53 protein-coding genes (2 of these 53 running past the window's edge) are annotated in these 57,671 nt (G+C 66.7%); 36 read left to right on the top strand and 17 right to left on the bottom strand.

The annotated features are described in order from the left end of the window. Nucleotides 1-445 carry the final stretch of a methylenetetrahydrofolate reductase [NAD(P)H] gene (gene metF, locus L1080_RS12985; RefSeq protein ID WP_159921699.1) on the top strand. It extends 560 nt beyond the left edge of the window, so only the last 445 of its 1,005 coding nucleotides appear in the window; its start codon lies off the left edge, out of view; it ends in the stop codon at nucleotides 443-445. Here the strand turns inward: metF and L1080_RS12980 are convergent. From L1080_RS12980 to L1080_RS12960, 5 genes are read right to left on the bottom strand one after another with little or no spacing between them, the layout of a single operon-like run. Continuing rightward, complete coding sequence (locus tag L1080_RS12980; RefSeq protein ID WP_250774199.1) at nucleotides 438-1,598, bottom strand: glycosyltransferase family 2 protein; 1,161 nt, start codon at nucleotides 1,596-1,598, stop codon at nucleotides 438-440. The genes metF and L1080_RS12980 overlap by 8 nt on opposite strands. After that, nucleotides 1,595-2,317, bottom strand: coding sequence for an LppM family (lipo)protein (locus L1080_RS12975; RefSeq protein WP_159921703.1), 723 nt, complete (start codon nucleotides 2,315-2,317; stop codon nucleotides 1,595-1,597). The genes L1080_RS12980 and L1080_RS12975 overlap by 4 nt, the downstream gene beginning before the upstream one ends. Nucleotides 2,318-2,348: 31 nt before the next feature. Beyond that, nucleotides 2,349-3,179, bottom strand: a complete 831-nt coding sequence (locus L1080_RS12970) for a carotenoid biosynthesis protein (RefSeq protein WP_250774201.1) — start codon at nucleotides 3,177-3,179, stop codon at nucleotides 2,349-2,351. Then, on the bottom strand, nucleotides 3,176-4,765 hold the full coding sequence (locus tag L1080_RS12965; RefSeq protein ID WP_159921707.1) for a phytoene desaturase family protein: 1,590 nt from the start codon (nucleotides 4,763-4,765) through the stop codon (nucleotides 3,176-3,178). The genes L1080_RS12970 and L1080_RS12965 overlap by 4 nt, the downstream gene beginning before the upstream one ends. Before the next feature lie 4 nt (nucleotides 4,766-4,769). Then, a complete protein-coding gene (locus L1080_RS12960) occupies nucleotides 4,770-5,429 on the bottom strand; it encodes a GNAT family N-acetyltransferase (RefSeq protein WP_250774203.1) in 660 nt (219 codons plus the stop codon). A 227-nt stretch (nucleotides 5,430-5,656) separates the two neighbouring features. Between L1080_RS12960 and L1080_RS12955 the strand changes: the two genes are divergently transcribed. The 24 genes from L1080_RS12955 to L1080_RS12840 all read left to right on the top strand — a co-directional run bounded on the left by L1080_RS12955 (nucleotide 5,657) and on the right by L1080_RS12840 (nucleotide 33,381). Continuing rightward, the gene (locus tag L1080_RS12955; RefSeq protein WP_250774206.1) at nucleotides 5,657-6,067 is read left to right on the top strand and encodes an SAV_6107 family HEPN domain-containing protein; all 411 of its coding nucleotides are present in this window, start codon (nucleotides 5,657-5,659) and stop codon (nucleotides 6,065-6,067) included. Between the two features lie 235 nt (nucleotides 6,068-6,302). Further along, complete coding sequence (locus L1080_RS12950; protein WP_159921711.1) at nucleotides 6,303-6,731, top strand: DUF3040 domain-containing protein; 429 nt, start codon at nucleotides 6,303-6,305, stop codon at nucleotides 6,729-6,731. 474 nt (nucleotides 6,732-7,205) lie between these two features. Beyond that, a complete protein-coding gene (gene mraZ / locus L1080_RS12945; RefSeq protein ID WP_109329258.1) occupies nucleotides 7,206-7,637 on the top strand; it encodes a division/cell wall cluster transcriptional repressor MraZ in 432 nt (143 codons plus the stop codon). Nucleotides 7,638-7,835: 198 nt separating this feature from the next. After that, nucleotides 7,836-8,852, top strand: a complete 1,017-nt coding sequence (gene rsmH, locus L1080_RS12940; protein WP_250774382.1) for a 16S rRNA (cytosine(1402)-N(4))-methyltransferase RsmH — start codon at nucleotides 7,836-7,838, stop codon at nucleotides 8,850-8,852. Beyond that, nucleotides 8,849-9,529, top strand: coding sequence for a hypothetical protein (locus L1080_RS12935; RefSeq protein ID WP_250774209.1), 681 nt, complete (start codon nucleotides 8,849-8,851; stop codon nucleotides 9,527-9,529). The genes rsmH and L1080_RS12935 overlap by 4 nt, the downstream gene beginning before the upstream one ends. Beyond that, a complete protein-coding gene (locus tag L1080_RS12930) occupies nucleotides 9,526-11,376 on the top strand; it encodes a peptidoglycan D,D-transpeptidase FtsI family protein (RefSeq protein ID WP_250774211.1) in 1,851 nt (616 codons plus the stop codon). Before L1080_RS12935 ends, L1080_RS12930 begins: the two co-directional genes overlap by 4 nt. 267 nt (nucleotides 11,377-11,643) lie before the next feature. Then, a complete protein-coding gene (locus L1080_RS12925) occupies nucleotides 11,644-13,218 on the top strand; it encodes a UDP-N-acetylmuramoyl-L-alanyl-D-glutamate--2,6-diaminopimelate ligase (RefSeq protein WP_250774389.1) in 1,575 nt (524 codons plus the stop codon). Further along, entirely contained in the window at nucleotides 13,215-14,729 is a 1,515-nt protein-coding gene (locus tag L1080_RS12920; protein ID WP_213572416.1) for a UDP-N-acetylmuramoyl-tripeptide--D-alanyl-D-alanine ligase, read from the top strand. The genes L1080_RS12925 and L1080_RS12920 overlap by 4 nt, the downstream gene beginning before the upstream one ends. Then, nucleotides 14,726-15,805 (top strand): phospho-N-acetylmuramoyl-pentapeptide-transferase, encoded by a 1,080-nt coding sequence (gene mraY / locus L1080_RS12915; protein ID WP_159921716.1) that lies wholly within the window; start codon nucleotides 14,726-14,728, stop codon nucleotides 15,803-15,805. The genes L1080_RS12920 and mraY overlap by 4 nt, the downstream gene beginning before the upstream one ends. 4 nt (nucleotides 15,806-15,809) lie before the next feature. Then, entirely contained in the window at nucleotides 15,810-17,306 is a 1,497-nt protein-coding gene (gene murD, locus L1080_RS12910; protein WP_159921717.1) for a UDP-N-acetylmuramoyl-L-alanine--D-glutamate ligase, read from the top strand. Beyond that, the gene (ftsW, locus tag L1080_RS12905; protein WP_250774221.1) at nucleotides 17,303-18,970 is read left to right on the top strand and encodes a putative lipid II flippase FtsW; all 1,668 of its coding nucleotides are present in this window, start codon (nucleotides 17,303-17,305) and stop codon (nucleotides 18,968-18,970) included. The genes murD and ftsW overlap by 4 nt, the downstream gene beginning before the upstream one ends. Next, nucleotides 18,967-20,115: an undecaprenyldiphospho-muramoylpentapeptide beta-N-acetylglucosaminyltransferase gene (gene murG, locus L1080_RS12900; RefSeq protein WP_159921719.1), complete on the top strand. Its 1,149-nt coding sequence runs from the start codon at nucleotides 18,967-18,969 to the stop codon at nucleotides 20,113-20,115. The genes ftsW and murG overlap by 4 nt, the downstream gene beginning before the upstream one ends. Further along, nucleotides 20,112-21,620 (top strand): UDP-N-acetylmuramate--L-alanine ligase, encoded by a 1,509-nt coding sequence (gene murC / locus L1080_RS12895; RefSeq protein WP_250774224.1) that lies wholly within the window; start codon nucleotides 20,112-20,114, stop codon nucleotides 21,618-21,620. Before murG ends, murC begins: the two co-directional genes overlap by 4 nt. Before the next feature lie 233 nt (nucleotides 21,621-21,853). Further along, nucleotides 21,854-22,495 (top strand): cell division protein FtsQ/DivIB, encoded by a 642-nt coding sequence (locus L1080_RS12890; protein ID WP_250774226.1) that lies wholly within the window; start codon nucleotides 21,854-21,856, stop codon nucleotides 22,493-22,495. Nucleotides 22,496-22,706: 211 nt separating this feature from the next. Then, nucleotides 22,707-23,903 (top strand): cell division protein FtsZ, encoded by a 1,197-nt coding sequence (gene ftsZ, locus L1080_RS12885; RefSeq protein ID WP_109329280.1) that lies wholly within the window; start codon nucleotides 22,707-22,709, stop codon nucleotides 23,901-23,903. Further along, nucleotides 23,900-24,643, top strand: a complete 744-nt coding sequence (gene pgeF / locus L1080_RS12880; RefSeq protein WP_250774228.1) for a peptidoglycan editing factor PgeF — start codon at nucleotides 23,900-23,902, stop codon at nucleotides 24,641-24,643. Before ftsZ ends, pgeF begins: the two co-directional genes overlap by 4 nt. A gap of 30 nt (nucleotides 24,644-24,673) precedes the next feature. Continuing rightward, entirely contained in the window at nucleotides 24,674-25,429 is a 756-nt protein-coding gene (locus L1080_RS12875) for a YggS family pyridoxal phosphate-dependent enzyme (protein ID WP_250774230.1), read from the top strand. A gap of 110 nt (nucleotides 25,430-25,539) precedes the next feature. Next, on the top strand, nucleotides 25,540-26,217 hold the full coding sequence (locus tag L1080_RS12870) for a cell division protein SepF (RefSeq protein WP_159921727.1): 678 nt from the start codon (nucleotides 25,540-25,542) through the stop codon (nucleotides 26,215-26,217). A gap of 185 nt (nucleotides 26,218-26,402) precedes the next feature. Beyond that, complete coding sequence (locus L1080_RS12865; protein ID WP_005247609.1) at nucleotides 26,403-26,705, top strand: YggT family protein; 303 nt, start codon at nucleotides 26,403-26,405, stop codon at nucleotides 26,703-26,705. A 102-nt stretch (nucleotides 26,706-26,807) separates the two neighbouring features. After that, the gene (gene wag31, locus L1080_RS12860; RefSeq protein WP_159921729.1) at nucleotides 26,808-27,653 is read left to right on the top strand and encodes a DivIVA-like cell division protein Wag31; all 846 of its coding nucleotides are present in this window, start codon (nucleotides 26,808-26,810) and stop codon (nucleotides 27,651-27,653) included. Nucleotides 27,654-27,702: 49 nt separating this feature from the next. Next, a complete protein-coding gene (locus L1080_RS12855; protein WP_213572412.1) occupies nucleotides 27,703-27,918 on the top strand; it encodes a hypothetical protein in 216 nt (71 codons plus the stop codon). Nucleotides 27,919-28,188: 270 nt separating this feature from the next. Next, nucleotides 28,189-31,344 (top strand): isoleucine--tRNA ligase, encoded by a 3,156-nt coding sequence (gene ileS, locus L1080_RS12850; protein WP_250774231.1) that lies wholly within the window; start codon nucleotides 28,189-28,191, stop codon nucleotides 31,342-31,344. A 31-nt stretch (nucleotides 31,345-31,375) separates the two neighbouring features. Further along, on the top strand, nucleotides 31,376-32,725 hold the full coding sequence (locus L1080_RS12845; protein ID WP_459030924.1) for a DNA polymerase IV: 1,350 nt from the start codon (nucleotides 31,376-31,378) through the stop codon (nucleotides 32,723-32,725). Between the two features lie 155 nt (nucleotides 32,726-32,880). Continuing rightward, nucleotides 32,881-33,381 carry a hypothetical protein gene (locus L1080_RS12840; protein ID WP_159921735.1) on the top strand — a complete coding sequence of 167 codons (501 nt, stop codon included), beginning with the start codon at nucleotides 32,881-32,883 and terminating at the stop codon, nucleotides 33,379-33,381. A gap of 97 nt (nucleotides 33,382-33,478) precedes the next feature. On the opposite strand, the gene L1080_RS12835 is transcribed toward L1080_RS12840, so the two are convergent. Further along, nucleotides 33,479-34,222, bottom strand: a complete 744-nt coding sequence (locus L1080_RS12835; protein ID WP_250774239.1) for a sensor domain-containing protein — start codon at nucleotides 34,220-34,222, stop codon at nucleotides 33,479-33,481. Next, entirely contained in the window at nucleotides 34,222-35,175 is a 954-nt protein-coding gene (locus L1080_RS12830; protein ID WP_208961808.1) for a hypothetical protein, read from the bottom strand. Before L1080_RS12830 ends, L1080_RS12835 begins: the two co-directional genes overlap by 1 nt. A 51-nt stretch (nucleotides 35,176-35,226) precedes the next feature. Between L1080_RS12830 and lspA the strand changes: the two genes are divergently transcribed. From lspA to dnaE, 5 genes are all read left to right on the top strand, one after another. Next, complete coding sequence (gene lspA, locus L1080_RS12825; protein ID WP_201453562.1) at nucleotides 35,227-35,823, top strand: signal peptidase II; 597 nt, start codon at nucleotides 35,227-35,229, stop codon at nucleotides 35,821-35,823. A 14-nt stretch (nucleotides 35,824-35,837) separates the two neighbouring features. Then, nucleotides 35,838-36,746: an RluA family pseudouridine synthase gene (locus L1080_RS12820; RefSeq protein ID WP_201453613.1), complete on the top strand. Its 909-nt coding sequence runs from the start codon at nucleotides 35,838-35,840 to the stop codon at nucleotides 36,744-36,746. Further along, the gene (locus tag L1080_RS12815; protein WP_250774241.1) at nucleotides 36,718-37,425 is read left to right on the top strand and encodes a hypothetical protein; all 708 of its coding nucleotides are present in this window, start codon (nucleotides 36,718-36,720) and stop codon (nucleotides 37,423-37,425) included. Before L1080_RS12820 ends, L1080_RS12815 begins: the two co-directional genes overlap by 29 nt. Then, the gene (gene rarD / locus L1080_RS12810; RefSeq protein WP_159921745.1) at nucleotides 37,422-38,339 is read left to right on the top strand and encodes an EamA family transporter RarD; all 918 of its coding nucleotides are present in this window, start codon (nucleotides 37,422-37,424) and stop codon (nucleotides 38,337-38,339) included. The genes L1080_RS12815 and rarD overlap by 4 nt, the downstream gene beginning before the upstream one ends. Nucleotides 38,340-38,437: 98 nt before the next feature. Further along, a complete protein-coding gene (gene dnaE / locus L1080_RS12805; RefSeq protein WP_109329304.1) occupies nucleotides 38,438-41,974 on the top strand; it encodes a DNA polymerase III subunit alpha in 3,537 nt (1,178 codons plus the stop codon). A gap of 1 nt (nucleotide 41,975) precedes the next feature. Here the strand turns inward: dnaE and L1080_RS12800 are convergent, their stop codons facing one another. Further along, the gene (locus tag L1080_RS12800; protein WP_159921747.1) at nucleotides 41,976-42,215 is read right to left on the bottom strand and encodes a hypothetical protein; all 240 of its coding nucleotides are present in this window, start codon (nucleotides 42,213-42,215) and stop codon (nucleotides 41,976-41,978) included. A 146-nt stretch (nucleotides 42,216-42,361) separates the two neighbouring features. On the opposite strand from L1080_RS12800, the gene L1080_RS12795 reads away from it, so the two are divergent. Continuing rightward, nucleotides 42,362-42,796 carry a nitroreductase family deazaflavin-dependent oxidoreductase gene (locus L1080_RS12795; protein WP_250774244.1) on the top strand — a complete coding sequence of 145 codons (435 nt, stop codon included), beginning with the start codon at nucleotides 42,362-42,364 and terminating at the stop codon, nucleotides 42,794-42,796. A gap of 49 nt (nucleotides 42,797-42,845) precedes the next feature. Next, nucleotides 42,846-44,195 carry a threonine ammonia-lyase IlvA gene (gene ilvA / locus L1080_RS12790; protein WP_159921751.1) on the top strand — a complete coding sequence of 450 codons (1,350 nt, stop codon included), beginning with the start codon at nucleotides 42,846-42,848 and terminating at the stop codon, nucleotides 44,193-44,195. Nucleotide 44,196: 1 nt separating this feature from the next. Here the strand turns inward: ilvA and L1080_RS12785 are convergent, their stop codons facing one another. Then, a complete protein-coding gene (locus tag L1080_RS12785; protein ID WP_159921753.1) occupies nucleotides 44,197-44,721 on the bottom strand; it encodes a TetR/AcrR family transcriptional regulator in 525 nt (174 codons plus the stop codon). A gap of 122 nt (nucleotides 44,722-44,843) precedes the next feature. Between L1080_RS12785 and L1080_RS12780 the strand changes: the two genes are divergently transcribed. Further along, the gene (locus tag L1080_RS12780) at nucleotides 44,844-46,424 is read left to right on the top strand and encodes an MFS transporter (protein WP_250774246.1); all 1,581 of its coding nucleotides are present in this window, start codon (nucleotides 44,844-44,846) and stop codon (nucleotides 46,422-46,424) included. On the opposite strand, the gene treZ is transcribed toward L1080_RS12780, so the two are convergent. The 5 genes from treZ to L1080_RS12755 form a co-directional block, all read right to left on the bottom strand. Next, complete coding sequence (gene treZ, locus L1080_RS12775) at nucleotides 46,376-48,124, bottom strand: malto-oligosyltrehalose trehalohydrolase (protein WP_250774248.1); 1,749 nt, start codon at nucleotides 48,122-48,124, stop codon at nucleotides 46,376-46,378. The genes L1080_RS12780 and treZ overlap by 49 nt on opposite strands. Before the next feature lie 90 nt (nucleotides 48,125-48,214). Next, nucleotides 48,215-49,561: a permease prefix domain 1-containing protein gene (locus tag L1080_RS12770; RefSeq protein ID WP_250774251.1), complete on the bottom strand. Its 1,347-nt coding sequence runs from the start codon at nucleotides 49,559-49,561 to the stop codon at nucleotides 48,215-48,217. Beyond that, nucleotides 49,561-49,923 (bottom strand): PadR family transcriptional regulator, encoded by a 363-nt coding sequence (locus L1080_RS12765; RefSeq protein ID WP_159921761.1) that lies wholly within the window; start codon nucleotides 49,921-49,923, stop codon nucleotides 49,561-49,563. The genes L1080_RS12770 and L1080_RS12765 overlap by 1 nt, the downstream gene beginning before the upstream one ends. Nucleotides 49,924-50,009: 86 nt before the next feature. After that, entirely contained in the window at nucleotides 50,010-50,432 is a 423-nt protein-coding gene (locus tag L1080_RS12760) for a hypothetical protein (RefSeq protein ID WP_250774253.1), read from the bottom strand. 34 nt (nucleotides 50,433-50,466) lie between these two features. Beyond that, nucleotides 50,467-50,610 (bottom strand): hypothetical protein, encoded by a 144-nt coding sequence (locus L1080_RS12755; RefSeq protein ID WP_201453563.1) that lies wholly within the window; start codon nucleotides 50,608-50,610, stop codon nucleotides 50,467-50,469. A 110-nt stretch (nucleotides 50,611-50,720) separates the two neighbouring features. On the opposite strand from L1080_RS12755, the gene L1080_RS12750 reads away from it, so the two are divergent. From L1080_RS12750 to L1080_RS12740, 3 genes are all read left to right on the top strand, one after another. Continuing rightward, nucleotides 50,721-50,909, top strand: coding sequence for a DUF1918 domain-containing protein (locus L1080_RS12750; RefSeq protein ID WP_109329317.1), 189 nt, complete (start codon nucleotides 50,721-50,723; stop codon nucleotides 50,907-50,909). Between the two features lie 81 nt (nucleotides 50,910-50,990). After that, nucleotides 50,991-51,626 carry a TetR/AcrR family transcriptional regulator gene (locus tag L1080_RS12745; protein ID WP_250774255.1) on the top strand — a complete coding sequence of 212 codons (636 nt, stop codon included), beginning with the start codon at nucleotides 50,991-50,993 and terminating at the stop codon, nucleotides 51,624-51,626. A gap of 137 nt (nucleotides 51,627-51,763) precedes the next feature. Further along, nucleotides 51,764-52,111, top strand: coding sequence for a PLD nuclease N-terminal domain-containing protein (locus tag L1080_RS12740; RefSeq protein WP_250774257.1), 348 nt, complete (start codon nucleotides 51,764-51,766; stop codon nucleotides 52,109-52,111). A 36-nt stretch (nucleotides 52,112-52,147) separates the two neighbouring features. On the opposite strand, the gene L1080_RS12735 is transcribed toward L1080_RS12740, so the two are convergent. The 3 genes in view from L1080_RS12735 to glgX are tightly spaced (at most 12 nt apart) and all read right to left on the bottom strand, a layout consistent with a single transcriptional unit that may run on beyond the window. Next, on the bottom strand, nucleotides 52,148-53,089 hold the full coding sequence (locus L1080_RS12735; protein WP_250774259.1) for an NADP-dependent oxidoreductase: 942 nt from the start codon (nucleotides 53,087-53,089) through the stop codon (nucleotides 52,148-52,150). Next, nucleotides 53,086-55,473 (bottom strand): malto-oligosyltrehalose synthase, encoded by a 2,388-nt coding sequence (gene treY, locus L1080_RS12730; RefSeq protein ID WP_250774262.1) that lies wholly within the window; start codon nucleotides 55,471-55,473, stop codon nucleotides 53,086-53,088. Before treY ends, L1080_RS12735 begins: the two co-directional genes overlap by 4 nt. Nucleotides 55,474-55,485: 12 nt before the next feature. Further along, nucleotides 55,486-57,671, bottom strand: partial view of a glycogen debranching protein GlgX gene (gene glgX, locus L1080_RS12725; RefSeq protein WP_250774270.1) — the 3' portion only. The gene runs 76 nt beyond the window's last position; the window shows 2,186 of its 2,262 coding nt (coding positions 77-2,262); the start codon falls outside the window, past its right edge; its stop codon occupies nucleotides 55,486-55,488.

Raw genomic sequence — 57,671 nt, 5'->3', positions numbered from 1 at the left:
CGCGAAACTCCGGGCCGGCGCGGAGTACTCCATCACGCAGATGTTCTTCGACATCGACGACTACCTGCGCCTTCGGGACCGGGTCGCGGCCTTCGACGCCGAGCAGGGTGAGAAGCCGATCATTCCCGAGATCATGCCCATCACGTCCCTGCGGTCGGTGCAGCGCGTGATGGAGCTGTCGGGGTCCCGGCTTCCGGTCGCCCTGGAACGCCGGTTGAGCCGGGCGGCTGGTGACGGCCCCGAGGAGAATCGGGCCGCTGTCCGTGAGATCGGCATCGATGTGGCCACCGAGATGGCTGAGCGGCTCATCGCGGAGGGTGCGCCCGGCCTGCACTTCATCACGTTGAACTTCGCCCGGGCGACCAGTGAGGTGCTGGCGAGGCTGGGGGACAAGGTCGGATCGCGAACCGACCCTCGGCCGGTCACTCCGGCCCGCGTCAGCTGAGGGCACGCCCCTTCCAGCTGGTTCGTCCACGGTGGTGGGCGAGGTGTGACGAGATGATCAGTGCTGCGGTCGCCGCGACCGAGAGCGGGTGGGTCACCGCCCCGGCCACGTCCGTGGCGGTCGGCGACGCGCCACGCTCGAGCGTTCGTGCGCACAGTCTCGACGTCACGGCAGCGAAATACCCCACTGCACCCCATCGGCGCACCCGTCCACTGCCCAGCGCGAGCGCCACCGGCGGCACAAGATAGGCCAGACCGACCGCACCGACGGCTGCCACAGCCCCCGGCCTCGAGCCGAAGGCCGTCCACAGCCAGCGGTCGTATCCACTGCGGAGCGCAGTGGCGTTCTCGTACATCCGGCAGGTCGCGGCGCCGCCTGCGACGACAACGTGGGTGGAAACTCCGCGGCGTCGCAGCAGTCGGGCAATGTCGAGATCCTCGGTGAGACTGTTCACCACCGCGCCGTGCCCACCCGCCCGGCGGTACGCCGCGGAGTCGAAGACCATGAACTGTCCACAGGCGACGGCCATGGACGGGCGCAGCGAACGATTGCCGAGTCGCACGGGTAGTGAGGCCGCCCACGACCAGGCCAGAAGCGGCTGGACGGCGGTTTCGGCGATCGACCCGGACTCCTGGAACGGCCAGGGGCAGATCAACCCGGCCCCGCACTGGCGAAGCGCGGAACACGCCGCGGCCAGCGCGCCCGGCTGCAACCGCACGTCGGCATCGAGGAACACCAGCAGTCCGTCGCGGCGGGGATGGAGGGCTTGGGCGCGATCGTAGGCGCGGTGGCAGGCGGCGGGCTTCCCCACCCACCCGGGAAGCGGCTCCTCGGTGCTCCTGACGACGGTGAACCGCGAGTCGTCGGCGCACGCAGCCTCGGCTGCCTCGGCCGTGTCATCGGTCGAGGCGTCGTCGAACACGAGCACTCGGAGATCGTGGATGCCGCGCTGACCGGCCAGATCTTCGATGAGGGCGGGCAGTCGCCGGACCTCGTTGCGGGCAGGGATGCAGACCGTGACCGGTTCGGTGACGGTGCGGCGCGGCACCCGCAGACGCGGGGCCCTGCACAGATTGACGGCGGCGACGGCCATACCGGCCACCGACAGCACCGAACCGGTGCGGACCAGCTGCACGATCGGCGCAGGCGTCACACCGTCGACGAGTCCTTCCGGCGTCCACTGCCTACGGCCGGCTCCCTGTTGCGGGCCAGCCATGCCAAAGCCCCCACGATCACGGCCACGCCGAGCGTCACCCCGGCCATGATCCCCGCCCAGCCCGCGAAGCTCCGGGTGCTCGGGTCCGAGTAGCGCACCTCGGCGCGGATCGTCGACGTGTCACCCGCGGGCAGCTTCCACGACACGATGGAGTCGCCCTCCCGCGTGCCGTTGGTCGTGGCCACGCGGGCCGGGAAGGCGATAGTGAACTGCACATCGGTGCCCTGGGCGGGAACCGAGCTGAGGTCGGCCTTGCCTTCCAGGGTCACGAGGTCGCCGGTCCGGCGCAGCGAAATCTGGAAGCTGCCGGCGGCCTGTTCGGACATCGAGCCGAGTTGCTGTACGTCACCGAACGTGAGATCGCTGAAGAATGCCTGGGTGCCGACGTACCCGTCCTTCTTGTACTCCTGTACGCGAATCTTGCCCGACAGCGCATCGGGCGGGGTGAGCTGCGGACCCTTGTCCTGATCGTCTGCGGGTACGGCCGCAGCCACGATCTGACCGGAGACCCGGTCGTCGGCGGACACTCCCATCGACACCTGGACGCGCAGGCAGCCGGCGAGTAACGGGACGATCAGGAGTACCAGGGCCGTCAGGGAGAGGGCCCGGCTCCGCGCGCGGGTGATGTTCGGGGCAGGGAGTGAGGGCGGCTGCACAGTCGTATCGTGCCAGGGGAGTGAACCGGTGTCAGGCGCGAGGGGGCGTGTCGGGGATCTCGGGTCGCCGGACTCGCGACCGCACGAGGACGATCAGGAGGGGAATCCCGAGTACTCCCATCGTGATCCACCCGTAGATCGCGGAGAATCGGAGTCCGGGTCCGTCGAGAAACACCGCGTGGGCCAGCGCCGAACCCAGCCAGGTCCACAGGAACAACGCGATCGGGACACTGTCCCTGTGTGGCGGCGTTCCGTGCGGTGCGGCGGCATCAGAAATGCGGTGATCGAACCATTCCATCGCCGCAGCCATGGTGGCAGCCACCACACACCATCCGACGTAGTTGGTCACCGGAATGTGCTCGACACCGGGAAGACCCGCATCGGTGACGCACCAAGTCCACTGACCGTCCGCGACCATCTGGGGGTCGAGATACAGATCCCATCCCACGACGCCGACCGTGGTGAGGACCATCCGAATCAGGTGCCGATATCTGCCCCCCGCCAGGAGGGAGGCGACGCACCACACCGGATAGAAGCCCGCTGTCCAGGCGAACGGCACCACGAGGGGGACACCGGCGAGTGCGGGACCGAGTCGGTCGACGCTGTAGTCGTAGCAGCCGTAGGGCACGTCGGTTGACGTCCCGACGACCTCCGAGAGCAGGCCGACACCCGCTGTCACCAGAACCAGAGCCGCGGTCCAGCGCGGACCGCGCGTGAGGGCGGCATGCGTGATGCTCGCCGCGGCGAGCAGGAGCACGACGCAGACCGTCACCGCGTCACGGAGGTCACCGCGCACCAGAGGGTAGACAATCTGCGCCGCGATCGCTGCTGCGGCCGTCAGGGTGGGGATGCGCGCGGTCACGTCCCCGGCCACAGGCGGCGCAGTCGCGCGGTTCTGGAGGCGCGGCGTGCGTCGTGGAGCGCGACGTGTGCGGCGCTGCGCCCGCTGGCACCGGACACCCCACCGCCCGGATGCGTCGAGGCGCCGGTGAGGTACAGGCGTTCGGCTCCGGGGACCCGGTGCCCGGACAGTTCGGGAAGGGGCCGCCACATCATCATCTGGTCGAGCGACATCTCGACGTGCATCACGTTGCCCCCGATCAGCCCCATCTCCTCCTCGAGGTCCTGCGGTGACTGCACATGACGGTCCAGGATCGACGCCCGGACACCGGGGGCGAGTGCGTCGATCTCGTCGACGATGCGCTCGGCCTCGGCCTTTGCCAGGTCGCTCCACCGACGGCCCCCGCTGAGCCGGTAGGGCTGCCACTGCGACCACAGGGTGATCTGATGCCGACCCGCGGGCGCGATCGTGGGATCGAGGCCACTGAAGCTCATCCCCAGCACCGCCGGCCGCGGCGGGAGTTCCCCTGCGAGCGCGGCGCCGTGGGCGAGGCGCAGGTGCGCGCGATCGGACACGAGGAGCTGCAATCCGCTGGTCACCGAGGTGTCAGGGGCGCTCGGATAGGACGGCAGGGCGTCGGTCGCCAGCCGTACCACCATCCCGATGCCCGGTCCGACGCGGATCCGCCGGCGCCAGCTATCGAGGATCTGCTTGTCGTAGCCGCCTGCTTCGAGGAGATCGAGCGTAGTGAGCACGTGGCACCCGGCAATGACGGTCCGCGATCGTATTTCCCGCCCCGCCGATGTCCGGGTGATCCAGGAGGTCCCGTCCCGGCGCAGCGCGACGACCTTCTCACCCAAGGAAAGCACGCCGGAGTCGGCCTGCAACCGCGACGCCAGGGCCGCCGTCAAGGCGCCGCTGCCACCGACGGCACGGCCGGGCGGAAGGGTGTGCATCAGTGCCGCGAATCCCACCATCGGGGCGGTGCCCGGCTCGGACATCGGCGGCCCGGACTGGGCGCCGAACCATGCGAGTGCGGCCTTGAGCCGTTCGTCGTCGAAGAATTCGTCCAGCAGGGCGTCCCCCGACGCGAGGAACTGCCGCGACAGGTCGCTGCCGCCGCCCCCCGTATCGAGACCCCAGAACGACGACAACAGCGCGGGGGCGGTCGGCGGCCTGGTGAAGGCCCGCATCACGCGGGCGCTGCGCGGCCCCCACACGTCGACGAACCGCCGATACGCGTCGGCCTCGGCCGGTCCGCAGGATTCCTGGATGGACAGGCAGGTCGCGTCGAGGCTGCGCCGGAACACGATGCCGGGCCGGTCGGTACCCGCAGGTGCCGGGGCGAACGCCCACGGATCGCAATCCAGGTAGCGCAGACCGTGCGCCTGCAGGCCCAGTTCTTCGACGATGCCGGTGTGACGGATCATGATGTGCGCGGAGGATCCGCGGTCGACGCGGTGACCTGGAAACCGTTCCACTGTCGAGACCGCTCCGCCCGGTACGGTGTCGCGTTCGATCACCTCGACCGACCATCCCGTTCGAGCCAGGTAGCACGCCGACACCAGGGCGTTGTGTCCCGACCCGACTACCACCGCATCGATCATCGGGTCAGGTTAACGGTTCTTCTCCGGAGGAAGGCTTCTCGGTGGAAAGGCTTTCCAGTGGAAGGCTACGGCCGAGGACCGCGAAGGGACGGTTGTCGCCTGCGAACCGGAAGTGGCGCAGTACATCCCGGAATCCGAGCCGACGGTAGAGCCGCCACGCTCGATTGTTCTCGTCCGCGACCTCGGGGGTGGACAACAACACGCCGCGTTCGGGTCGGCGGTCGAGCAATCGGAGAAGGAGTGTTTCGCCGAGACCGTGTCCCTGGGCGTCGGGATGGACGTGGAGTTCGGTCAGTTCGAAATAGTCGTCGAGAATTGTGTCGATCCGGTCCCGGGTCCAGCCGGTGTGCCGCAAACCGGTGCGGACCTGCTGGTGCCACCACTGTTCGGGGGCTCCGCGGTAGCCGTAGGCCACGGCCACGAGGCGGTGAGTCGCATCGGATTCGGCGGACGGATCGGCCGGGACCACGGCGCCGACACCGCTCCACCCCGATCGCTGCACATGTTCGGTCCACATCGGCGCGCGGTGGTATTCCGCGCCGCGGGGATAGCCCATGGCGGCGACATAGATCGCGAGGGCCTCCTGGAGGCGGTCGCGGAACTCGGCAGCCGAGAGTTCGACCACGAGCGGTATCTGGTCAGCGTTCGTGTCGACCGGTCTCACCTTTCTCTTGACGACGTGTCGGTGGGTCCAGCTATATTGAATAGGTCGAACGGATGTTCGATAGCGGGGATCCGGCGATGCTCGAGGGAAGCGAGCATCGCCGGGACCCCGGCTCACGACAGGACTACGCCCGGCGGGGTGGACACACCGGGGTTGTGGAGGTGTTCGAAGTGAGGAACAACTCGGTTTCAGGACCGACCTCTGGGCCCTCGCGGCGACCGGGGGAGGTGCGTGCTCCGGCATCTCGGCGCGCCGCCTCCCTGCTCGACCGGGCTGACGCTCTTCTGTCGCAGTCGGTCGGCGCCGACTCGCCTGCGGACCGTTTTCACAGCGCGTATCTCGCCGCACTGCGCGGCGCCGGTGCCGTGCTCGCCGCTGTCGAGGGGTCCTCGCCGGGAGGTCGACGGACACGAACGCGTAACGCTTGGGTTCTCATGGCAGACGCCGCGAGCGACTTCGGCGCTTGGGCCGACTATTTCGCTGGGCACTCCGCCACTCGTGCCGCGATCGAGGCCGGGATGTCTCGTACGCTCACCGATCTCGAGGCGGATGAGTTCTTTGTCGAGGTGGGGCGGTTTTTGCAAGCGGTGGAAGACCACATCGGTCGCGGTGCAGACGTCGATCTTCGGGCGTCGTAGCTGCCCGTCTCGCCCGGAATCCGGGTCGGCCGCCCGCAGTGTCGGCGACGTAGTGAAAGCCCGGAGCAGGGTTCGGTGCGGGAGTCCGTAAGGTTGGTGTCGAACTCGTGCACCGAGTAGGTGGTACCGGGGTCGAACTGCTCGTATTATTAAATCTAGGTAGCCGCCAAAGTCGGTTACCCACCGCCTCGCACCGTGAGGCGGTGGCCAACACTCCAGTGCCGGGGGAGGTACCGTGCCACTCTCCGAGCACGAGCAGCGCATGCTCGACCAGATCGAGAGCGCTCTCTATGCCGAAGATCCCAAGTTCGCCTCCACTGTGCGAGGCGGTCGCATGCGTGCGGCATCGAGTCGTCGTCGTTTTCAGGCCATAGCCCTGTTCGTCCTGGGGCTGGTCCTGCTCATCGCCGGCGTCGCCCTGCCGATCAAGCCGGGTGGATTCCCGGTGATCAGCTTGATCGGCTTCATCGTTATGTTCGGTGCGGGAGTCCTCCTCCTGTGGGGTGGGGGAAAGAACAAGTCCCGACAGTCGTCGCGTGGCGGCTCGACCACGCCCGACGAGACCAAGAGGTCCGACCGGGGTAAGCCCCGGGGCGGACGAAAGAGTGGCGGGTTCTCGTCGCGAATGGAAGATCGCTTCAAGAAGAGATTCGAGCAGGAGTAGCAGAACTCACTTCGGGCGTTGGCGGCGTGGCATTTCGATGCCACGCCGCCAACGCTTTTTTGTGGCTGTGAACGCGCCCACGCCTCCCGCCGCGACTGGCTGGTGCTCTCAGTGAATGTCTCTGTGTGATCCCCGGCCCCCTACTCGCCCCACTTTCCCCCATTGCGTGCGGACTGATCGACGCGCGACTGCCCGGGACGTCGCCGTCGTCACCTCACCTGGCCTTTTGCGGCGTTCACCGCGTGCGCTGGCTGGTTCGTCCCATGAGTGGGCCGTGTTTGTGATCACTGTGGGAATTTTCCCCCACCTTCACGAATTGGCATTGACCAGCAAGTATCGAGCAAACAGGAGGGAAACACCCCTGCTTCCGCCTTGTCAGTGGGGGAAAGTGGGGTACTGTGGTGCGCAGCGGGGAGCCGAAGGTGAACCGCCCGGGCATGCGGCGTTCGATATGGACGTAGTGGGAGGTGTCGAGTGTTTCTCGGTACCTACACGCCGAAGCTCGACGACAAAGGGCGGCTGACGTTGCCCGCAAAGTTCCGGGATGCACTGGCGGGAGGGTTGATGGTCACCAAGGGTCAGGATCACAGCCTCGCGGTGTATCCCCGGGAAGAGTTCACCGCGCTCGCGCGCAAGGCCGCGGCAGCGTCGAGAAGCGATCCGGAAGCGCGAGCTTTCGTGCGCGGTCTCGCTGCCGGCACCGATGAGCAGCATGCAGATGCCCAGGGGCGCATCACCCTCTCGGCAGATCACCGTCGCTACGCAGGTCTCTCCAAGGATTGCGTAGTGATCGGTTCGGTCGATTTCCTCGAGATCTGGGATGCGCAGGCATGGCAGACCTACGTCGAGGAGAACGAGGAGAACTACTCGCAGGCAACGGGAGTCGCGCTCGGCGAGATCGTCTGAGCATGACCGCACGCACGCGAATGCAGCGAGGCCTCTGTCCGACGGAACCCTGACGCACTTCCCCAGCGCCAGGTTTTCATTTCGGGCAGGGACCTCGAAGCATTCGCACCGGCAACCGGCCGAGAAGAGAAGTTCGACATGTGGACTCCGGCTTCGGACATGTCCACCCGCACCACAGAAGCAGGAGCCGGAGGGATCATGGTGGATCACGAGGGGGAAGAATCCTCGCCCGCCGATGGCTTCGGCCATATCCCCGTCCTGCTGCACCGAGCAGTCGAACTCCTCGGCCCCGCGCTCACTCTGCACGACCCGGAGGGTGGGGGAGCCGTCATGATCGACGCCACCCTCGGCCTCGGTGGGCATTCCGAGCATTTTCTCCGGACGTACCCTCGGCTGAAGCTCGTGGCCCTCGACCGGGATCCGCATGCCCTCGAGATCGCCGGGGCTCGGTTGGCCCCGTTCGGGGACCGCGTGACCTTCGTCCACACTCGGTATGACGGCATCGAGAATGCACTCCTCGAAGCGGGACTTCCTCCTCGAGATTCAGTTCACGGCATCCTGTTCGACCTGGGGGTGTCGTCGATGCAACTCGACGAGTCCGATCGCGGTTTCGCCTACTCCATCGATGCGCCGCTCGACATGCGGATGGATCCGACTACGGGGATCACGGCGGCAGAGGTACTCAATACATACAGCCACGGTGATCTGGCCCGGATCCTCAGCACCTACGGTGAAGAACGGTTCGCGGGAAAGATTGCGTCGGAAATCGTCCGGCAGCGGGCGAAGCAGCCCTTTACGACGAGTGCGGAACTGGTCGAACTGTTGTATCGCGCCATTCCGGCGGCGACCCGCCGGACCGGGGGACACCCCGCCAAGCGGACCTTCCAAGCTCTTCGCGTCGAGGTCAACGGCGAACTCGATTCACTGCGAGCGGCGATACCGGCGGCACTCGACGCATTGACTGTCGGGGGACGCGTCGTGTTCATGTCGTATCAGTCGCTCGAAGACCGGGTCGTCAAGCAGGAGATCACTCCCCGGTCGAAGTCGAGGAGTCCGGAGGGGCTCCCTGTCGAGTTGCCGGGTATGGGGCCGGAGTTCCGCATCCTCACCCGAGGGGCGGAGAGAGCGTCCGAGCAGGAAATAGAAGAGAACCCACGATCAGCCCCGGTGCGCTTGCGTGCTGCAGAGAAAATTGCCAGGAGGTCGGCGGCATGACGGTTCAGGTGAATTCCCCCGAGGTACGGCCTGCACGTGGGGGTAACCGTTCGGGCGCTGCCCAGCGAGCGTACGAGCGGCGTACCCAGCGTGCGGCAGTGCACAGCGGATCGCCGACCGCCGTGGCCGGAATGAACCGCGCCGGTTCCCTTGCTGCCCGGATTCCTTTTGTGGCAACAATTCTCGGACTTCTCAGCTTGGGCCTCGCCGTCACTCTCCTGCTCACCACCCGCTCGGCGGAGGATTCCTATCAGCTCAGTGCTGCGCGGGAACACAATCAGTCGCTCGCGGAGGAGAAGGCGGCGCTGCAGCGGGATGTGGAGACGGCCAACTCTGCGCCGAAACTCGCGGAGGAAGCGGCCAAGTTGGGGATGGTTCCGGCGAACGATCCCGCTCGTCTCGTGGTGCACCTGGACGGAAGCGTCGAGGTGGTCGGGAAGCCGGCTCCGGCATCCGGGTCACCTGTGCCCCCGCTCGATGCCGCGGCCCCGTCCACCCAGGCGGGGAACACGGTCGCGACAGCTCCGAATCGGGGCACGACCACTACGCAGGCGCCGCGCGCCACGCCACGACCCGGCAATAGCCCGGAGATCCAGGCCCGAGGTGAACAATTGGTTCCCGTGATGCCTTCGACCACTGCACCGACGACAGCACCACCATCGGGTGGTCGCCGGTGAACCGAAACGCACCGAGAAGTCGTCCCCGGCGCCCCAAGGGCGCCGGCACGGGGTCCTTTCCGTTCAGGCAACGGATCGGACGCGGGATGATGTTCGGAGCGCTCGGCCTCGCCGCGGTGCAACTCTTGTGGATTCAGGTCATCGACGCGCCGCAACTGTCGGCCGAGGCGGCGAATCAACGCACGACCACCCAGGTGGATCCGGCGCTGCGCGGGTCGATCACCGACCGCAATGCCAACCCCATTGCTTTCACCATGGAAGCGAAGGCACTGACTTTTCAGCCTGCGCGGGTCCGTAAGGAGCTCGAGGAGGCGCGCGCCAAGAGCGAGACCGCCCCCGAGGTCGATTCGAGGCTCGATGCCATTGCCAAGGAAATTCACGACCGCCTCGGTGACGCGGCGCCGGAGAAAGAACTGAGGGAGAAACTGCGCAGCGACGAGACGTTCGTCTATCTCGCCCGCAGTGTCGACCCCGCGATTGCCGCCGAAATCAGTGAGAAGTATCCCGAGGTGGGTCTCGAGCGTCAGGACATCCGCGAATATCCCGGCGGATCCCTCGCCGCAAACCTCGTCGGCGCGACCGGCTGGGACGGGCACGGGCTCCTCGGCCTCGAGGACTCACTGGACTCCACTCTCGCCGGCACGGACGGCTCCGAAACCTACGACCGCGGGTCCGACGGCGCCGTCATTCCCGGCAGTTGGCGTGACAAGCAGCCTGCGGTGGACGGGTCGAGTGTCGAACTCACCATCGACTCGGACCTTCAGTACTACGTGCAGCAGCAAGTGCAGATGGCGAAGGACAAGTCCGGCGCCAAGGATGCGTCGGCGGTGGTGCTCGACTCTCACACCGGTGAAGTCCTGGCGATGTCGAACGACAGCACGTTCAACCCGGCGATCGGTGTAGGCAATAATCCGAGATCTGTGGAGATGGGCAATCTGTCCGTCAGTACCCCGTTCGAGCCGGGATCGGTGAACAAAATCGTGACCGCCGCGGCGGCTATCGAGTACGGATTGACCACCCCCGACGAGGTCCTCGAGGTTCCCGGCACCATTCAGATGGCAGGCGTGTCGGTGAAGGATGCCTGGGATCACGGCGTGGCTCCCTACACTTCCACCGGGGTGTTCGGTAAGTCGTCGAACGTCGGCACGCTGATGCTCGCCCAGCGCGTCGGCGAGGACCGTTACGCCGACATGCTGTCGAAGTTCGGACTCGGTCAGCGCACCGATGTGGGGTTACCCGGCGAGAGCGCGGGCAGTGTGCCGAGCCGCGACCAGTGGTCGGGCGGCACCTTTGCGAACCTGCCGATCGGCCAAGGTCTGTCGATGACGTTGTTGCAGATGACCGGTATGTATCAGGCCATCGCCAACGACGGTATTCGCATTCCGCCGCGAATCGTCCGGGCCACCATCGACGCGGACGGCGACAGAACCGAGACGGAGCGACCGGAAGAAATCACCGTGGTCAGCCCGCAGACAGCGGCCACCGTGCGTGACATGTTCCGGTCCGTCACGCAGAACGACACCGGCAACCAGCGCGGCACAGGGGTTCAGGCTGCTGTCGACGGTTACCAGATCAGCGGTAAGACGGGAACAGCGCAGCAGGTCGACCCCGCCTGCAAGTGCTACTCGAATTCGAACTACTGGATCACGTTCGCCGGGATCGCGCCCGCGGACAATCCGCGGTACGTGATCGGCATCATGCTGAACGCACCTACGCGGAGCGCGGACGGCACCGGTGGGCAGTCCGCCGCGCCGCTGTTCCACAACATCGCGTCGTGGTTGCTCCAACGTGACAGCGTCCCGATGTCCCCGGATCCCGGACGCAGGCTGGTGCTCCAAGCCGATTGAGCGATGGTCGGCCGAATCCGGCTTTCGGAACGGTCGCGGTAATCTGACACGTCGGCCGTTCAGTGGGCACAGTCGTTCAGTGAACACAGTCGCGTGAAAATGCCCAGGTCGCGCACTGTAGAGCCGTGCACGACGCCCGTAGTCAGTAGAGAGTCGACACCCGAGAGGAGCCCGGTGCCTGTTCCGTCCCGCCCGCAGTCGACGTCCGCGCCACTGAAGTCTGGAGAAGATCTGCAGTCCGGAAAAACTCTGCAGTCCGGAGAAGATCTGAAGTCTGGCGACGATCTGCGCCCCAGTCTGCCGGTTCGTACCCCGGTGAGCGTTCTCGCCGCAGCTGCCGGAGCCAGAATCGAAGCTTCCGCAGGTGGTGCTGCCGACGTCGTCGTCACGGGAGTGGATCTTCGGGCTCAGGCCATCGCCCAGGGCGATCTCTTTGCTGCCTTGCCCGGCGCTCGGGCGCACGGGGCGGAGTTCGCGGCAGACGCTGTGGCACGCGGGGCCGTGGCGATCCTCACCGACGAGGCCGGGTTCGACATCGTGTCGGGGCTGGAAGCGGACGTGCCGGTCCTGGTCCACCACGATCCCCGCGGAGTTCTCGGCGAGATGTCGGCCACCATCTACGGCCGTCCGTCGGAGCGCATGCAGGTGATCGGTATCACCGGCACTTCCGGTAAGACCACCACCTCGTACCTTGTGGAGGGCGCCCTCACCGCGGCGGGGCGCACCACCGGTCTGGTGGGAACCATCGAAACGCGGATGAAGGGGCGACGGGTGCCGAGCGCACTGACGACGCCCGAGGCCCCGCAACTGCACGCCCTGTTCGCCGTGATGCTCGAGCAGGGGGTCGACACGGTGGTGATGGAGGTCTCCAGTCACGCGCTCGCGCTCGGCCGGGTCGACGGTGTGCGGTTCGATGTGGGTGCCTTCACCAATCTCTCGCAGGACCACCTCGATTTCCACCGCGACTTCGAGGACTACTTCGCCGCCAAGGCCAGGCTTTTCCGCGCCGAATCTTCGGTCCACGCGCCGCGGGCCGTCATCTGCGTCGACGACGAGTGGGGGCAGCGGATGGCCGAGGTTGCCGCCGACGCCGGCTCCGTCGTATCCACGGTGGCCACGGGGCCCGGCCGTGTGGAGGCGGAGTGGAGTGCAGGTGCGCCGACGGTATCGCCTTCCGGTTCGCAGACCTTCTCTCTCACCACTCCGGACGGCACGTCGCTCGAGGTGTTGCTACAGCTTCCGGGCCGGTACAACGTTGCCAATGCCTCGGTTGCCGTTGCGTTGAGCGCCTCACTGGGGGTCGATCCGCTCGTCGCAGTGAAGGGCATCGCGGAGGTCGACGTGCCCGGGCGGGTGCAGCGGATCGATCGCGGCCAGGACTTTCTCGCCGTCGTCGACTACGCGCACAAACCCGCCGCCCTCGAGGCTGTGATCGCAACCCTTCGGAGCCAGGTGTCCGGCCGTGTCGCGGTGGTCGTGGGTGCGGGAGGTGACCGCGACGCCGGGAAGCGGCCCCTGATGGGGTCGGCGGCGGCGCGAGGGGCGGATCTGCTGATCATCACGGACGACAATCCGCGTACCGAGGACCCGGCGACGATCAGAGCCGCGGTCCGGGAAGGCGCCCTCGCGGTGCCCGAATCCGAGCGGGGAGAAGTTCGGGAAGTGGGGGACCGCGCGAGGGCGATCACCGAGGCCGTCAGCTGGGCGCAGGCAGGCGACGTAGTTCTGGTCGCAGGTAAGGGACACGAGTCCGGTCAGGAGATTTCCGGGGTGAAGCACCCATTTGACGATCGCGAGGTTCTGGGCGAAGCGATCGAGCAGGTAATCGGAGGAAGCAAATGATCCCGATGACACTCGCTCGCATCGCCGAAATCGTGGGAGGCGAGCTCCACGACGTCGTCGATCCCTCGACCGAGGTGACCGGCAGCGTGGAATTCGATTCGCGGAAGGTAGGTCCAGGCGGCCTCTTCCTCGCTCTGCCCGGTGCCCGCGTCGACGGTCACGACCATGCTGCGGCCGCCGTTGCGGCAGGTGCGGCCGCCGTCGTGGCTGCGCGGCCGGTCGGGGTTCCGGCCGTCGTGGTCCCGCCGATTCCGGTGGACGTCCCGAGCCGGGCGATGGCACTCGAACACGATTCGGACGGGTCCGGCGCCGCGGTGCTCGCCGCTCTGGCGAAGCTTGCCCGCGCTTCTGTCGACGAATTGACCGACAAGGGCTTGACGGTGGTCGGAGTGACCGGGTCAGCGGGCAAGACCTCGACCAAAGACCTCCTCGCGGCTGTTCTGCGCCCCCTGGGCCCGGTGGTGGCGCCGCCTGGATCGTTCAACAACGAGCTCGGGCACCCGTGGACTGCCCTGCGCGCTGATGCCGACACCCGGTTCCTGGTTCTGGAGATGTCGGCGCGCGGGCTGGGGCACATCGCGTCCCTCGCGACCATCGCGCCTCCCCGGATCGGGGTCATTCTCAACGTGGGCACGGCACATCTCGGTGAGTTCGGGTCCCGGGACGCGATCGCCCTGGCGAAGGGGGAGCTCGCCGAAGCGCTGCCGACTGCCGCGGATGGCGGCGTCGCCGTGCTCAATGCAGACGACCCTCTGGTCGCCGCCATGGCCTCACGGACCTCTGCGCGCGTGGTGCTCGTCGGTCAGTCGGAGGCGGCGGATATCCGGGCCACCGACATCGTGCTCGACGAGAAGGCGCGTGCGCGATTCACGCTCACCACGTCTTCGGGCAGTGTTCCGGTCGAGCTGGCGGTGCACGGCGAACATCAAGTCGGGAACGCACTCGCCGCTGCGGCAGTGGCTTTCGAGTGCGGCGCAGATCTCGGCCAGGTTGCCCAGGCACTGTCCGGGGCCGCTGCGGTGTCGGCTCGCCGTATGGATGTGCGAGACCGGCCGGACGGTGTGACGGTTGTCAACGATTCGTACAACGCCAATCCTGATTCGATGCGCGCAGCCATCAAGGCGCTGGTGTCGATGGCGAAGACCGGCCGCGGCGCGGCGCGCCGCAGTTGGGCGGTACTCGGAGAAATGGCGGAGCTGGGGCCAGAATCAGTGGTCGAACACGATGCGATCGGCAGGTTCGCGGTCCGGCTGGACGTGAGCAAGTTGATCATCGTCGGAACCGGTAGACCGGCACGGGCCATGCATCAGGGCGCGGTCATGGAGGGCTCGTGGGGCGACGAGGCGATACTCGTTCCCGACGCCGCCTCCGCGATCGCGTTGCTCGAGGAGGAATTGGCGGCGGGTGACCTGGTATTGGTCAAAGCGTCGCAATCCATCGGACTGTGGGAGGTCGCGGACGCGGTGCTGGCGGGACACACGGGACAGAAGGGTTCGGAGGCCATGCGGTGAGACAGATCCTCTTCGCGGCGGGCATCGCGCTTGCCGTCTCGATTCTGCTGACCCCGGTCCTCATCAAGGCCTTTTCCCGTCAGGGTTTCGGCCAGGAGATCCGTGTCGAAGGTCCGGCCAGTCACCAGTCGAAGCGCGGGACCCCGACGATGGGTGGAGTCGCCATCCTCGCCGGCCTGTGGGCGGGGTACTGGGGATCGCACCTGATCGGTATCGGCTACAACGCAGACGGCCCGTCGGCGTCGGGTCTGCTGGTGCTGGGCCTGACCACTGCGCTCGGTGGTGTCGGGTTCCTCGACGACTTCATCAAGATCCGCAAGCAGCGCAACCTGGGACTGAACAAGACCGCAAAGCTGGTCGGCCAGCTGATCGCGGCGGTGGCGTTCGGCATCCTCGCGCTGCAGTTCCGCGGAGCCAACGACCTGACCCCCGGCAGTGCCCACCTGTCGTACGTCCGAGACATCGCGACGGTGACCCTGGGATCCGTAGTGTTCGTCGCGTTCTGTTATCTCCTGGTCAGCGCGTGGTCGAACGCCGTCAACCTCACCGACGGACTCGACGGCCTGGCGGCCGGTTCCATGAGCCTCGTGCTGGGCGCCTACGTCATCATCACGTTCTGGCAGTACCGCAACGCATGTGAGACCAGCCCGGGAAAGGGTTGCTACGACGTCCGGGATCCGCTCGACCTGGCCCTGATCTGCGCCGCCGGGGCGGGCGCCTGCATCGGCTTCCTCTGGTGGAACGCCGCGCCCGCCAAAATCTTCATGGGCGACACCGGCTCCCTTGCGCTGGGCGGCATGCTCGCCGGGCTGTCCATCACGACGCGGACGGAACTGCTCATGGTGGTGATCGGCGCTCTCTTCGTCGCCGAAGCGGCGTCCGTGGTGATCCAGGTTGCGGTGTTCAGGTCGAGCCGGAGACGAGTGTTCCGCATGGCGCCTTTCCACCATCACTTCGAACTCGCCGGGTGGGCGGAAACCACGGTGATCATCCGCTTCTGGTTGCTGGCGGCCATCGCCTCGGCGATCGGCCTCGCGCTGTTCTACAGCGAGTACCTGGCAGCGATCGGCGGCTGACCCAGTGGCCGAGGATCTGGAACTCGATCGGTTGCGGGGTCGTGCCGTACTCGTCGCGGGGGCGGGAATCTCGGGCCGGGCGACGATCGAACCGCTCCGTGAACTCGGAGCCCTCGTCACCGTCACCGATTCGAATGCCGACGCCCTTGCCGAATGCGCGAGGCTCGGCGCAGCCACCGTGCCCATCGACGACCTCCTCGCCGACCGCGAACGTGTCCGTGACTTCGCACTGGTGGTGACCAGCCCCGGATTCCGTCCCGACGCACCGCTGCTCTCGGCTGCCGCCGGAGACGGCATCCCCATCTGGGGAGATATCGAACTCTCCTGGCACGTGGACCGATCGGGACTCTACGGCCCGCCCCGCCGATGGTTGGTGGTTACCGGGACCAACGGAAAGACGACCACGACCTCGATGCTGCAGTCGATCCTGTCGGCGGCAAAGGTGCCCAGCGCAGCCTGCGGGAACATCGGACTCCCGGTCCTCGAGGCCCTACGCCAGACGTCTCCTCGGCCCGAAGTGCTGGCGGTGGAACTCTCGTCGTTCCAACTGCACTGGGCACCGTCAGTTCGGCCGGCGGCCGGAGCCGTCCTGAACATCGCCGAGGACCACCTCGACTGGCACGGCGGTATGCAGTCGTACATCGAAGCGAAGGCGCGAGCGTTGACCGGCGATGTCGCAGTACTGGGTCTCGACGACGACGTGGCCGCGTCCCTCGCAACCTCCTCACCCGCCGAACGCACGGTGGGCTTCCGGGTGGGGATGCCGGGGCCGGGGGAGTTGGGGATCGAAAACGGCCACCTGGTGGATCGGGCGTTCGCCGACGGGCTGCGGCTGGCCCCGGCGGAGGGGATTACCCCGTCCGGTCCTGCGGGATTGATGGATGCGCTCGCTGCGGCAGCGCTCGCGCGCGCCGCCGGGGTGGGGCCCGAGGCCGTGGCCCGCGGTCTGGCGAGTTACGTCGTCGGCCCGCACCGCGGTGCACGCGTTGCCGAGATCGGCGGGGTCACCTTCGTCGACGACTCGAAGGCCACCAACCCACACGCGGCCGGGCCGTCGATTCTCGCGCACGAACGCGTGGTGTGGATCGCCGGCGGCCTCCTCAAAGGCGCCCAGGTCGACGACCTGATCGTCGAGGTGGCCGACCATCTGACCGGAGTCGTGCTACTCGGGCGTGACGCCACCCACATCGCCGAGTCGCTTGCGCGACACGCCCCCGAGGTTCCCGTGGTCAGTGTCGAAACGGGAGACGATGCTGGAGTGAGTGCTGTTGCTCGAGCCGCGACCCGACGGGTGGTTCTGCCGCCCGGTACCGACAGCGACGCGGTCATGGCAGCCGTCGTGCGTGAGGCGGCTGCCCTGGCGACGGCGGGTGACGCCGTCGTACTGGCTCCTGCCGCGGCTTCGCTCGACATGTTCGACAGCTACGGTCATCGAGGTAGGAGCTTCGCCGACGCGGTCGGCCGGCTGCATGCATCGGACATTACCGGGCAGCCGCAATGACGTCGGCCGATCCGCGCCCACGCCGGGTTCCCGACGCGCAGCGCAGCCGTGGGGCCGACGCGCAACGGAGCCGGGTGTCCGACGCGCAGCGGGGCCGCGGTGGCGAACGTGGTCGCGGTGACGCACCTCGGGGCCGTGCCGGTGATGCGGGACGGCCTCGCTCTCCCGCAGGCCCGCGTTCGCAGGACGGTTCTCCGCGCTCGGCTACGCCCCGCCGCCCGCCGCAGGGTCCGCGAACCCGCACTTCGCCGCCGCGCGCTCCCCGCACCCGGATCGGTGCGTGGCTGGCCAGACCACTGGCGTCGTTCCACCTCGTCGTGACCATCGCGTTTCTGCTCACGGTGCTGGGGCTGGTAATGGTGCTGTCGTCGTCGAGCGTCGAGGCGTATGCCAACGACGGCTCGGCCTACACGCTGTTCACCCGGCAAACAATCTTCGCCGGCGTCGGCATGATCCTGTTCTTCGTCGCGTTGCGCATCCCGGTACGGGTGATGCGCGCGCTGTCCTTTCCCGCCTTCGCGGCAACGATCGTTCTTCTGATACTGGTGCTCATACCCGGTATCGGAACGGTGTCCCAGGGCACCCGGGGATGGTTCGTCGTCGGCGGTGTGTCGCTGCAGCCGGCCGAGTTGACGAAGATCGCGCTCGCCATCTGGGGTGCGCACATCTTGGCGTCACGCCGGAGCGACCTGGTCGGGATCCGCGACATGCTGGTCCCACTCGTTCCCGCGGCGCTGTTGGCGTTCGTGCTCATCATCTTGCAGCCCGACCTCGGAACGACGGTTTCGTTGGCCATCATCCTGATGGCCTTGCTGTGGTTCGCAGGTCTGCCGCTCAAGTTGTTCCTGGGCATCGTGGGAACCGGCCTCGCCGGGGTGGTCGTTCTCGCTCTCACAGCCGGTTACCGTTCGGCGAGGGTCCGGGCCTTCTTCAATCCGGACGAGGATCCGCAGGGTATCGGGTATCAGTCACGCCAGGCGATGTACTCGCTGGCCGACGGCGGAATTCTCGGGCGTGGACTGGGGCAGAGCCGCGCGAAGTGGAGTTATCTCCCCAACGCGCACAACGACTTCATTTTCGCCATCATCGGTGAGGAACTGGGCTTCCTGGGTGGTGCCGCCGTGCTGGGACTCTTCGGGTTGTTCGTGTACACGGGGCTGCGCATCGCCGCACGATCGGCCGATCCCTTCCTGCGCTTGCTCACAGGTACGGCCACGGTGTGGATCACCGGTCAGGCGTTCATCAATGTGGGGTACGTCATCGGGCTGCTCCCCGTCACCGGACTGCAGTTGCCGCTCGTGTCCGCCGGGGGAACGTCGACGGCGACGACGCTGTTCATGTTCGGCGTGGTGGCGAATGCGGCCCGGCACGAGCCGGAGGCCGTAGCGGCGCTGCATTCGGGTCAGGACGGCCGTTTCGGGCGAATGCTGCGTCTTCCGAAGCCCGAGGCATATTCACCGGTGCGGGCGGACGCTGCCCGGGCGGAGGCGGTGCGACGGGCCGAGGCACGGCGGCAGGCCGGACGCGAGATGGCAGCCCGCACCCGGAGCATCACATACGACAAGGGCCGCGCGGAACGCGGCAATGCCCGCACACCCGACCGCGGTGTGCGCCAGCAGCGAAGCTCGGGTGGCCGAGCAGGAGAGCGAGGATTTCGTAGGTGAGCGGCGAGAAGCCCACTCTGTCGGTGATCGTGGCCGGTGGTGGAACCGCCGGACACATCGAACCGGCTCTGGCGGTGGCCGATGCGATCAAGGCGATCGACGGGGATGTGGTGGTGACGGCGCTGGGGACGGCCCGCGGTCTCGAAACCACCCTGGTTCCGGAGCGCGGTTATCCGCTGGAACTCATTCCGCCGGTGCCACTTCCCCGTAAACCCACCCTCGACCTGCTGCGGCTCCCGCGCCGGGTGCTGCATTCGGTTCGTCGTACCCGTGCGGTGATGGACGAGACCGGGGCCGACGTGATCGTCGGTTTCGGCGGTTACGTCGCTCTTCCGGCGTACCTGGCCGCGGGTCCCGGTCTGCTGCGGCGGCGACGCAGAATCCCGATCGTGGTGCACGAGGCGAACGCGAGCGCGGGCATCGCCAACAAGATCGGCGCTCGCCGTGCTGCACGGGTCCTCGCGGCGGTGGCGGGTTCCGGTGTGAAGGCGCGCGGCAGGGCGGAGGCCGAGATCGTCGGTATACCCGTGCGGGCATCCATCACCGGTCTCGACCGGGCGGGATTACGCAGTGAGGCCCGGGCCCACTTCGGGCTTCCCGCCGAGGGACCAGTGCTGCTCGTGTTCGGTGGGTCGCAGGGCGCGCGGTCGCTCAACGAGGCGGTGTCGGGGGCGGCGGAGTCGCTCGCGGCGGCGGGGATCGCCGTCCTGCACGCACACGGTCCGAAGAACACCCTGGACGTCCCCGACTCCGCAGGCGGTCCGCCCTACGTGGCCGTCCCGTACCTGTCGCGGATGGATCTGGCGTATTCGGCTGCCGACGCGGTGATCTGCCGATCGGGTGCGATGACGGTCGCGGAGGTGTCGGCTGTGGGTCTCCCCGCGCTGTACGTGCCGTTGCCGCACGGCAACGGTGAGCAAGAACTCAATGCGCGGCCAGTCGTCGAAGCGGGAGGTGGAATGATTGTCCGTGACGGCGACCTGACCGCCGCCTTCGTCGCGGACACCGTGATCCCGCTGCTGCGCGACCCCGCGCGGCTCGCGGACATGGGGCGGCGCGCGGCGGGAGCGGGTCACCGTAGCGCAGCCGCCGAGGTTGCGCAGATTGTTCTCGACGTGGCCGCGCTGACGAAGGAAACCCGATGACCGACCTGCCCGCGCACCTCGAACGTGTCCACATGGTGGGGATCGGTGGCGCCGGAATGTCCGGGATCGCCCGGATCCTGCTGGCCCGAGGGGGCCAGGTGTCCGGATCCGACGCCAAGGAGAGCCGCGGCGTGCTGGCCCTCCGCGCTCGCGGCGCGAACGTGCGCATCGGCCACGACGCCAGCGCACTCGATCTCTTGCCCGGCGGACCCACCGTGGTCGTCACCACGCACGCCGCCATCCCGAAGGACAACCCGGAACTGGTCGAGGCCGCGCGGCGCGGCATCCCCGTGATCCTGCGCCCGGCGGTACTCGCATCGTTGATGCACGGTCACCGGACCCTGCTCGTGTCGGGCACCCACGGTAAGACGTCGACGACGTCGATGCTGGTGGTGGCGCTCCAGCATTGCGGTTTCGACCCCTCCTTCGCGGTGGGCGGCGAGCTGAACGAAGCCGGGACCAACGCTCATCACGGCAGCGGTGACGTATTCGTCGCCGAGGCCGACGAGAGTGACGGTTCGCTTCTCCAGTACGACCCCGATGTCGTCGTCGTCACCAACGTCGAGGCCGACCATCTCGACTATTTCGGCAGCCCGGAGGCATATACCCAGGTTTTCGACGACTTCGCCGATCGGCTCTCGCCCGGCGGGCTCCTCGTCACCTGTCTCGACGATCCCGGTTCGGCAGCGCTCGCGTCACGGGTGAGCGCGCGGAACCTCCCCGGTGTGCGAGTGGTCGGCTACGGCAGCGCAGAGTCGTCCGCCGCTCCGTTCGACTCCGTCGACGGAATCGAGGTCGGTGCCCGGCTGCTGAGTTTCGAGGCCAGAGATGTGGGGGGAGTGCTGCAGTTCCAGCTGGCCGGTGAGCGGAGTCCGCGGACCATCCGGATGGGTGTCCCGGGACGGCACATGGCACTCAACGCGCTGGCCGCACTTCTCGCTGCCCGCGAGGCCGGTGCCGACGTCGACGAGATACTCGAAGGAATCGCCGGTTTCGGCGGTGTACACCGCCGGTTCCAGTTCACCGGTCGTGAGCGTGGTGTCCGGGTGTTCGACGACTATGCGCACCATCCCACCGAAGTGCGTGCGGTGCTCGGCGCCGCCGCGGATCTGGTGCGCCAGCCGCACGAGGCGGATCGGCGAGAATCCGAGGAATCGGTCCGCCGGGGCAAAGTGATCGTCGTGTTCCAGCCGCATCTCTATTCGCGGACAGCAACTTTCGCGGAAGAGTTCGGGCATGCTCTCGATCTCGCCGACGAGGTCGTGGTGCTCGACGTGTACGGGGCGAGGGAGGAACCCATGCCCGGTGTCAGTGGCGCCCTGGTCGCATTGTCGGTGACCAAGCCGGTGCATTATCAGCCCGATCTGTCGCAGGCGCCGCGTCAGGTGGCGGGGTTGGCCGAACCCGGCGACGTCGTGATCACGATGGGTGCCGGTGACGTCACGATGCTCGGAAACCAGATTCTCGACGTGCTGCGTGCGGCCCCACACAACGCCCCCCGATGACACGGGAGCGCCGAGGTCGCCCGGAACGGCCGGATCGCCCGGTTCGCCGCGACACCCAGCGCAGTCCGCGGCCCGGTGGCGCCTCCGCGCGGAGTTCCGGCACCAGAGCTGGGCCGCGCCGGACGCCGCCGGGCGGTGACCCGTCCACTCGCAGACCGCGCGGATCGGTCCCGGCCGCAGCATCTCCGGACGTGGAGCAGGGGCCGGGACGGCCGTGGTACCGGAGGCCGGCGGTGACCGGTCTGATCGGTGTCGTGGTGGTCGTGGCGCTCGGTCTGGTGGCCTGGTTCACGCCGCTGTTGTCGGTCCGGTCCACCGATGTCGCGGGTGCCACGACCATTCCCGAGGAACAGATTCGACAGGTACTCGCCGTGCCGCAGGGGCAGCCACTGCTGCGCGTCGACACTGTGGCGGCCGCGCAGCGGGTCGCCGCGATCCCCAAGGTGGCTACCGCCCGCGTGCAGAGAATGTATCCGTCCACCATCCGGGTGACGGTGACCGAACGCGTGCCGGTCGTGTTCGTCGATACTCCCGACGGCACGCATCTTCTGGACGCCGACGCTGTCGACTACGAGATCGCGCCACCGCCTCCCGGCGTTCCTCGCCTGGTGACCGACACTCCCGGGTGGGGTGATCCCAGTACCGCGGCTGCGCTCGAGGTGCTCGAGTCGATGCCGCCGCAATTGCGCGGGCAGGTGGGTGAGGTTGCGGCCAAATCCATTTCGGACATCTCGGTGACGTTGCTCGACGGCCGCGTCGTGGTGTGGGGCGGCACGGAGAAGTCCGAACGCAAGGCGGCGGTCACCTTGCCCCTGCTGACTCAGCCCGGGCAGACGTACGACGTGTCGAGTCCTGATCTCCCGACGGTGCGGTAGGGGAATGAAATTCGTAGTTGGCTCCCGCGAGCGAGTTCGTCAAATAACTCGGCGAGTCTCGGCGCGCCTAATGGCGTATCCCGATGACGGTGCATAGCGTTTCGCTCTAGTCGAGCACTTGACATAACCGTAACCCTATGGTTCAGGTTGAGAGTTTACCCCGACTGATTTGTACGAAAGCGTGATACACACTCATGGAAGGCGAGAGCCGATGACGCCCCCGCACAACTACCTCGCCGTAATAAAGGTCGTCGGCATCGGCGGCGGCGGCGTGAACGCAGTCAACCGGATGATCGAGCAGGGACTCAAGGGAGTTGAGTTCATTGCCGTCAACACGGACGCGCAAGCGCTGCTGATGAGTGATGCCGACGTCAAGCTCGACGTCGGCCGTGAACTCACCCGCGGCCTCGGAGCCGGCGCGGATCCCGAAGTCGGCCGCAAGGCCGCAGAAGACCACAAGGACGAGATCGAGGAAGTGCTCAAGGGCGCCGACATGGTGTTCGTCACGGCCGGTGAGGGCGGCGGTACGGGTACCGGCGGCGCCCCCGTCGTCGCGAGTATCGCGCGCAAGCTCGGGGCCCTGACCGTCGGTGTGGTGACCCGGCCCTTCTCGTTCGAGGGGAAGCGTCGCGGCGGGCAGGCCGATACCGGCATCCAGTCGCTGCGCGAATCGTGCGACACCCTCATCGTCATCCCGAACGACCGCCTTCTTCAGCTCGGTGACGCCGCGGTGAGCCTCATGGATGCGTTCCGTAGCGCCGACGAGGTCCTCCTCAACGGTGTTCAGGGCATCACCGACCTCATCACCACCCCGGGTCTGATCAACGTCGACTTCGCCGACGTCAAGGGCGTCATGTCCGGGGCCGGTAGCGCGCTGATGGGCATCGGGTCCTCGCGCGGTGAGGGGCGTGCCATCAAGGCTGCCGAGTCCGCGATCAACTCACCTCTCCTCGAAGCATCGATGGAGGGTGCGCGCGGCGTCCTGCTGTCGATCGCGGGTGGCAGCGACCTCGGACTGTTCGAGATCAACGAGGCCGCCTCGCTCGTCCAGGAAGCGGCGCACATCGATGCCAACATCATCTTCGGCACCGTGATCGACGACTCGTTGGGTGACGAGGTGCGGGTCACCGTCATCGCCGCCGGATTCGACGGCGGCACGCCTGCCCGTCGTCCGGTCGAGTCCACCGCCGCCGGCCGCAGCGCCATCGGGGCCGGACGCGCGGGTGAAGTGAACCAGGGCGCGGAGCCGCAGGGCGGTGAGCCGATGTCCGTGACCCGCGAGACGATCAGCTCGCACAGCGCGAGCAGTCTGCCTCCGTTGTCCGGAAACGGCTCTTCCCGGCCCGTGCCGGTGTCCGACGAGGAGGGCGAAGACGACGTCGACGTGCCCTCCTTCATGCGTCGTTGACGTCGCCGTCGGGACCCGGATTCCGGGTTCGCCGCGTCGTCACCGCACGTGCGGGTGGGCACTCCGTCGGACCGTACGAGTCCTTCAATCTGGGTGACCACGTGGGGGACGACCCCGGCGCGGTAGAGGCCAATCGTCGTCGGCTGGCCGACAAGATCGGTGTTCCGTTCGACCACCTGATCTGGATGGAACAGATACACAGTCGCACGGTGACGGTGGTCGACAGACCGACCGATACGGCTGTGCCGGCAACCGACGCGTTGGTGACCACGGTGCCGGGTTTGGCGCTGGCCACACTCAGCGCCGACTGTGTGCCCGTCCTGCTCTCCGACGAGGAGGCGGGCGTCATCGCGGCCGTGCACGCCGGACGGATCGGTGCACGCATCGGTATCGTCCCCCGGGTTCTCGAGGTGATGGTGGAGCAGGGCGCCCGGATCGGACGGATCGGTGCCTTCCTCGGCCCGGCCGCGAGTGGACGCCAGTACGAGGTTCCCGCCGCAATGCAGGCGGACGTCGAAAAGTACCTTCCCGGCAGTGCCGCCCGCACGGTGAAGGGGACCCCCGGTCTCGACCTGCGGGCCGGCATCCGCAGGCAACTGCTCGACGCGGGAGTGTCAGGTGTCGCCGAGGATCCGCGTTGCACCATCGAGGACCGGACCCTCTTCAGTCATCGGCGGGAGGCACCGACCGGCCGGCTCGCAGCGGTGATCTGGATGGATACTGGGCAGGGCGGCAGGTAGGCGCGCGAGAGGGTGTGGGAGTTGACGGCGATGGATCGTGTTCCGGAGGCGAGCGGAGCGGGTGACCGTGTCGCGCAGGTTTCGGATGCGCTCGGGGCTGTCCGGCAGCGGCTGGATGCGGCGTGCCGTGCGGCGGGACGCGAACCCTCGGAGGTGACGCTCCTCCCGGTCACCAAGTTTTTCCCGGAGTCCGATGCCCGCATCCTCTATGAACTCGGTTGCCGCGAGTTCGGTGAGTCGCGTGAGCAGGAAGCGACCGCGAAGATCGGCGAGTTCCGCGCCCGAAATCCGGACCCGGCGGTGCGGTGGCACATGATCGGCCACCTGCAACGCAACAAGGCCCGGGCGATCGCCCAGTGGGCGTACGCAATTCACTCGGTGGACAGCGAGCGCCTGGTCGGCGCGCTCGGTAAGGCAGCGACCGCGGCCGTCGAGGCGGGAGAACGCACGGAGCCGCTCCGGGTGTTGCTCCAGGTCAGCCTCGACGGTGATCCGCAGCGCGGCGGCGCTGTGGTGGGCGACCTCGAAAGCCTTGCGGCGCAGGTTCGGTCGGCTCCACACCTCGAATTCCGGGGTTTGATGGCCGTCCCGCCGATCGAGGCCGACCCGGATGCGGCATTCGAGGAGCTGTACAACATTCACGCCCGGTTGTGCTTGGAGCATCCCGATGCGACGGAGCTCTCAGCGGGGATGACGAATGATCTCGAGCACGCTGTCCGACACGGGTCGACGTGCGTGCGTGTCGGAACCGCTCTGTTGGGCGCGAGGCCTATAACCTCGAAATGATCGCCGAGGCGAGCCTCGAAGGAAAGTCGGCTGGGTGATCGCCAACCCGTCCACACCGCTGCGACCGGTCGTAGCGGGATCCTGTCCGCCGCGCCAAGGAAGGTCGATCAATGAGCAGTCTGCACAAGTTCAAGGCTTACTTCGGCATGGTTCCCCTCGACGACTACGAGGACGAGTACCTGGACGAGCCGGAGCCTGCGCGCAGGCCTGCACGCCCGGTACGGGACGGTGGACGTGATCCGTATCTCGACCGCGACGACCGGGACTTCGCCGAGCCTTCGTTCAGCAAGGCGGCATATGCCCCGGGTCGGCGCGACGATCTCGACGACGAGTTCGACCGCTATGAAGGCCCGCGGCACGCGTCGCGGGTCGAGCCTGTGGCTGTGCGTTCGGCGCGCCCCGGCGTGAGTGGGTCGGTCCGGGGGAGCACCCGCGGTGCGCTCGCTGTCGATACTCGATCCGAGCGGGTGGAAAGCCGCCGCGGACCTCTCTTCGACGAGGGCGGTCCGCTCTCGAAGATCACGACGCTGCGACCCCGCGACTACAGCGAGGCGCGCACCATCGGTGAGCGGTTCCGCGACGGCACCCCGGTCATCATGGACCTCGTGGAGATGAGCAACGCTGACGCGAAACGTCTCGTCGACTTCGCGGCGGGCCTCGCGTTCGCCTTGCGCGGCTCCTTCGACAAGGTGGCAACGAAGGTGTTCTTGCTCTCACCCGCCGATATCGACGTCTCGGCCGAGGAGCGCCGCCGGATCGCCGAGACGGGCTTCTACAGTCAGAAGTAGCACGGCGTGCAGCGGAAATAGGCACTGCGTGCAGCAGGCATAGGCGAAGCGGTCAGGGAAACCGAAGGGTGATCATCGGGATCAGGACGTTCGGACATCACGCAGGCTGCGGTGGCTGAGGTGCAGAGTGCCCTGGTCACGCGGCCCGTTTTGATAGACCGAACTGTTTCAGGCAGAGTGAAGGTGTGGCCTTGTTCTCGGTGATCTATTTGATACTGTTCGTTTTCTGGCTGCTTCTCATCGGCAGAATCATCGTCGAGTTCGTACGGACCTTCGCTCGGGACTGGCGGCCGACCGGCGTCGTGGTCGTCATTCTCGAGGCGATATTTACGGTCACAGATCCGCCGGTCAAGCTGCTGCGGCGGTTGATCCCCCCGATAAATCTCGGCGGGGTGCGGTTGGATCTATCCATCATGGTCTTGCTGTTCATCGTCTTCATCCTGATGTCGATCGTTCAGGGGCAAGCGCGTGCTACGGGTCTGGTGTGACAGAATGGACCCCATTGATCCAGTGTTGGTTCACCGTTACGTAGACTGCGCTGTAACTGAATGCTTGCTAGACCGCCAAATGACGCGTGAAGGGATCCTTCCATGCCGCTGACTCCAGCTGATGTGCACAATGTCGCGTTCAGCAAGCCGCCGATCGGTAAGCGGGGCTACAACGAAGACGAGGTCGATGCGTTTCTCGACCTTGTCGAGCAAGAGTTGTCGCGCCTGATCGAGGAGAACGCCGACCTTCGGCAGCGAGTGGGTGAGCTCGACAAGGAACTCGCCGATGCGAAGAAGGCCCCGCGCCCGTCCGGCGCAGCCTCAACGCCTGCGCCCAAGGCCGAGCCCGCTCGTGTCGTCGAGCAGCCCAAGGCGCCGGCGCCCGCACCGGCCCCGGCCGCCGCGGCACCGCAGGCGGCACCGCAGGGAGCGGACGCTCATATGCAGGCCGCCAAGGTGCTCGGGCTCGCCCAGGAGATGGCTGATCGCCTCACCAGCGATGCGAAGACCGAATCCGAGCAGCTTCTCGGTAATGCCCGCACCAATTCGGAGCAGCTGGTCAGCGACGCGCGGCAGCGTTCGGAATCGATGATTGCGGATGCTCGGCAGAAGTCCGAGGCGCTGATCACGGACGCGCAGACTCGTTCCGAGACCCAGCTGCGGCAGGCCAAGGAGAAGGCCGACGCACTGCAGGCCGACGCGGAGAAGAAGCACACCGAGATCATGGCGACGATCAACCAGCAGCGGTCGGTGCTGGAGGGTCGCATCGAGCAGCTCAAGACCTTCGAGCGTGAATACCGCGTGCGGCTGAAGTCGTACCTGGAGTCGCAGCTCGAGGAGCTGGAGCAGCGGGGTTCCGCCGTTCCGGTGGACGGTGGTCAGGATTCGTTCGCGCAGGGCGGATCGCAGTCGAATTACAGCCAGTCCTACGCCAAGGGCAATAGCTGACTGAGCGTGCGGAAGTTGCCCAGCCAGCGGCCCGGATAGAGGTTGAGCCGTGCTGGTCGTGACACTCGTTCTTGCAGCGGTGGGGTTCGCCCTCCTGGTGGTCGCTCTGATGACCGGTTCGGTCATCTGGGCCTGGGGATGCATCGTGGTGTGCGTCGCGGGTGCGGTGCTGCTGTTGATCAGTGCCCTCGCGGGCAGGCGGACGGCAGCGGTGTCCGGCCGCGGTACCGATTCAGTTCCGCCCACCGACCCGTCGAGTGACTGACCGCGCCGGTTTCCCACGGCGAGGACGACTACACTACGTAGAGCGAGCAATTTCAGATAGCGAGACAACCACGGCGTCGATCCGGCCATCACCGGGGAGCCTTCGGAAGAACGGCCGTACGCAGGCTCAGTAGAACCGAACGGGTGGGCCCGTCACAGCCCGCTAGTGAGAGGCACTCCTCGGAGTGCAAGCGGGGTGGTACCGCGGTGGTGACGCAGGAGGCGTCCCCGTCGTCCCCGTGCCGAGTACGTCAGGCACGAGGAGATCGCGGTGAGCACCACCAGTAACGTCACCAGCACCAACGAGTCCTACCCGAAGGTCGATTACGGCGTTCCGCAGGATGCGGGCGTCAAGTTCCCTCAGGTGGAGCAGCGTGTGCTCGCGGGGTGGGACGAGGACGACACTTTCCGGGCGTCCGTGACACAGCGTGAAGGTGCCGAGGAATTCGTCTTCTACGACGGACCGCCGTTCGCCAACGGTCTTCCGCACTACGGTCACCTGTTGACCGGGTATGTCAAAGACCTCATCCCACGTTTCCAGACCATGCGCGGCAAGAAGGTCGAGCGCCGGTTCGGCTGGGACTGCCACGGCCTTCCGGCCGAACTCGAGGCGGAGAAGCAGCTCGGCATCAAGGACAAGTCCGAGATCGACGTCATGGGTCTCGAGAAGTTCAACGAATACTGCAAGTCCTCGGTTCTGCGATACACCGACGAGTGGCGCAACTATGTCACCCGTCAGGCCAGGTGGGTCGACTTCGACAACGATTACAAGACCCTGGACCTCGACTTCATGGAGTCGGTCATGTGGGCCTTCAAGGAGTTGTTCGACAAGGGGCTGATCTACCAGGGTTTCCGCGTACTGCCGTACAGCTGGTACGAGCAGACGCCGCTGTCGAATCAGGAGACCCGACTCGACGACGCCTACAAGATGCGTCAGGACCCGGCCGTCACCGTCGACATGCCGCTGCGCGGTGAGGGCCCGCTGGACGGCGCGAACGCGATCATCTGGACCACGACGCCGTGGACTCTGCCGTCCAACCTCGCGATCGCGGTGCACCCCGACATCGACTACGTGCAGGTGTCGGGTCTCGACGGGAAACGCTATGTGCTCGCCCGCGATCGTCTGGGCCACTACGCGCGGGAACTCGGGGACTCGCCGGACGTGCTGTCCGAGCACACGGGGGCCGACCTCATCGGTCTGCACTACGACCCGCCGTTCGACTTCTTTGCCGGTCACGAGAACGCGCACCGCGTCATCTCGGCCGACTACGTCACCACCGAGTCCGGTACCGGAATCGTGCACATGGCCCCGGCTTTCGGTGAGGAGGACTACGACTACTGCCTCCGCAACGGCATCGAATTGGTCCAGCCGCTCGACGCGGGTGGCAAGTTCACGTCGATGGTGCCGCCCTACGAGGGGCTCCAGGTGTTCGACGCGAACCCGGCGATCATCAAGGACCTCAAGGCTGCTGGAAAGTTGCTGCGGCACGAGACGATTGAGCACTCGTATCCGCACAGCTGGCGCAGCGGGCAGCCGCTCATCTACATGGCGGTCCCGTCGTGGTTCGTCGCGGTCACCAAGTTCCGCGATCGGATGGTGGAACTGAACCAGGAGATCACCTGGGTGCCGGAGCACATCCGCGACGGACAGTTCGGCAAGTGGCTCGAGGGTGCCCGAGACTGGAACATCAGCCGGAACAGGTACTGGGGCAGCCCCATCCCGGTGTGGGTCTCCGACGACCCGGCCTATCCGCGGACCGACGTGTACGGCTCGCTCGACGAACTCGAGCGCGACTTCGGCGTGCGCCCGACCGATCTGCACCGGCCGATGATCGACGACCTCGTGCGCCCGAACCCGGACGATCCGACGGGGAAGTCGATGATGCGTCGCGTGCCCGAGGTGCTCGACTGCTGGTTCGAATCCGGGTCGATGCCGTACGCCCAGGTGCATTACCCGTTCGAGAACCGTGAGTGGTTCATTGGGGCGACGGGGGATGACACCGCGCACTTCCCGGGCGATTTCATCGTGGAGTACAACGGTCAGACCCGCGGCTGGTTCTACACGCTGCACGTGCTGGCGACGGCATTGTTCGACCGTCCCGCGTTCAAGACGGTTGCGGCCCACGGCATCGTCCTCGGTGACGACGGACTGAAGATGAGCAAGTCGAAGGGCAACTACCCGGATGTCAAGGAGGTGTTCGAGCGCGACGGTTCGGACGCCATGCGGTGGTTCCTCATGTCTTCGCCGATCCTGCGGGGCGGAAATCTCGTGGTCACCGAGCAGGGCATCCGTGAGGGTGTCCGGCAGGCGCTGCTGCCGTTGTGGAACGCTTGGAGTTTCCTGCAGCTGTACGCGCCGAAGTCGGGTCAGTGGCGGACCGACTCGACCAACGTCCTCGACCGGTACATCCTCGCCAAGCTGGCCGGCACCAGGGACGTGATCACCGATGCGCTCGAGACGAACGACATCGCCGGGGCGTGCGACGAACTGCGCACGTTCTGTGATGCGTTGACGAACTGGTATGTGCGGCGGTCGCGTTCGCGTTTCTGGGACGAGGACAAGGACGCCGTCGACACCCTCCACACGGTACTCGAAGTGGTCACCCGGCTCGCCGCTCCGTTGCTGCCGCTGATCAGTGAGGTCATCTGGCGTGGGCTCACCGGCGGACGGTCCGTGCACCTCGCCGACTGGCCGGCCGCAGGTGATTTGCCGGCGGATGCGGAGTTGGTGTCGGCGATGGACGAGGTTCGGTCGGTGTGTTCGACGGTGCTGGGTCTGCGGAAGGCCCAGAACCTGCGGGTGCGGTTGCCGCTGCCGGAGGTGACGGTGGCCGCGGACGACGCCGAGCGTCTGCGCCCCTACCTGGGACTGATTGCCGACGAGGTGAATGTGAAGAAGGTCGACCTCACGACGGATGTGGACGTGCACGGCCGTTTCGAGCTCGTCGTCAACGCGCGTGCCGCGGGGCCGCGCCTGGGCAAGGACGTGCAGACCGTCATCAAGGCCGTGAAGGCCGGTGACTGGTCGGAGAACTCGGACGGCGTCGTCACCGCGGCGGGGATCGAGTTGCTGCCGGAGGAGTACACGCAGCGGCTGGTCGCCGCCGAACCGGAGTCGACGGCAGCCCTGCCTGATGGGGCCGGCCTGGTGGTTCTCGACTCCGCCGTCACCGAGGAACTCGAAGCCGAGGGCTGGGCGAAGGACCGCATCCGTGAGTTGCAGGATGCGCGCCGGGCGGCGGGCCTCGACGTGTCGGACCGGATCACCGTGGTGCTCGAGGTCCCGGCCGAACGGCGGGACTGGGCACGTGCTCACCGCGAGCTGATCGCGGGCGAGATCCTCGCTGTCGAGCTCGAACTGGCAGAGGCGCCCGCCGACGCGGTCGAGCTCGGTGAGGGTGTGCGGGCGGCCATCTCGAAGGTGTGATCTGTCGGACCACGCGGGTAGGTTGCACCAGGTGAGTCGTCGATGGGTGCTGCACCTCGACATGGATGCCTTCTTCGCCTCCGTGGAGCAGCTCACCCGGCCGACGTTGCGTGGCCGCCCGGTGCTCGTCGGTGGGCTCGGCGGTCGTGGGGTGGTCGCCGGGGCCAGTTACGAGGCGCGGGTGTTCGGCGCCCGTTCCGCGATGCCGATGCACCAGGCCCGGCGACTCGTCGGGCCCGGTGCCGTCGTGTTGCCGCCGCGCGGCCGGCTGTACGGGATGTTGAGCAAGTCCGTGTTCGATGCGCTGCGTGGCCCCATGCCCGTGCTCGAGCAGCTGTCGATGGACGAGGCGTTCGGTGAACCGGCGGAGCTGGCCGGGGTGGACCCGGCCACTGTCCGCCGGTACTGCGAAGCCCTGCGCGCCCTGGTCTTCGAAGAAACCGGACTGGTCGCGTCGATCGGTGCGGGATCCGGCAAGCAGGTGGCAAAGATCGCGTCCGGTCTGGCCAAGCCGAATGGAATCACCGTCATCGCGCCGGAGGAACAGCAGGAGTTGCTCGACGGGTTGCCCGTGCGGAAGTTGTGGGGCATAGGTCCCGTCGCCGAGGACAAGCTCAAACGCCTCGGCATCGAGACGATCGGAAGTTTCGCGCGCACTCCCGAATCCGAGGTGGCTTCCATTCTCGGCACCACGGTCGGCCCCGGCCTGCACCGGCTGGCGCGGGGGATCGACAATCGGCCAGTTGCCGAGCGGGCCGAGTCGAAACAGGTCAGTGCCGAGACCACCTATGCCACCGACATCGTCACCCTCGCGGAGCTTCGGGGAGCGGTCGAGTCGAGTGCGGGTTCCGCCTTCGCGCGCCTGCAGAAGGACGGCCGCGCGGCACGGACGGTGGTGCTCAAGTTGAAGAAGGCGGACATGAGCATCGTCACCCGATCGGTCACCTTGCCCTACGCCACCCTGGATCGTCCCACCCTGGTCGCCGCGGCTCAGCGGCAGGTGATCGACCCTCTCGAGCTCGGTCCCGTACGCCTTGTCGGGGTCGGCTTCGCCGGTCTGTCGACGGTGCGGCAAGGGTCGCTGTTCCCCGAACTGGATCTGGACGTGCCCGGCTATCCGGACTCGGCGGCGACGCGAAACGAAGGCGGCGACGCGGTGTCGCCCGTGCAGCCGATCCCGGCACGCGAACCCGATCGACGATGGCATCCGGGTCTGGACGTGAGGCACCCCGACTTCGGGCACGGGTGGGTCCAGGGGGCGGGGCATGGTGTCGTGACCGTCCGATTCGAAACGCGCACAACAGGTCCCGGCATAGCCCGCACGTTCAAGGAGGACGACGAGCAACTCGAGCACGCAGGAGTGGAGGGCTCCCTCGCCTGAGGTTCCGGCCTGGCTGGGACGGAGTGGAGGGTGGCTCGGCGAGAAGGTAGCCTCGGGGGCTGGTGCTTACCCTTGGGTAATGTTGCCCCAGGATGCAGCACTTCGATGCTGAGTTCGCCCGAGAACGAACACCCGAGAATGAAGAGGTTATTCAGTTGAAGCTTCGTAAGATCACGGTTGCCGCAGTAGCGATCGCCGCAGCCCTCACGATGTCCGCCTGTGGTTCGGACGACAGCGACACGGCGACCAAGACCACGACCACCACGACTTCCGCAGCCGAAACCTCGGAAGCCATCGAGGTGCCCACCGCCGCCGAACTCAACGCTCTGCTCGTCAAGGGTCTCGATCCCAACACGCCCCTCGAGGAGAAGTCGGTCATGGTCGAGGGCTCCGAGCAGGACCCTCAGCTGATCAACCAGGTCGCCGCCGCAGCCAAGGCAAACAACGCCGAGGTCACCGTGCTCGACCCGGTCATCGACAACGGTGACGGCACCGCCAGTGGCCAGCTGCAGCTGACCGTCAACGGCCAGGTTCAGCAGGGTGGTCTGCCCGCGATCTTCATCCCGGGCGAGAACGGCGAATGGAAGCTGTCGAAGGTCACCGCGTGCCAGATCGTGTCGCTCGCGCAGCTGACCTCGCCGGCGTGCCCCGCCTGATCGAAGACGATCCGGTCCCGACGGACCGATAAAAAGTAGGTGCCGATGCCGGCGTCCCGTCACGGGACGCCGGCATCGGTCGTTTCGAGTCGGCCGCTCAGCTGGCAGGCGCGGACGCGAGCTTGCTCACGGCGGCGTGCGTCATGTCCTCGAAGACGCCCTCGTCGATCGGCTCCTGCCCGGTGGCCACCAACTGGGTCACGGTGCATCCGGTCATCGCGACGACCACATCCGAGACGAGGCTGAAGCCGTCACTGGTGGTGATGAGCCGGAACCCGGTCGACGCATCGCCCGCGGGTCGTCCGTCCCGGCCGCCGACCCGGTACTGCACGTCCACCCCGTCGGCGTCCGTGCCGGAGTAGTCGGTGCACTGGGCGAGGGTGGTCTGGATGTCGGTGAACGCCTGTGCCGCGTCGGCGGCCGTGGGGTAGCTCGTCGCATCTTGATCGACGGTCGTGAAGTTCGGGCCCTGAAACCAGGCCGACGCGGACGCAGCGGCGCCGGGATGCTGATCCGCAACAGGGGACAGGACGGCGCTGCACAGGGCCGGGTCGGTGCTCGATTTGTCGGACTGCGCGGCCTCGGAGGCCGGCGGGAGTCCGAGGTCCTCCTCGGGGTCGGCGACGGGGGAGAAGCCGACGGGAAGGTCACCGACGTCGAGCAGTGCAGCCCGTAGCACGGCCGAATCGGTGAACGGAGCACCGGAGGCGTCGGGGGGCGCCGTCACCATCGGGCCGAGCGGTGCGAGGAACTCGTCGGATCCCGGTTCGCTGTCTGCGGCGGACGAGCACGCCGACACTGCGAGGGCTGTCAGGACGGCAGCGATGGCACTGGCGCGCATCAGGATCCCCACTGCACCCGGTTCGAGGTGGTCTGCCGCAGAAGGGTGGCGCCCTCCGGGTCACTGTATTGCTGCTCACCGGACACGGTTACCGTCCCGGCGACAGGCAGCGGAAGGCCGAGATCGACGGTCGTCGTGCCCGCCCCCCGCATGACGTACTGGTCGACGTTCAGGGTCCCCGCCTCACCGGGGAGCTGCCAGATCGGTGACTGCGGTGTCTGGTCGACGGTGTAGTCGATGGTCACCCGGTTCCCGTCGCGCGCGGTGAGGGTGGCGACAGTGGTTTGATCCAGGGCGATGCCGCTCATGACTTTCTGATGGATGGTCCACTGCGCTCCTATGCCGACGGGTTCGGCGGGGAAGGCGATAGTGCGGTACACCGCCTGATAGAACGCCTGCTCGATTGCCGAACGCGCTATGTCCTGCGATTCGGCCGCAGGACGGAGGCGAAGGGCGGTGATCGCGCCGGTCGAATCGAACGTGAAGCCGGCCCCGGATCCCTTGCTCGCTTCCAGGGCGCTCGCCAGGCGGGAGTCCGGACTCGTCACGGCGCCGAGCGTGAGGTCGAGGGCGATGGCCCCGTCGGCGTCTTCGGTCGGGCGTGTGACCACCGCGGTGAGGGGCACCGTGATCTCGGGGGAGGAAAAGTCCTGGACCGGCTGATCGTCGATCCGCTGGAATACCTCGGCGCCCGTGGTCAGCTGCACCTGCTGGGCGACGTCTACCGCCGGCCGGCGCTGAAGCACCTCTCGCGGCTCGTCACCGGGCCGAGTCAGCCGGACGGTCGTCGCGGAGATGGGGACCGTCACCTCGGCGGTGGTCGACGTGGTTCCCGCGGGACCTGCCTGCGAGGAGTCGTCGTCACTTCCACAGCCCGCGGCCAGAGCGACCAGGGAGAGTGTTGCGGCGAGGAGAGAGGAACCGGGTCGCGAAGCTTTCGAGAACAGTGGCACGCCCCCAGGTTAGTGGGCACGGGAGCGCGTGAACCGCGGCTTGCCCGCGTAGTGGATGATGGACGGGTGAGTCAAGACCCCGCGGCCGAGAACGACACCGCCGCCGAAGACCCGAACGACACCGACACGACCACCACCTCCGCGCCCGCGGCTGCACGGTATCAGCGCATGCGGTTGCTGTTCGTGATCGCCGGTGTCGTGCTGATCACCGACCTCGTGACCAAGGTGCTCGCCGTTGCCAGGATCGAGCCGGGGGAGTCGGTTCGGGTGATCGGCGACGTGGTCACGCTGCGTCTCGTGCGCAACCCGGGTGCCGCGTTCTCGATGGCCACGGGCATGACGTGGTTGCTCACGCTGGTGGCCGTCGGTGTGGTCATCGGGGTCGTGCGCATCGGACGGACTCTGCGGTCACCGTGGTGGGCGCTCGGTCTGGGACTCGTCCTCGGTGGCGCCCTGGGCAACTTGGTCGACCGTTTCTTCCGGGCACCGGGAGTGATGCAGGGGCACGTCGTCGACTTCGTCTCCGTCGGCTGGTGGCCGGTGTTCAATGTGGCCGACTCCGGCATCGTGTGCGGTGCGGTCTTACTCGTCGTGCTCACCCTGATAGGCCTCGAACCGGACGGAACTCGGAAGGTGGAGAAGAAGTGAGGGAAACTCGGTCGATGCCGGTCCCGGACGGGCTCGACTCGATGCGGGTCGACGCCGGCCTCGCGCGACTGCTCGGGCTCTCGAGGACCGCGGTCGCGCAGCTCACCGAGGACGGGTCGGTTCTCGTCGACGGAGCGCCCGTCGGAAAATCCGATCGACTCTCGGCCGGGACGTGGCTGGAGGTGGAACTCCCGGAGCCGCCGCGCCCGCTGACGATCGAGGCGGAACCCGTCGAGGGTATGGAAATCCTGTACGCCGACGACGACGTCGTCGCAGTCGACAAGCCGGTGGGTGTGGCCGCCCATGCCAGTGTGGGCTGGACCGGTCCCACGGTGATCGGCGGCCTGGCCGCCGCAGGTTTCCGGATTTCGACGTCGGGTGCGCACGAACGGCAGGGCATCGTCCATCGGCTCGACGTCGGCACGTCGGGTGTGATGGTGGTGGCCACGTCCGAGCGCGCCTACACGCTTCTCAAGCGCGCATTCAAACAGCGGACCATCGACAAGCGGTATCACGCCCTCGTGCAGGGTCACCCCGATCCGAGTAGCGGAACCATCGACGCACCGATCGGGCGGCATCGCAGCAACGACTGGAAGTTCACGGTCACCGCGGACGGCAAGCCCAGCATCACGCACTACGACACCGTGGAGGCGTTTCAGGCGGCGAGCCTGCTGGACATTCACCTCGAGACGGGACGGACCCACCAGATCCGCGTGCACTTCGCGGCTCTGCGGCATCCGTGCTGCGGTGACCTCACCTATGGCGCGGACCCCCGGCTGGCGGAACGGCTCGGTCTCGAGCGCCAGTGGTTGCACGCTCGATCGCTCGGCTTCGCGCATCCGGCGGACGGGCGGTGGGTGGAAATCACGTCCAAGTATCCGAAAGACCTCGAGGATGCTCTCGAGGTTCTCCGGTCCAGCTGAGGTGATCCGCGGCCGCCCGACCGGAGTCGCCGTCCCAGTCGGTGTCACCATCGCGGTGGTGTTGCTCCTGGTGATCGTGCTGGGAATCACCAATCCGGTTCGAGCCCCGCTCGTCACGTCAGATGCTCTCGGTCCGGACAACGGCGAAGTGGTGTCCGATTATGTGGCTCGTGCGGCCGGAACGCTGGAACAGCCGCCCGGGAACGAGCACTGGGCCCTGGTGTCGTTCACCCGGCCGGTGTCCTCCGACACCGTGCGCGAGGTCGCGGCCATGGTGCGGGTGTCACAGTTGCTGTTTCGGCTTCCCCTCGACCGGGTCCAGACGCCGCTCGTGCCGGTGTCGGTCGGCTCGGGTGCCGCAGCGATCGAACGCGCACACGTCCTGGCGTCCGCCCGGGTCCAGCGCATGACCGGCGAGACGGTCCGGCAGGGGAACATTGCTGCGGTGTCCTCCCAGGAGTTCGCGCGCGACTGCGCCTGTGTGATCGGCATCGTGGTGCGGGGGGACCTCGACCGGTTGGGCGCACTGCGCTCGACCTCGGCGGTCCGCGCTGTCGAGGCGCTGCACGCCGACGCGGTGTTCGGGCGTTTCGCGATCCGGCCTCTACTGCCCGAGCAGGCCCAGACGGTCTCGCCCGGCCCCGACGACGGTGCGGTGGTATCCGGAGGTGGCCCGTGACAGCGCGGAAGGCGGAAACCGTCGGCGTTGCCTGCGGAGTCGGTGCCTACGCGCTCTGGGGTGCTTTTCCCGCGTTCTTCGGAATTCTCGGCCCGGCGGGGTCGGTCGAGATTCTCGCCCATCGGGTGGTGTGGACGCTGGCCCTGATGCTCGTGGTGCTGTGGGCGTCCGGGCGCATCCGCTCGCTGCGCGGACTCGGGGTGCGGACATGGCTCCTCGTCGCCGCGGCGTCGGCATTGATCGCGATCAACTGGGGCACGTACATCTACGGCGTGACGTCGGACCGGGTGGTCGAGACTGCACTCGGCTATTTCATCAACCCGCTGGTGAGCGTTCTGCTGGGGGTAGTGATCTTCCGGGAGCGTCTGGTGCCGGCGCAGATCGTGGCCCTCGCGCTCGCCGCCGCGGCGGTCGTCGTGATCACCGTCGACTACGGACATCCGCCGTACATCGCGCTCACCCTGGCGCTGTCCTTCGCGCTGTACGGGCTCTGTAAGAAGGTGATGCCGCTGGACCCGAGGACCAGTCTCACCGCCGAAGGCATCGTTGCGGGACCGATCGCGCTCGGCTATCTCGTCTACCTGTCGGTCGTCGGCACCGGCACGTTCCTCGGGCACGGGCCAGGTCACAGCCTGCTCCTCATCGCCGCCGGCCCGGTGACCGCGCTTCCGCTGCTGCTGTTCGGTGCTGCCGCGCAGCGAGTGCCGCTGCGCACGCTCGGAATGTTGCAATACTTGACACCTGCCCTGCAGATGATGTGGGGCGTCGCGGTCCTGCACGAGGACATGCCGGCCTCCCGGTGGATCGGATTCGCGTTGATCTGGGTGGCACTTGCGATCTTCACTACCGATGCGCTGGTGCGTGTTCGGCGCGGAAGGCAGTCGGCGCGATCGTCACAGGAGCCCGTCCAGTAACTCTCGTCACGAGTTCGCCGACACCCCGCCGCAGCGGCGGGTGGTGTCGGTTCGAGGGCCTACACTCGTGAGGCTCCCAGACCTTCAGAGAGGCGCACGTGGCTGACTCGTTCGTACATCTGCACAATCACACCGAGTATTCGATGCTCGACGGTGCGGCCAAGGTCGGCCCCCTGTTCGAAGAGGCCGAGCGGTTGGGAATGACCGCGGTGGGAATGACCGACCACGGCAACATGTACGGTGCCAGCGAGTTCTACAACGTAGCGAAGAAGCAGGGCATCAAGCCGATCATCGGGATCGAGGCCTACGTTGCTCCCGAATCCCGTTTCAACACCAAAAGGGTTCTGTGGGGTGACCGCAGCCAGAAGTCCGACGACGTCTCCGGTAGCGGTGCGTACACCCACATGACGATGGTTGCCGAGAACGCCACCGGTCTGCGAAACCTGTTCAAGCTGTCCTCCCTCGCGTCGATCGAGGGGCAGCTCGGCAAGTGGGCGCGCATGGACGAGGAGTTGATCGCCACCTACCACGAGGGCATCATCGCCACCACCGGATGCCCGTCCGGTGAAATCCAGACACGCCTGCGGCTCGGTCACGACCGGGAGGCCCTCGAAGCCGCCGCGAAGTGGCAGGAGATCTGGGGCAAGGACAACTTCTTCCTCGAACTGATGGACCACGGTCTGTCGATCGAACGGCGGGTCCGGGAGGGACTGCTCGAGATCAGCAAGAAGCTCGACATTCCGCCGCTCGCCACCAACGACTGCCACTACGTCACCAAGGACGCCGCGGAGAACCACGAGGCCCTCCTCTGCATCCAGACCGGTAAGACACTGTCCGATCCCACCCGGTTCAAGTTCGACGGCGACGGCTACTACCTGAAGTCCGCCGCGGAGATGCGGGCACTGTGGGACGACCAGGTGCCCGGCGCGTGCGACAACACGCTGCTGATCGCCGAGCGTGTCCAGTCGTACGACGACGTGTGGGCGCACCACGACCGGATGCCGATCTTCCCGGTCCCCGAGGGCGAGACACAGGGCACCTGGCTGCGCAAGGAGGTCATGCGCGGACTGGACCGCCGGTTCCCCGACGGACCGCCCGAGGAGTACCTCGCCCGCGCCGATTACGAGATCGGTGTCATCCTCGAAATGGGTTTCCCGGCATACTTCCTCGTCGTCGGTGACCTGATCAACCACGCGCGCGAGGTGGGTATCCGCGTCGGTCCCGGCCGAGGTTCCGCCGCAGGGTCGCTCGTGGCGTACGCGATGGGTATCACCAATATCGATCCGATCCCGCACGGTCTGCTGTTCGAGCGGTTCCTCAACCCCGAGCGCGTGTCGATGCCCGATATCGATATCGACTTCGACGACCGTCGGCGCGGTGAAATGGTGCGCTACGCCACCGACAAGTGGGGAAGCGACCGGGTGGCTCAGGTCATCACGTTCGGCACCATCAAGACGAAGGCGGCCATCAAGGACTCCGCCAGGGTCCAGTTCGGTCAGCCGGGATTCGCGATCGCCGATCAGATCACCAAGGCGCTGCCGCCGCCCATCATGGCCAAGGACATCTCGGTGTCGGGCATCACCGATCCGAATCACGAGCGGTACAAGGAAGCGGTGGAGGTTCGTGCCCTCATCGACTCCAACCCGGACGTCGCGAAGATCTACCAGACTGCCAAGGGTCTCGAAGGCCTGATCCGCAACGCGGGCGTCCACGCCTGCGCGGTGATCATGTCGTCCGAGCCGTTGATGGACGCCATTCCGGTGTGGAAGCGCGCCCAGGACGGCGCCATCATCACCGGTTGGGACTACCCCTCGTGTGAGGCCATCGGCCTCCTCAAGATGGACTTCCTCGGCCTTCGAAACCTCACCGTCATCGGTGATGCCATCGACAACATCAAGGCCAACCGAGGCATTGACCTCGACCTCGACACGCTACCGCTCGACGATCCCGCAACCTACGAATTGCTCTCGCGGGGTGACACTCTCGGTGTCTTCCAGCTCGACGGCAGCGCCATGCGGGACCTGCTGCGCCGCATGCAGCCCACCGGCTTCGAGGACATCGTCGCGGTGCTCGCGTTGTATCGGCCGGGCCCGATGGGCATGAACGCGCACAACGACTATGCCGACCGCAAGAACGGCCGCCAAGAGGTCAAGCCCATCCACCCGGAGCTCGAGGAGCCCCTGAAGGAGATTCTCGCCGACACCTACGGGCTGATCGTCTACCAGGAGCAGATCATGCAGATCGCTCAGAAGGTGGCCGGGTACTCGCTGGGGCAGGCCGACATTCTCCGTCGGGCCATGGGTAAGAAGAAACTCTCCGTGCTGGAGGAGGCGTACGCCGGGTTCCGCGAGGGCATGCTCGCCAACAACTTCTCCGAGCCGGCGATCAAGGCGTTGTGGGACACCATCCTCCCGTTCGCCGGCTACGCCTTCAACAAGTCTCACGCCGCCGGCTATGGACTGGTGTCGTTCTGGACGGGATATCTCAAGGCCAACTACCCCGCCGAGTACATGGCGGGCCTGCTCACCTCGGTAGGCGACGACAAGGACAAGGCCGCCATCTATCTCGCCGACTGCCGCAAGATGGGTATCACGGTGTTGCCGCCCGACGTGAACGAGTCGGAGGTCAATTTTGCCTCGGTCGGCGAAGACATCCGCTTCGGCATGGGCGCGGTGCGCAACGTCGGGGCCAATGTGGTCGCGTCGATCATCAAGGCGAGGAAGGAGAAGTCCAAGTTCGTGGACTTCTCGGACTACCTCAACAAGATCGACGCCGCAGCCTGCTCCAAGAAGGTTACCGAATCGTTGATCAAGGCGGGTGGGTTCGACTCGCTCGGCCATCCCCGCAAGGGACTCATGCTCGTCCACGCCGACGCGATCGACGCAGTGATGGGTACCAAGAAGGCGGAGGCCATCGGCCAGTTCGACCTGTTCGGGGGCGACGACGCCGACGAATCGATCTCCTCGGTGTTCAACGTCAAGATTCCCGACGAGGAATGGGACAGCAAGCACCGACTGGCGTTGGAACGGGAGATGTTGGGGCTCTACGTTTCGGGGCATCCGCTCAACGGCGTCGAGCACGTCCTGTCCGCCCAGTCGGACACGGCGATTCCGGCCATCCTCGAAGGCGATGTGAAGGACGGCGCCCAGGTCACCGTCGGCGGTATTCTCGCCTCGGTCAACCGGCGGATCAACAAGAACGGTCTGACGTGGGCGTCGGCACAGCTCGAGGATCTGTCGGGCGGTATCGAGGTGCTGTTCTTCCCGCAGGCGTACTCGGTCTACGGGATGGACGTCACCGAGGATTCCGTCGTCCTCGTCAAGGGGCGGGTGTCTGTCCGTGACGACCGCATCTCGCTTATCGCGAACGACCTTGCAGTGCCGGACCTTTCGGCCGTCGGTGTCGCCAAGCCGCTGGCGGTGAGCCTCCCGTTGCGCCAGTGCACCAAAGACAAGCTGGGGGCACTCCGGCAGGTACTCACCCGGCACCCGGGAACCTCGGACGTGCATGTGCGGTTGATCGGTGGAACCGAGATCACGTTGTGGAAGGTCGACGACGTGCTGCGTGTCGAGCCGTCGTCGGCATTGATGGGCGACCTCAAGGCGCTGCTCGGGCCCAGCTGTCTGTCGGTGTGACCTATTCGGGTGGGGCGTCGGGAAAGAGCCGGCGCACCCACCAGACCACCACTGCGACAGCGGCTGCGGTGAGGACGGCCACCGGCACGGCCTCGGTGATGATCAGAACGGCCACGAAAACCAGCAATCCGACGGCGAGAGCTTCGAGTTTGTAGAGGGGCCACGCGGTACCGGCGAGATCGACGGTGCGGGGAGGCCGGCTGCCTGTGACGTGAGGGATCGGCGTGTCGGATGTCGTCATCGCGGGTTCACCTCGCTGTTCGTAGATCCGTGTGTGTCGATCAGGGTACGCGCAACTGGGAGTTCGGTCCAACGAACACTCGAGGTCGGGCGGTCGATTCGGAGTGTTCGGTGGCGCAGACCGGATGGTCGGGGTTCACTGGACGCATGCCACTCACAGGTGAATACGAACCCAGTCCGTCCAAGTGGGCCGCAGATCAAGCGGAGTTGATCGAATCGAGCAACGGCGCCGAAGGTACGACGCTCAATGGAATGCCGGTCGTCCTGTTGACCACCCGCGGCGCGAAATCCGGGAAGCTTCGCAAGACCCCGCTGATGCGCGTCGAGCATGACGGAAAGTATGCGATCGTGGCGTCCCTCGGCGGCGCTCCGAAGAACCCCGTGTGGTACTACAACGTGAAGGCCGATCCGCACGTCGAGCTCCGGGACGGTCAAACGACACGGGACATGGTGGCCCGGGAGGTGACCGGCGAGGAGAAGGCAGCCTGGTGGGAGCGCGCAGTCGCTGCGTTCCCCAACTACGCCGATTATCAGAAGAACACCGACCGGGAAATTCCCGTCTTCGTTCTCGAGCCCGCCTGAGAATTGCCCCGGCTGGTACGGCGGGCTGTGGTGGTGGGAACATATGCGGGTGTCCACATCGCCCGATACCGCAGCCCGCAACACCACTTCGCCCCTGACCGTGGGCGACATCGACGCGGCGATCGAGCGAATTTCCCACGTGATCGACGCCACGCCGCTGCAATGGAGCGAGCGACTGTCGGCGCTCACCGGCGCGAATGTCTATCTCAAGCGTGAGGACCTACAGGTCGTCCGCTCCTACAAGCTGCGGGGCGCCTACAACCTCATGGCTCAGCTCGCCCCGGACGAACGTGCGGCGGGTGTGGTGACGGCCAGCGCGGGCAATCATGCGCAGGGAGTGGCCTTCGCCTGCCGCGCAATGGGAATCGTCGGACGAATCTATGTTCCGTCCAGTACGCCGAAGCAGAAGCGCGACCGCATCCGCGCGCACGGCGGCGAGTTCGTCGAACTCATTCTGACGGGGGAGACCTACGATGCCGCGGCCGCTGCCGCCACCGCCGATGTGCTGCGCACCGGGGCGACGATGGTCCCACCGTTCGACGACGCACGCACTGCGGCGGGCCAGGGGACGATCGCCGCCGAGATCCTTGCGCAGCTCGACACGGTTCCCGACGCGGTGGTCGTCCCGGTCGGGGGAGGCGGGTGCATCGCCGGTATGGCGACCTATCTTCACGCTCACGCGCCGCGGACTGCCCTCGTCGGCGTGGAGCCGACCGGCGCGGCGTCGATGACCGCCGCCCTGGTGGCCGGGGCGCCGGTCACGCTGTCGGAGATCGACCCGTTCGTCGACGGTGCCTCGGTGAAGCGGGTCGGCGACCTGCCGTTCGCCGTCGTGTCCGCGCTCGGCGCCGAGGTCGTTTCGCATACGGCGCTGCTGCAGGCTGACGGGTCGACGATCCGACTCGATCCGGAGAGCTTCGTCATGACGAACCTCGACGAAGGTGCCTTGTGCACCACGATGCTCGAGCTGTACCAGAACGAGGGCATCATCGCCGAACCCGCCGGCGCACTGTCCGTCGCCGCCCTCGGCAGCATCACGTTCGAACCCGGTTCGACGGTGGTGTGCCTCGTGTCGGGCGGTAACAACGACGTCTCGCGTTATGGCGAGATTCTGGAACGGTCGCTGGTGCATCTCGGTCTCAAGCACTACTTCCTCGTCGATTTTCCGCAGGAACCGGGCGCGCTGCGACGATTCCTGGACGAGGTGCTCGGTCCCGAGGACGACATCACGCTGTTCGAGTACGTCAAACGGAACAACCGTGAGACCGGCGCCGCCCTGGTGGGTATCGAGTTGGGGAATGCGGACGGTCTCGGCGACCTCCTCGAGCGGATGGAGCACTCGCAGATGCAGGTGGAGCGGCTTGAACCGGGTAGCCCGGCGTACCGGTACCTCACCTGAGTTACTTCTGCAGGAGTCGCTCCACGACCTTGCTGTACAGCGCGGGTTCGGGCAGGGGGAGTCCGAGTAGTGCTGCGAGGTAAATTCCGTCGCCGACCAGCCGGACGATCTCGGCCTGCACCGGGTCGTCGATTTCGCTGTGCAGGCCTTCGTCCCAGCCGCGCATGACCTCGATCACCGCTCGCTGGATCTCGTCGTGTTGTCCGTCGACGCTGCGCAATGCGGCGATGGTGGATCGATAGAGGGCCAGCTCTTCCGTCGTGCTGGCATCCGGAACCTGCAGATACCACTCGGACAACGAGGTGCCGCCGGAGACGGCGTCGGCGAGCTGGGCGTCGGCGCGCTCGCCCAGGCGACGCACCATCGCCGCGAGAAGTGCCTCTTTGCTGGGGAAGTGGTACAGGAGACCACCCTTGGAGACCTCTGCTTCGGCGGCGACTGCTTCGAGTGTCACCTGGGCGATTCCCACGTCGAGTAACAACTTCTCGAGGGCGTCGAGTATTCGATCGCGCGTACCGGCAGCCATGAAGAGGGACTGTACCTGGAAATAACTTTACCGTCCGGACGGTTCAAGCTACAGTAGCCAGCTGTACCGGCTGGACGGTTTACCTACCGTGTCGGCCCTCCGAGGAAAGTCGTAGGAAAGAAATGTCTGTCTCCACGGATCGCGGGATCAACGACGCCTTCGGCGCGCCGGATCAGGCATCCGCGTCACGCCGAGACTGGCTCGGGCTCGTCGTTCTGGCGTTTGCCGTACTCCTCATCGCCGTCGACGGCACGGTGCTCGATCTCGCTCTTCCCTTCATCAGTGCCGATCTCGAGCCGAGCAGCACCCAGCTGCTGTGGATCATCGATGTCTACTCCTTCGTGCTCGCCGGACTGCTCATCACGATGGGCACCCTCGGTGACCGCATCGGCCGACGGCGCCTACTGCTCGTGGGCGCTGCCGGTTTCGGTATCGCCTCGTTGATCGCGGCGTGGGCGCCCACCCCGGAGATGCTCATCGTCGCGCGGGTTCTGCAGGGAATCTCCGGTGCAACCCTCATGCCGGCGACTCTCGGGCTGATTCGGACGATCTTCGCCAACCCTCGCGAGCGCACACTGGCGATCGGTGTGTGGGGCGCGATGGCCGGCGGCGGAACCGCGGCCGGCCCTCTGATCGGGGGCTGGCTACTCGAACACTTCTGGTGGGGTTCGGTGTTCCTGATCAACATCCCGGTGATGCTGGTCCTCATCGTCGCCGGACCGCTCGTGATCCCCGAGTCGAAGGATCCGACACCGGGTCGCTTCGACCTGCTCAGCGCTGCGCTGTCGATGTCGACGATGCTGCCGCTCGTGTATGCGGTGAAGGAAACGGTGGTCCACGGGATCGCGCTGGAACTCCTTGCGATCGGCCTGGTCGGCGCGGCGTCGGGCGTGGCATTCGTGCGCAGGCAGCGCGCGATGAAAGATCCGATGATCGACGTCGCGCTGTTCGCCAAGCCGGCCTTCTCGACGGCCGTCCTCACGAACCTACTGTCTATCTTCGCCCTGGCAGGCGTGCTGTTCTTCGGATCCCAGTATCTGCAGCTGGTGCTGGGTAACACGGCATTGGAATCGGGTGTGCTGATGCTCCCCGGCATGCTGCTCAGCGCTGTCACCGCGCTCGCCGCCGCCTGGATGGTGCGCCGGTGGTCGACGTCCCACGTCCTCGGTGGGGGCCTCGCGGTCGCCGGACTCGGTGCCGCGATGATGCTGACACTGAGTGTCGACGGTGCCCCGACGATGTTCGTCGCCGGCTTCGCCCTCGCCGGGGCCGGTGTCGGAATTGCCTTGACCCTGACATCCGACCTCGTCGTGAGTGCGGTCGAGCCCGAGCGGGCGGGCGCCGCCTCGGCCGTGTCCGAGACGGCGTACGAACTCGGTGTCGCACTGGGTGTCGCGGTCCTGGGCAGCGTGGTGATGGCCTTCTTCCGCGGCGGCCTCGACACATCGATGCTGGCACCGGAACGGGTGGACGCGGCCCGGGGCACGCTCGGTGCGGCGGTCGCGGAAGCCGAGCATCTACCCGATACGTCGCGATCGGTCTTTCTGGAGTCGGCGCAGTCGGCGTTCGTCGAGGGCATGCACGTGGCCGCAGGCGCCACCGCGCTGATTCTGTTCGCCACCGCGGTGCTCGTGCTCCGGATGCTGCGCGGCCGTCAGCCCGAGGCGACAGTGCGCGAGGCATCGAGCACCACGAACGAGTGACCCGGCACGATCGTCGCCGAAGCGGTCTCGTCCTGCTTCGGCGGCTCCCACCACAACACGGGGGAGCCGCCGACCGGCACGGTCACCGGGTCCGCTCCGAGATTGCACGCGAGTCGCAGCGCACCGCGATGCACCACGACCCAGCGTTCGTCCTCGTCGTAGTCGACGGTGAGGTCGCTCAGCCACGGATCGGTCAGCTCGACGCGTTCACGTCGCAGGCGAATCAACGCGCGGTAGCACTCGAGTAACCGGGCATGGGGTTCGCGCCCTCGTTCGTCCCAATTCAGCTTCGAGCGCTGGAAAGTGAGCGGGTCCTGCGGGTCCGGGACGTCTTCGGTACTCCAGCCGTGCTCGGCGAACTCGGCTTTGCGGCCTTCCGCGGTTGCCCGTGCCAGCTCGGGCTCCGGATGCGAGGTGAAGAACTGGAAGGGTGTGCTCGCGCCCCACTCCTCGCCCATGAACAGCATCGGCGTGAACGGCGAGCACAACACGAGTGCCGCCTTCACGGCCAGCTGCCCCGAGTCGAGATAGGCGCCCGGGCGGTCACCGATCGCCCGATTACCCACTTGATCATGTGTGCAGGTGTAGGTGACCAGCGAACTGGCCGGAATCTGCCGCGTGTCCAAACGACGCCCGTGGATGCGTCCGCGGAACGTCGAGTACGTGCCGGCGTGAAACCAGCCCTGCCGCATCGTTTCCGCCAGGCACGCGAGTGACCCGAAGTCACCGTAATAACCCTGCCGTTCACCCGACACCGCGGCGTGAACTGCGTGATGCATGTCGTCGTCCCACTGCGCGTCGAGGCCGTACCCACCGGCAGAACGCGGAGTGATCAACTTCGGATCGTTGAGATCGCTTTCGGCAATGAGGGTCAGCGGCCGACCCAGATGGGCAGAGAGGCGGCGCGTTTCGACAGCCAGTTGTTCGAGGAGGTGGGTCGCGGTGTGGTCGACGAGGGCGTGGACCGCGTCGAGACGCAGCGCGTCGACATGAAACTCCTCGAACCAGCGGAGCGCGTTGTCGATGATGTAGCGCCGCACATGGTCGCTGCCGGGGCCGTCGAGGTTGATGCTGCGACCCCACGTGTTCGCGCCCTGCGCCAGGTAGGGGCCGTAGCGGTCGAGGTAGTTTCCCGATGGTCCCAGGTGGTTGTAGACCACATCGAGTACCACTCCGAGGCCGCGCGCGTGGCAGGCGTCGACCAGGGCCTGCAGGCCGTCGGGACCTCCGTAGGCCTCGTGCACGGTGTACCAGAGGACGCCGTCGTATCCCCAGTTGTGGGTTCCGTTGAAACCGTTGACGGGCATCACTTCCACGAAGTCGATCCCGAGTTCCACGAGGTGGTCGAGCTTGTCGACGGCCGCGGCGAAGGTTCCTTCGGGCGTAAAGGTTCCGATGTGAAGTTCGTAGATGGAGGCCCCGGCGAGCTGGCGGCCGTGCCACTGCGAGTCCGTCCACGCGTCCCGGTCGACGGTGTGAAGCTGTGACGGTGCGTGCACGCCGTCGGGTTGGCGTGGCGAACGGGGGTCGGGGAGGGCGGTGTCGTCATCGTCGAGAAGGAAGGCGTACCGCGAGTCGTCAGACGCGTCGACCTCCGCTCGCCACCAGCCGTCAGGAGAGGGTGTCATGTCGTGACTTCGGCCGTCGACGTCCACGCGAACGGCGCTCGGAATCGGGGCCCATACCTCGAAAGTGTGCACCCGATAAGCATGCCTTGCCCTCGCGCGGCGTGCAGGGTTGTCGGCCCCGGCTGGTCAGACAGCTCTGCCGCCGACGCGACTGGGTCATGGTTACATGAAATCGAAGGCGGGGGGCACCGCAATCATGGCGACGGCGGCCCACCCGCCGTACACGGGCAGATATCGGGTTTGCCAGCGCTCGACAGCGCCGAACCCGCACCGACCGCGGACGAAGCCGAAACCGAGTCGAGCGGACCACACCAGGTTGACCAACAACACCACGTTCAGTCCCAGCGCGGTCACTTTGTTCGGTGTGAAGCCGAATTCCGCGATGCGACTGAGCATGGCGGTCAGCATCAGCACGTCGACGGCGAGTGCGCTGACGACGAGGACGACTTGCAGCTTGTCGAACAGGTCGGGAGGTGCCAGCGGATCACGTGCGGAGATCGCGTACAACAGCAGGCCGAGCACGAGCACGAGAATGAGATCCATGAGGATGAGCAGATCTCGGTCGACGCCGACGACGCTGCGGGCAGCCGCGAACGCCGTCAGCAGTGCCAGCAACATGAGAATGGTGAGAGGTGTGAACACGCGAGTGAGCACGGGGGCGATGTTCTCGATGACGTCCTGCTTCGCCTCCACGAGCCAGGCCGCCACGAGAATCGCGCCGGCAATGCCGAAGGGCAGGATCCACTGCTCGATGACCCACTCGACATCGAGGTCCAGGGAGGCGAATGCGCCGACAGTCAGGCCGATCAGCACTCCGCCACCGAGCGCAAGCAGGGCCATATAGACCACCCACTCGCCGGTGAACCGGACGAAGTCCATGCGGCGCCCTTGGGATCGCCAGTCGCCACCGACATAGGCCAGCCCGGCGACGAACCACAGCGCAATGGGCGCATGGATCGCCGCGATCACTTCCGTCGACCCGTTGTCGACGAACGGAAAGAGATTCAGGACGAGTGCCGCGACCGCGAAGGGCACGGCGAGGAATGCGGCGCCGCGCACTGTCATCTTCCGTTTCCACGCGAAGTATGCCGTCAGGAACGGAAGTACGAGGAGGCTGATGTTTCGGGCCAGGGCAAGTTCGGGCAGCCACTCCATGCCGGCCTTGACGGCCAGTCCCGCTCCGACGGCGAGGGCCAGGACGACGCTCAGTTCGCGCTTGGAGGAAGTGGTTTCGGGCTCCCCGGTGGCCGGCATCAGCACCAGTTGCTTCCACAGCCGGTCGGAATGCTCGAGCGCGAACTCGCGGGAGATCGCGTCGAGGTTGCCCATACGTCCGACGGCGACGAGGAAGGCCTCGGCCGCCGTCAGCCCGACCGCGGAGAGGTCGGAGACCTGATCGCGGAGGTGACCTTCCATTTCGTCGACATCGGCACTCGAGATCACGCGGTGGCCCCGAACGTAACCACGCCACTGGCCGATCTCCGATTCCAGCTCTGCGTCGGTATCCATCACGACCACCCCTCGGCGGCGGCCGGTGGAAGCTGAGCCGACTGCCACACTCGATGCAGGGCTTCCGCAACGACGTTCCACTGCATGCGCCGGTCGGCGAGCATGTCCCTGCCGGGATCGGTAATGGCGTAGTGCTTACGCCGCCTGCCGTTCTCGGCCGTGCGCCAGGTTGCCGTGACGTACCCTGATCGCTCGAGGCGATGCAGGAGTGGGTACAGCATCCCGTCCGTCCACTGCATCCGCCCGCCCGACAACTCGTTGACGCGCTTGATGATGGCGTAGCCGTAGGACTCGCCGTCGGCGAGAATGCCGAGCACGAGCGGGGTGGCCGAGGCTGCCACCAAGTCCTTGTCGATGAACATCCGACCTCCATACCTAGTTCCTCTAGGGTTCGAAATTGACCCTAGCAGATCTAGGTATGAAGGGAGCTCCCTGATCTCCGGATGATTCACTGTTCTCCGGGTGATTCGATTCGATCGAGCAGCCACCGGGGTCCGACTGTGCCGGCCCCGAGCGCCTCGACCCGAGCGCGGAGTCCGCGATCCGCCGTCACCACCCTGACCGGCCGGTCGCTGTTCGTTTCGACCGCTTCAGCCACGATCCCGACGATTGCGTCATCACCGGATTCGTCTGCCCGCACCACCCGCAGCTGTTGCGAATTCACCTTCGCCTCGTCGGCGACCGCGACTCGCGCAGCGCCTTCGAGCACGGCAATCACCTCGGGTGGTTCATCGAGGCGTTCCTGCCACCGGGCCAGATTCACGAGCAATCGCCGGGCGGCACCGCCGCGATCACGCCACCAACCATCGGGCCTGGAACCGACGACGTTCGCGGCATCCACCACGATGAGAACGGATCTGGCATCGGTCATGAGCGACGGTTCCCACGCGTCGGCACGGGGGCGCTCAGTCCTTGCCGGAGTCTTCGACCTTCTCGATGATTTCGGCGCCGAGGACCGACAGTCGGTGTTCCTCGGCATCCTGCACGGTGCCGAAGTCGTGCTCTTCCAAGACGTTGTGGTCCTTGTCGAGGTATCGGTAGGTTGCCATGTCCCCACGATGGCACATCGAGTCTGCACATGCCGGTGAGTCAGCCCTTTCGCCGGCGGTCGCGAAGTAGCAAGCTTGAGGTGACGAGTCCAGTATCGCGAGGAGCAGTCATGCACGTAGCAGTGGGAGACCGGTTGCACGTCCAGGGCAGGGTTGTGGGAGCGCACGCGCACACCGCCGAAGTCGTGGAGGTACATGGGGAGAACGGCGAACCGCCCTACCTGGTCCGGTACGACGACGGTCACGAAGCGCTGGTGTTTCCAGGGCCCGACGCCTGGGTGGAACATCCGCAGTCGTAGGGCATCGACGCGTGGGTGGACCACGGCGACTCACCGCATTGGTTGCAGGGGCGCTGCTTCCAATGCGGTTAGCATGAGTTCGTGCTGGAACCGGTCAGAAGGACCTACAGTTCGCCGTTGCGCGCGGAGTCGGCGCGCCGCACCCGCGTCCTCGTCCGGGATGCTGCGGCCCGACTGTTCGTGGACCGGGGCTATGTGAGCACCACGGTGCGCACGGTTGCCGAAGCAGCGGGAGTCGCAACGCGGACGGTGTTCACGGCGTTCCCGGGTGGGAAGGCCGAGCTGTTCCACGAGGCGCTCGCCGCCGCCATCGAGGGCGGCGACGACAGCATGCCGACCGTGTATGCGTCTGCCTCTCGCGACGGCGATCCGGTCGAACGCATCCTCGACGAAGTGGTGGGGTACGGCGCTGACGTCCTCGAACGGGCTGGGACTCTCATGTTGACGTCGATCAAGAGTTCGGGCGCCGACGAGGACATGAGGCGATTCGCCGAGGAGGGCGCCCGAGCGTCCGCCGCGAACGCGATGACCCTTGCCGAAGGGCTTGCCGCGCACGACCTGCTGCGACCGGAGATCTCCGTGCAGCGAGCGGCGGACGTGCTCTTCACCGTCGTCTCACCCCAGGTTCATTCCATGCTTCGGCACGACTGCGGGTGGAACATCGACGAGTACCGCAACTGGGTCAAGGAGATGATCAGGGCAAGCCTGCTCCATTGACCCGGAACGCTCTGTGGTTTCATGGGCGCAGTAATTCCATGGACACAGTAATTCCATGGACACCGCCGTTTCACGACACGTCATTCCGTGGGACACCGCGCTCGGCATTCCCGGCGCGCTTCGGAGGGGGAATCTCGGTGCCGTACTTTGTCTTCGGTCTCGTCACTCTGCTGTTGTGGGTCTACTGCCTCGTCGACGTAATCACGCGAGACGATTCGGATATTCGGCACTTGCCCAAGATGGTGTGGCTGCTGATCGTGCTGCTCCTGCCGACCGTCGGGTCGTTGGTCTGGTTGTTCGTCGGCCGCGGTGCAGGAGTCCGCAGACCGGGCACGACAGGCGGGTTCGGCGAGTACGAGCGCCCCGGCCGTCACGTGGCACAGAACCCGGACGACGACGAAGCGTTTCTCCGCCAGTGCCGCGAACGCGCCGAAGAGCAACGCCGTATCGCGCGGCGTCGGAGCGAAGAGTCCGGCGAGCCCTGAGGCAAGAGTCCGGCGAGCCCTGAGGCGGCGCAGCCTTTACGGAAGCAGGACGAACTTCCCCGCAGGATGGGGACCGGCAAGTTCTGTGTGGGCGCGTCCGGCCTCGGCAAGCCAGTACGTCCGGGCGACCCGCACCCTGAGGTCGCCGCGGTCCGCGAGATCGACGACCACCGATCGGAGGCGTCGTCGCACTTCTCGACTGGCCGGATTCTTGCCACCCACGCCGAGGAAGCCGGCGTCGACCGCACGCGGTACTGCCAGGGTCGTGACCATCCGGGACGGGTCGCGTACCGATGCGACGGACACGTCGACAGCCTCCTCGCCGCCGACCGTGTCGATCACGGCGTCCACGCCATCCGGCGCGAGGACGCGGACGCGATCTGCAAGACCGTCTCCATAGGACACCGGGGTGGCGCCGAGCGACCGGACGTAGTCGTGATGTCCCGGCCGGGCCGTGCCGATCACCGTCGCGCCCCGGCCGCAGGCCACTTGGACGACGCACGACCCGACACCGCCGGCCGCTCCGTGGACGAGAACCAGATCTCCCGAACCGACCTGGATGACGTCGAGTGTCTCGACTGCGGTCGTACCGGCCACCAGGAGCCCGGCGGCCTCGTTCCACGGCAGCGACGGCGGTTTGCGGACAACGGAATCCGCGCCGACGACGAGTCGATCCGCGTACGCCCCGTCGACCGGGTATGCGATCACTTCGTCACCGGGCGATAGGGGCCCGTCCGGACCCGTCGCATCCTCGCCGACCTCGACGATCACGCCGGCCGCCTCGGCACCCAGGCCCATCGGCAGGGAATCGGGATCGGTACCGAACGCGCCGCTGTACCGCTTGTAGTCGATGGGATTGACGCCGATCGCCCGGACTTCGATCGCGACCTCACCGCGCGCCGGCGGCACCGGGTCGACCTCCACGACAGTGAGGACCTCGGGACCTCCGTAACCTCGGGCAACGACGCGTCGCGTCATGACCCAGGCAACTCGGCTACCGAAGTTCGGCTGAGCAGGGCCACCGGGTAGCGATCGAACAGGCTGGACAGCCGAACGTGGCCGGACTCTACGTCCTCGGCGGTCAGCAGGTTCGTCCACGAACCCTCCGGCAACGTGAATCCGGTGTCGCCCCAACCGCGTTCGCTGAGCCGGACGCTGTGCCGGGTCGCGAGAGCGATGACATCCTGGGCCGCACCGGATCGGCCCCGCGCGAAGCCGATCAGGTGGGCGGCCGCACTTCCCGAGGCGAACACCGGTGTGTACGTGTCGAAACTTTCGGGACGTGTTCGGCGCAGCCTGAGTGCGGTACGAACAACGTGGAGCTTGGCCGCGCCGGTGGCGTCGACAGGAGGGAGGTCGAGTCCGTCGAGCGCGCGTCGGCGAACGTCGTAGTCCACCAGGCGCCGGTTGTCGGGGTCGACGAGCGAGTCTTCCCACAACTCCGTTCCCTGATAGACATCCGGTATCCCGGGTCCACAGAGCTGGAGCAGCTTCTGGCCCAGAGCGTCCGACCAACCGTGGGGTGCCAGCTGGGTGCAGATCGAACCGAGGGCGTTGCCGACGGCACCGTCGATCACCGTGTCCAGCCAGCGATGGAAATCGCGTTCGAATTCTTCGTCGACATCGTTCCAGGATGTGCGGGTGCCCGCCTCGCGGACCGCCTTCTCGGCGTAGGCGTGGATGCGATCGCGGAAGTCCGGAACGTCCGCGGCCGCGCGGCCGTCCACCGGCCAGACCCCGAACAGGTTCTGCCACAGAAACAATCCGAGGGCCGGGTCGGGACTGGGGGCGATGCGCTCCCATTGATCCACGCACTCCGCCCACAGGCTCGGCACCTGGGACAAGACGCCGATACGTGCGCGGACATCCTCACCGCGCTTCGTGTCGTGGGTGGACAGGGTGGTCATCGCCCTCGGCCACCGCGTCGCCCGCCCGGCGAACGCCAGGTGGAACTCGGCGGGGGACACGCCCACCGTCGCGGGATCACCACCCACTTCCTGGAGCGAGACGAGGCGAGAGGTGCGATAGAACAGGCAGTCCTCGACGGATTTCGCCATGACCGCACCGCACACCTGGTGGAACCGCGTTGCGGCCTCACCCCCACGAATGAGGGCCGACGCCAATGCCGCCAACGGCTCCGCCATGCGCGGCGCTTCGGCGACCACGCTCCCGATCACCCGGTGCGCCAGGCCGGCGAGGGGACTGTAGTCGGACCGGTACACGGGCATGGCCGCGACCACCGCGATGACCGCGTCTCGGACGTCCTCGACGACGTAGTCGCCGTCGGCTTCCCGAAGGATCGCCCGCACCAGCCGCCGGACCTCCGGAGCGAGCATCGTGCTCGCCACTTCTCGTTTGATCTCGGGTTCGCGCTGTCGAAGCCAGGCGCTGTCTCCCCGCTCTTCGGTTCGGGCCGCAGACAGCGCAGTCAGCGCGGGCGCCCCGGACGAATCGAGGAACACCCCACCCAGTTCGGCCAGCGCGTCGTATCCGGTGGTGCCGTCGATCGGCAGGTGATCGTCGAGTGGTTCCTCATGACCCAGGATCTTCTCGATCACGAGCCACCGATCCGGGCCGATCATGGCGCGGAGCCGGTCGAGGTAACCCGCCGGATCGGCCAGCCCGTCGGGATGGTCGATGCGCACACCGTCGACGAGGTCGTCCGCGATCCAGCTCTGCAGCTCGCGGTGTGAGGCGTCGAACACGCGTGGGTCCTCTTGTCGGATCCCGGCGAGATCACTGACCGCGAAGAACCGCCGGTAGCCGATGATTCCCGAGTTCCACGGGACCAGGCGATACGACTGCGCGTCGTGCACGGCCCGCGCGTCTTCCGAGTCGGTGCCCGGGGCGATCGGGAAGCGGTGTTCGTAGAACGCGAGAAGCGGTTCTTCGCCGGTGCGGTCGACCGTGAACGCGTCGAGGTCGGAGTCCGATCCCAGAACGGGGAGCGCCAGCTTCCCGTTCGCACCGTTGTCCGGCCGCCAGTCGATATCGAAGAAGTCGGCGTAGTCGGATCGCTGTCCGTGGGTGAGAACGTCCCACCACCAGGCATTCTCGCGGGGGTTGGCGACGCCCACGTGGTTGGGAACGAGATCGACGACGAGTCCCATTCCCCGCCGCCGTAGCTCCTCGGACAGGGCTGTGAGAGCCTCCCGACCACCGAGTGCCGGGGACACGGTCGTCACATCGGTCACGTCGTACCCGTGTGTCGAACCCTTGCTGGCGGTGAGGATCGGCGACAGGTAGACGTGTGAGACGCCGAGGTCGTCGAGATAGTCGGCGACCGCAGCGGCGTCCGTCAAGGTGAAGGCGTCGCCGCGCAGCTGGAGCCGATAGGTCGCGGTAATCGTCGGATTCCCCATGCTCGCCCGGCCTCAGGCGGTCCGTCGCAGCACGACCAGCGAGCGCGCCTCGACCTCGAGCGGCTTCCCGGCCTCGATCACCGCGTCGTTCGACCCCGTCGGCACCGCGGTGTCGAGCACCACGGTCCACTCGTTCGCGTAATCGGAGTTCGGCGTCGAGAACTCGATGGCGTCGTCGTGGGCGTTGAAACACATCAGGAACGAATCCCCGACGACCCGCTCGCCGCGATGATTGGGCTCAGGGATCCCCTCACCGTTGAGGAACACGGCCAGCGACTTGCCGAACCCGCTGTCCCAGTCCGCGGGTGTCATCTCCTCACCGGACGGGGTGAGCCAGGCGATGTCCCGAGTCTGGTCCCCGCTGCGGATGGGGGTGCCATCGAAGAAACGTCGCCTGCGGAACACCGGGTTCTTGGCCCGCAGGTCGATCACTCGTTTGGTGAACTCGACGAGGTCGGCGTTGGTGTCGGCGAGTGACCAGTCCATCCACGACAATTCCGAATCCTGGCAGTACACATTGTTGTTGCCCTGCTGAGTCCGGCCCATCTCGTCGCCGTGCGCGATCATCGGAGTGCCTTGGCTGAGCATCAGGGTGGCCAGGATGTTGCGGCTCTGACGGCCACGGAGGTCGAGCACCTCGGGGTCGTCCGTCGGTCCCTCGACACCACAGTTCCACGAACGGTTGTGGCTTTCGCCGTCGTTGTTGTCCTCGCCGTTGGCCTCGTTGTGCTTCTCGTTGTAGGAGACGAGGTCGCGCAAGGTGAATCCGTCGTGAGCGATGACGAAGTTGATACTCGCACCGGGACGGCGGCCCGTCGCCTCGTAGAGGTCCGAGGAGCCGGTGAGGCGGGAGGCGAACTCGCCGAGGGTGGCGGGCTCACCGCGCCAGTAGTCCCGAACCGTGTCGCGGTACTTGCCGTTCCACTCGGTCCACAGTCCTGGGAAATTGCCCACCTGGTAACCACCCTCGCCGACGTCCCACGGCTCGGCGATGAGTTTCACCTGGCTGACGATCGGATCCTGCTGCACGAGGTCGAAGAAGGCGGACAGTCGATCGACGTCATGTAGTTCCCGGGCCAGCGTGGAGGCGAGGTCGAAACGGAAACCGTCGACGTGCATCTCGGTCACCCAGTAGCGGAGCGAATCCATGATCAGTTGCAGCGTGTGGGGATGGCGGGCGTTGAGGCTGTTGCCCGTTCCCGTGTAGTCCATGTAGTGCTCGAGGTCACCGTCGACGAGCCGGTAGTAGGCGGCGTTGTCGATGCCGCGGAAGCTGATCGTGGGGCCGAGATGGTTTCCCTCGGCCGTGTGGTTGTAGACGACGTCGAGAATCACCTCGATGCCGGCCTCGTGGAAGGCGCGCACCATCGCCTTGAACTCGGACACCGCGCCACCGGGCTTCTCGGCGGACGAGTAGCCCGTGTGGGGAGCGAGGAAGCCGAAGGTGTTGTACCCCCAGTAGTTACGCAGACCTTTGTCGAGCAGCGTCTGGTCGTGCATGAACTGGTGCACCGGCATCAATTCGATCGCGGTGACGCCGAGATCGACCAGATGATCGATGATTGCGGGATGGGCGAGACCGGCGTACGTGCCGCGGAGCTCCTCGGGTACATCGGGGTGCGTCGCGGTCATCCCCTTGACGTGGGCTTCGTAGATGACCGTCTCGTGATAGGGGCGTTTCGGCGCCCGGTCGGTGGCCCAGTCGAAGAACGGGTTGATCACCACGGTCGTCATGGTGTGGCCCAGCGAATCGTGCCCGGGCAGGGGAGAACCGGGGTCGTCCTCGTTCTGCTCGGCGCCGTTCTGCGCGTCTTCGTCCTGGCCACTGTCGGCCGCGGCAACGCCCTCGGCGTCGGTGCCGGCCGCGGGGTCGGCGTCTTCCGCCGGCTCGGGCAGATCGATGTCGTACGAGAACAACGACCGATCCCCGTCGAACTCCCCGTCGAACGCCTTGCCGTACGGGTCGAGGAGCAACTTGCTGGGGTCGCAGCGATGTCCCGCCGCGGGATCCCACGGGCCGTGGATGCGGTATCCGTACCGCTGTCCGGGTTCGACGGTCGGCAGATAGGCATGCCAGACGTACCCGTCCACCTCGTCGAGACGCACCCTGGTCTCGGTTCCGTCCCGGGCGATGAGGCAGAGGTCGACCGCCTCCGCGACCTCGGAGAAGACCGCGAAATTCGTCCCTGCGCCGTCAT

Source organism: Rhodococcus sp. MSC1_016, from assembly GCF_023667485.2.
Taxonomy (GTDB): domain Bacteria; phylum Actinomycetota; class Actinomycetes; order Mycobacteriales; family Mycobacteriaceae; genus Rhodococcus_F; species Rhodococcus_F oxybenzonivorans.
The sequence above is the reverse complement of the archived record's forward strand: the minus strand, read 5'-3'. Positions and strand labels throughout refer to the sequence as shown.

Coding starts and splice junctions, on each gene's coding strand:
- L1080_RS12780 (WP_250774246.1), top strand. CDS start 44,844: ATGTCTGTCTCCACGGATCGCGGGATCAACGACGCCTTCGGCGCGCCG.
- L1080_RS12795 (WP_250774244.1), top strand. CDS start 42,362: ATGCCACTCACAGGTGAATACGAACCCAGTCCGTCCAAGTGGGCCGCA.
- L1080_RS12935 (WP_250774209.1), top strand. CDS start 8,849: ATGACGGTTCAGGTGAATTCCCCCGAGGTACGGCCTGCACGTGGGGGT.
- L1080_RS12735 (WP_250774259.1), bottom strand. CDS start 53,089: ATGACGCGACGCGTCGTTGCCCGAGGTTACGGAGGTCCCGAGGTCCTC.
- L1080_RS12770 (WP_250774251.1), bottom strand. CDS start 49,561: ATGGATACCGACGCAGAGCTGGAATCGGAGATCGGCCAGTGGCGTGGT.
- treY (WP_250774262.1), bottom strand. CDS start 55,473: ATGGGGAATCCGACGATTACCGCGACCTATCGGCTCCAGCTGCGCGGC.
- murC (WP_250774224.1), top strand. CDS start 20,112: ATGACCGACCTGCCCGCGCACCTCGAACGTGTCCACATGGTGGGGATC.
- L1080_RS12800 (WP_159921747.1), bottom strand. CDS start 42,215: ATGACGACATCCGACACGCCGATCCCTCACGTCACAGGCAGCCGGCCT.
- rsmH (WP_250774382.1), top strand. CDS start 7,836: ATGGTGGATCACGAGGGGGAAGAATCCTCGCCCGCCGATGGCTTCGGC.
- L1080_RS12765 (WP_159921761.1), bottom strand. CDS start 49,923: ATGTTCATCGACAAGGACTTGGTGGCAGCCTCGGCCACCCCGCTCGTG.
- L1080_RS12835 (WP_250774239.1), bottom strand. CDS start 34,222: ATGCGCGCCAGTGCCATCGCTGCCGTCCTGACAGCCCTCGCAGTGTCG.
- L1080_RS12820 (WP_201453613.1), top strand. CDS start 35,838: ATGCCGGTCCCGGACGGGCTCGACTCGATGCGGGTCGACGCCGGCCTC.
- wag31 (WP_159921729.1), top strand. CDS start 26,808: ATGCCGCTGACTCCAGCTGATGTGCACAATGTCGCGTTCAGCAAGCCG.
- L1080_RS12920 (WP_213572416.1), top strand. CDS start 13,215: ATGATCCCGATGACACTCGCTCGCATCGCCGAAATCGTGGGAGGCGAG.
- ftsZ (WP_109329280.1), top strand. CDS start 22,707: ATGACGCCCCCGCACAACTACCTCGCCGTAATAAAGGTCGTCGGCATC.
- L1080_RS12785 (WP_159921753.1), bottom strand. CDS start 44,721: ATGGCTGCCGGTACGCGCGATCGAATACTCGACGCCCTCGAGAAGTTG.
- L1080_RS12755 (WP_201453563.1), bottom strand. CDS start 50,610: ATGGCAACCTACCGATACCTCGACAAGGACCACAACGTCTTGGAAGAG.
- ftsW (WP_250774221.1), top strand. CDS start 17,303: ATGACGTCGGCCGATCCGCGCCCACGCCGGGTTCCCGACGCGCAGCGC.
- L1080_RS12750 (WP_109329317.1), top strand. CDS start 50,721: ATGCACGTAGCAGTGGGAGACCGGTTGCACGTCCAGGGCAGGGTTGTG.
- L1080_RS12870 (WP_159921727.1), top strand. CDS start 25,540: ATGAGCAGTCTGCACAAGTTCAAGGCTTACTTCGGCATGGTTCCCCTC.
- L1080_RS12965 (WP_159921707.1), bottom strand. CDS start 4,765: ATGATCGATGCGGTGGTAGTCGGGTCGGGACACAACGCCCTGGTGTCG.
- L1080_RS12875 (WP_250774230.1), top strand. CDS start 24,674: ATGGATCGTGTTCCGGAGGCGAGCGGAGCGGGTGACCGTGTCGCGCAG.
- L1080_RS12760 (WP_250774253.1), bottom strand. CDS start 50,432: ATGACCGATGCCAGATCCGTTCTCATCGTGGTGGATGCCGCGAACGTC.
- L1080_RS12815 (WP_250774241.1), top strand. CDS start 36,718: ATGCTCTCGAGGTTCTCCGGTCCAGCTGAGGTGATCCGCGGCCGCCCG.